The organism is Rhizobium moroccans, from assembly GCF_057559155.1.
Genome location: NZ_JBHFJG010000006.1, coordinates 1 through 55867, shown reverse-complemented (window position 1 = coordinate 55867; position 55867 = coordinate 1). Strand labels below are relative to the sequence as shown.

Below are 55867 nucleotides of genomic sequence, written 5' to 3'. Positions count from 1 at the left end.
CATGGGCAAGAGCCGTGAGATCACGCGCAAGGATAGCGCACCGCGCAGGCGCACGTTGCGGCAGCTCGTTCGCTCGCGCGACGGGGCGGCGGCAATCGAGTTCGCCCTGCTCGCCATTCCCTATTTCCTGATCGTCTTCGCCATCATCGAGACCTTCATCGCCTTCATGGCGGAGCAACTGGTCTCGACCGCTGTCGACAACATGGCGCGCCAGATCAGGATGGGGCAGATCACCTACGGGCTCAACCTCTCCAGCAACAAGGACCGGGACAAATTCCGCGAGGCTTTCTGCGACGAGATATCGATCCTGATCCGATGCAGTGAGGAGGAGATAAAAACCCCTCAAAAGCTTTATCTCGATGTCCGCAGCTTCCCCACCTTCGCCGATATCCCCAAGGAGATACCACGGGTCTCCGACAAGCCCTTCGCCGACCTCGATGCCTTGAACGCAAACCATTATTCCCCCGGCGGGCCGAAATCGATCAACATGGTGCGCGCCTATTACCGCTGGCAGATCATCACCGATCTCGTGCGGCCCTATATCACGACCATCCGGCCGGAAGGGCAGTCCATGCCCACCGATTTCCTGATCGTCGGGACGGCGGCATTCCAGAACGAGGATTATCCGCTGTGACCGAGCCGACCCGAAAGGAAGCCGGATGTCGCGGGATTCTGATGCGGTTGCGAGCGCTCATCGCCGACCGGCGCGGCATGGGCGCGGTGGAATTCGCGCTCGTCGCGCCGCTTCTCCTGATGCTCTACATCACCGTCTTCGAGCTGACGATCGGTTTCAGCGTTTCCAAGCGGGTGTCGCGCGCGGCAACCAGCATCGCCGACCTCGTGACCCAGCAGACAACGGTCAACAAGCCCTATCTCAAGACGATGCTCGACGTCGCCAGAGGCCTCTTCGTGCCCTATGGAACCTCCGGCATCACGATGAAGGTCACCGGTGTGACGATCGATTCCTCCGCCAGCGCCAAGGTCCTGTGGTCCTGGGACCAGAGCGGCGGCAAGCCTTATGCGGCAGGCTCCGCCGTCGCCGTTCCGGAGGGCATGCGGCGTGCCGAGACGTTCCTGGTGCGGGCGGAGGTTTCCGTGCCTCATCAGCTTTTGATGTTCATGCCGGGACTGCTTCCGAGTGCCGTCGAGAACATCACCATCCGGCGCGAATCCTTCTTCCAGCAGCGCCTCGGCAAGGACATCACCTGCTCCGACTGCTGAAAGGCAGCGATACATTGGCCTTTGCCAAGTCCTTTCCCCGACTATATATCCGGTCGAAAATCGATGGCGGCCGATGACGGCCGCAGTTTCAAGCCAGGATGACCTATGGCGCGCGCCTTTCTCTTCGTTCTCGATTCCTTCGGCGTCGGCGGTGCGGGCGACGCCGAAGCCTATGGTGATCTCGGTTCCAATACGCTCGGCCATATCGCCGAGTTCTGCGCCGCGGGGGCTGCCGACCGGACGGGCCTCAGAAGCGGTCCGCTGAAGCTCCCCAACATGTCCTCCCTCGGGCTTCTCGAGATCGCCAAGCTCGCCAGCGGCAACTATCCCGCCGGCATGCCGATGCCCGAGCGGATCTTCGGCCTGCACGGCGCCGCCAACGAGGTGTCGCGAGGCAAGGATACGCCCTCCGGCCATTGGGAGATCGCCGGCACGCCGGTGATGTTCGATTGGGGCTATTTCGCAACCGAGGGCGATGCCTTTCCGCCCGATCTCGTTGAAGCGATCTGCCGCGAGGGGGATATTCCGGGCATTCTCGGCAATTGCCATGCCTCCGGCACCGAAATCATCGCCAGGCTCGGAGAGGAGCATATCCGCACCGGCAAGCCGATCTGCTACACGTCCAGCGACTCCGTCTTCCAGATCGCGGCGCACGAAACCCATTTCGGTCTGGAACGTTTGCTCGAGCTCAGCCTGGTGGTGCGCCGCCTCCTCGACCCGCTGAATATCGGCCGGGTGATCGCTCGCCCCTTCCTCGGCGAGACGGCGGAAACCTTCGAGCGCACCGGCAACCGCCGGGATTTCTCAGTGCCCCCGCCTGAACCCACGCTCCTCGACCGGCTGACGGAAGCGGGCCGGACGGTGCATGCGGTCGGCAAGATCGGCGACATCTTCGCCCACCAGGGCGTCTCGCGCGTCATCAAGGCGAATGGCAATGCGGCGCTGATGCAGGCCACGCTCGCCGCCATGGACGAAGCTGCAGATGGCGACCTCGTCTTCACCAATTTCGTCGATTTCGACATGCTTTACGGCCACCGCCGCGACGTCCCCGGCTATGCCGCGGCGCTGGAAGCCTTCGATCTCGCCCTTCCGGACATCCACCGTCGGCTGAAGCCCGGCGACCTGGTCATTCTCACCGCCGATCACGGCTGCGATCCCACCTGGCGCGGAAGCGACCATACGCGCGAGCGCGTGCCGGTCATGGCGTTCGGTCCGGGCATCCGCTCCCGTTCGATCGGCGTCAGGCCAACTTACGCGGATATCGGCGAAACGGTGGCCGCGCATCTCGGTATTCCTGCCGGCTCGCACGGATGGAGCTTCCTGTGACGGCGCACCTGCTGAAAGCCGAAATCCACTGCCATATAGAAGGGGCGGCGCCACCGGCGCTGGCGCAGGCCCAGGCGAGAAAATACGGCGTCGATACTGGCAGCTTCCTGCGCGGCGGCGCCTATGTCTGGTCGGATTTTGCCGAATTCCTCGCCTGCTACGACAAGGTTGCCTCCCTGTTCAAGACGGACGAAGACTATGCGCTGCTGACGGAGACCTATCTTTGCGAACTCGCCGCGGCGAACACGATCTATAGCGAGGTCATCGTCTCACCGGACCACGGCGACCGCATCGGGCTTGGAGCGGACGCCTATATCGCCGGCATTTCGGCGGGCATCCATACCGCCCGCGAAAACACCGGCATAGAGGCGCGCATCATCGTTACCGGAGAACGGCATTTCGGGCCGGACCGGGTCATCTCCGCGGCCGAATATGCCGCGCGGGCGAAGAACCCGCTGGTCACGGGGTTCAACATGGCCGGCGAAGAGCGCATGGGGAGGGTCGCGGATTATGCCCGCGCCTTCGACATCGCCCGCGAGGCCGGGCTCGGGCTCACCATCCATGCCGGCGAGGTCTGCGGCGCCTTCAGCGTCTCCGACGCGCTCGACCTCGTGAGGCCGTCACGGATCGGCCACGGGGTTCGCGCGATCGAGGATCCGGCGCTCGTGGAGCGGCTTGCCGAACTCGGCACCGTGCTGGAAGTCTGCCCGGGCTCCAACATCGCCCTCAAGGTCTTCCCGGATTTCGCTAGTCACCCGCTGAAGCGGCTGAAGGCAGCGGGCGTGCGCGTCTGCCTGAATTCGGACGATCCGCCCTTCTTCCACACCTCGCTCGCAAGGGAATACGAGATCGCATCGAAGGAAATGGGCTTTTCCGACGCCGAGATCGATGCAATGACGCGCACGGCGGTGGAAGCGGCTTTCCTGGACGAGGACACGCGGGCAAAATTGCTCGCTCGCCTCGACGGCGAGGCCGCGGATGCTGGGGATGAAGCAGTCCACCGCGCCTGATGGCTTGCGTTCGCGGCCATTTCAGGAAAAGAGAAAAGAAACGGAAAGGGAAGCTTCTCATGGAAGGCGTAACGGTCATCGATCATCCGCTGGTGCAGCACAAGCTCACCATCATGCGCAAGAAGGAAACTTCCACCGCCGGCTTCCGGCGTCTGCTGCGCGAGATCTCCACCCTGCTCTGCTATGAGGTGACGCGCGACCTCGAGCTCACCATGGAAACGATCGAGACGCCGATCATGGAAATGCAAGCGCCTGTGCTCGAAGGCAAGAAGCTGGTCTTCGCCTCGATCCTGCGCGCCGGCAACGGGCTTCTCGAAGGCATGCTGGAACTGGTGCCGTCGGCCCGCGTCTCGCATATCGGCGTTTATCGCGATCATGAGACGCTGGAAGCGGTCGAGTATTTCTTCAAGGCGCCGGACAGCATCAATGAGCGCCTCGTCATCGTCGTCGATCCGATGCTCGCAACCGGCAACTCATCGATCGCCGCCATCGACAAGCTCAAGGAACGCGGTGCCCGCAATATCCGCTTCCTCTGCCTGCTTGCCGCCCCCGAGGGTATCGAGAACTTCCGCAAGGTCCATCCGGACGTAAAAATCTATACCGCATCGATCGACAGCCATTTGAACGAGAAGGGCTATATCGTGCCGGGACTGGGCGATGCAGGCGACCGCATGTACGGAACGAAGTAAGCCGGCTGGGTTTTCTTAACCACACTCTCATCGAAGGGCTCGCAGGCACGTTCTGCGAGCCTTTTCTTATGAATTTCCGATTATGAAGTAAGGCGCTACTTCACAAGGGAACGCGCCCATGATCATGCGCAGCCTCGTCTTTGCGGTTGCAACGGCAGCATTGGCCTCGCAGATACCGACGCTGCTGAAGCTCACGGAGCCCGCAAAGCCCGATGCGCCCGCGCAGAACACCAAGGCCGAGCCCATGCAGGTTTCAGCCACACCCGGCTCGGTCGTGCTTCGCGCAGACAGGCGGGTCATTTCAACGGCAGTTTCCGCCTCAACGGCAGGACGGTGGATGGCATGGTCGATACCGGCGCATCGCTGATTGCGATCAACGAAACGACCGCTCGGAAGCTCGGCTTCGGCGCGAACCGCCTCGATTTTCGCCATATCGTGAACACCGCCAATGGCAGGGCGGAAGCCGCTTATGTCGTGCTGGACCGCGTCGAGATCGGTGGCGTGAGGGTAAGGGACGTCGATGCCTTCGTGATGCGGGACAAGGCGCTTTCCTCGACGCTCATCGGCATGAGCTTCATGAAGAAGCTGAAATCCTATCGGGTGGAGAATGGCTCGCTCAAGCTGATCCAGTAGCTCAGCCGATCTTCTGCAGCACGACAGGCGGCACTTCCGGCGGCCGGTCGGCAAGCGTGAAGCAGCCGGCAAGCCTTGCCGCCATCTGCTCGCCGGCATCCCGATCCGAAGCATGAACGAAGGCGATCGGCTCACCTTTCGAAACCTTGCTGCCGAGCGGCAGGATGCCATCAATGCCTACCCGATGGTCTATGGTGTCGGTTGCCCGTTTGCGTCCGCCGCCGAGTTCGATCACTGCCAGACCGACCTCGCGTGTTGAGCAAGCCGAGAGCCAGCCGTCCTCCGCCGCCAGAACCGGCAATACGACCGGGGCAGTTTCCAGATAGACCTCGGGCCGATCAACGAAATCCGCCGGACCGCCGAGCAGATGCACCATGCGGGCGAAGACCTCCATGGCCTGGCCACCCGCGAGCGCATCGCGAGCAGCCGCTTCCGCGGCCCGCGCATCCGGATAGAGCCCGGCCTGCACCAGCATTTCCGCTGCGAGAGCGAAGACGACGGTATCGAGCCGTGTGCCGGCCTTCTTTCCCGCCAAAAAATCCAGGCAGTTCCGCACCTCGAGCGCATTGCCCGCCGCGTCCGCGAGCGGCTGGTTCATGTCGGTCAGAAGAGCGGAGGTCCGCACACCCGCGCGGTTCGCAACCTCCACCAGAGAGCGAGCCAATGTCTCCGCCTCATCGAGGCTTTCCATGAAGGCGCCGCTGCCCAGCTTCACGTCCAGCACGAGGGTTTCAAGGCCTGCCGCAAGCTTCTTGGAAAGAATGGAGGCAGTGATCAGCGGCACGGATTCGACCGTGGCCGTGACATCGCGGATTGCATAAAGGCGCCGGTCGGCGGGCGCAAGATCGGCCGTCTGCCCTATGATGGCGCAGCCCGCCTCCGCTACCGTTTTGCGGAACAACCCATCCCCCGGCGCGATATCGTAGCCCGGAATCGATTGCAGCTTATCGAGCGTGCCGCCCGTGTGGCCAAGACCGCGTCCGGAAATCATCGGTACCGCCAGCCCGCAGGCCGCCGCGATCGGCGCCAGCATCAGCGAAACATTGTCGCCGACGCCGCCGGTCGAGTGCTTGTCGGCCACCGGCCGCCCCACATCGCGCCAATCCAGGACATCGCCGGAATCGCGCATGGCAAGCGTCAGCGCGACCGTTTCTTCCGGAGACATGCCGCGAAAAAACACTGCCATGGCGAAGGCGGCCGCCTGGCTTTCGGAAATCTCTTCGCTCGAAAGCGCGGAGATGAAGGCGGCGATTTCCTCCGTCGCCAGTTCGGCTCCGTCCCGCTTGTGGCGGATGATCTCCTGCGGGATCATCGAGCGCGCTCAGTAACCGGCAGAGACGCGGGCGGAGACACCACCGCCAAGTACTGCCAGGATATCGTCCAGCAGGCTGGATGCACCGAAGCGGAAAGTCGAGGGCATGATCCAGTTCGGCCCCATGATGGTTTCCGCAAGCCTCAGATAGAGATCGGCATCGGCAACCGAACCTATGCCCCCGGCTGGCTTGAAGCCGACGGTCTTCTTCGAATCCCGGATTGCCTGCAGCATGATGTCGGCGGCTTCCAGCGTGGCATTCACCGCCACCTTGCCAGTCGATGTCTTGATGAAATCTGCCCCTCCCGCGATCGCCAGCTCCGAAGCACGGCGGATATGGGCGCTGTCCTTCAATTCCCCGGTTTCGAGAATGACCTTGAGGCAGGCATCCGGGCAAGCGGCCCTGACCGCCTCCACCATACCCGTCACCGCCTGCTCGTCGCCCGCCAGAAAGGCGCGGTAGGGGATCACCAGGTCGATTTCATCGGCACCGTCCGCGATCGCTTGGCCGGTTTCTTCCACGACTGTTTCCACGGGAAGGTCGCCGGAAGGGAAATTCACCACCGTCGCGATGCGAACCGGATGGCCGGCTCCGAGGACTTTCCGAGCATGGGCAACGAAGCGCGGCCAGATGCAGATCGCGGCCGTGTTGCCATAGGGCGTCTGGGCACGGAGGCATAGTTTCTCGATCGCTGCCTCATCGCAGTCGTCACGCAGGTTGGTGAGATCGAGAAGCGAGAGCGCAAAACTCGCGGCCTCGCGCGGCGTGTTGATCTCCATCGTACCTACCTCCCCGGCCGGCGCGCGACCCGGACGAACCGTCAGAGCAGAGTCGGGCGCAATTTACGGAATTGCCGCGACGCGTTGATCTCGGGCGCCACGATCGAGCGGCATAATTTATCGTTCAAACGATTAGAAGCAACCCGCATCGGCGAAGGAGAAGGGCTTATTCTCCCCTCCTTCGGCTTCGCGGCTGATATCCCTAGGCTTTTGCCGACAGCATTTCTTTCAGGATCGCGGCCAAGCGCCGGCCACCGACCGGCGCCATGTCCTTCGTCTCCTCGTGGGAGAGTTCGGCCCCCGTCATTCCGGCGGCATAATTGGTGACGACGGAGGCCGCCGCGACCCGGAGCCCGAAATAGCGCGCCAGGATGACTTCCGGCACCGTCGACATGCCGACCGCATCCGCTCCTAGTGTGCGGGCCATGCGGATCTCTGCCGGGGTTTCGAAGCTCGGGCCGGAAAACCACATATAGACGCCGGAAAGCAGCGGCACGCCGCAACGGATCGCGGCATTGCGCATATCCATCGCCAGCTCCTCGTCATAGGCATTCGTCATGCCGACGAAGCGACGGTCGCCTTCCTCGCCGATCAGCGGGTTCATACCGGAATGGTTTATGTGATCGGTAATCTGCATGACCGAGCCCGGCGGCATATCCTGCCGCAGCGATCCCGCCGAATTGGTGAGGATCAGCGCCTGCACACCGAGGCCCTTCAGGACCTCGATCGGGAAACGCATCGCCTTGGCGTCTCCCTTCTCGTAGTAATGGGCGCGGCCGGACAGCATGATGACGGGCTCGCCTCCGAGGCGCCCGGCAACCAGTTCGCCCGCATGGCCGGTGACCCCGCTCACGGGAAAGCCGGAGAGTTCGGAATAGGAAATGCGCACCGGCTGGGCCACGTCCTCGACCAGCGAGCCGAGGCCGGAACCGAGCACCACGGCATGGCGCGGCACAAGCCCGTTCAATCTTTCCACGAGAAGATCGATGACGTCCTTCATCCGATGACATCCGTTTCGAAGGCGTAGGGTAACAGTTCCGCCATGGTTGCCGTCTTCTGCACGCCCAGATCATCGCAGAGATAGATGCGAGTATCGGCGGAGGCGAACTCGGAAATCTTCTGGCGGCAACCGCCGCAGGGCGTGCAGAGCGGCAGCTTCTCGGCGATCACCGCGAGCTCCACGATCTTCCTTCCCCCACCCATGATCATGGCACCGATCGCCGTGGGCTCGGCGCACCAGCCTTGCGGGAAGGAGAGGTTCTCGATGTTGGCGCCCACATAGACCTTGCCGTCATCCGCCCGGATCGCCGCTCCCACCGGGAACTTCGAATAGGGCGCATAGGCCTTTGCCATGGCGTCGCGCGCGGCTTCGAAAAGATCGTGGGCCATAAGTCAGCGCTCCTTCGTGTAAGGCACCCCGCCGGCCTTCGGGGGGCGGGCGATGCCGATGAAGCCGGCGAGCAGAATACAGGTGAGCACATAGGGCAGCGCCTGGAAGATCTGCACCGGCACTTCGCCGATCCCCGGCACCACCTTGCCCTGCATGAAATTGGCGACCGCATCCAGGAAGCCGAAGAGCAGGCAGGCGAACATAACCGGCACCGGACGCCATTTGGCGAAGATCAGCGCCGCGAGCGCGATATAGCCCTTGCCGGCCGACATATTGTTGATGAAGGCGGCCGATTGCGCAACCGCCAGATAGGTGCCCGCAAAGCCGCATAGGAAACCCGCGAGGATGACCGCGCGATAGCGCATCCACGGCACCGAAATACCGGCCGTATCCACCGCGCCCGGATTCTCGCCGACAGCGCGCAGACGCAGGCCGAAACGGGTACGATAGAGAACCCACCAGGAGAGCGGCACCATGAGGAAGGCGACGTAGGTGAGGATATTGTTGCCGGAAATGACGTTGGCATAGAGCGGGCCGATGAACGGCACCTCCCGCATGGCATCGACGCCGGGCAGGATGATCGGTGCGAAACGCCCCTCGCCCGGCACCTGCGGCGTGCGCCCACCCTGGCCGAACCAGGCCTGGCCGAGCACGATGGTGAGACCGGCGGCCACGAAATTCAACGCCACGCCGGAAACGATCTGGTTGCCGCGGTTGGTGATCGAGGCAAAACCATGGATCAGCGAAAATGCGATCGATACGGCGATGCCGGCAAGAAGGCCGAGCCAGGCATTGCCCGTCACATAGGCGACGCAGGCGGAGGCGAAGGCGGAGGCGAGCATCTTGCCTTCGAGCCCGATGTCGAAGATCCCGGCGCGCTCGGAAAATAGCCCCGCAAGTGCAGTGAAGAGCAGCGGGATGGAGAGCCGGACAGCCGAACCGAGGATGCTGACGAGGATATCGAAGAATTCCATGGCCTCATTTCCCCGTGAACTGCTGGTAGAGCCGCACCATGGCTGGGCGCAGCATGTATTCCAGCGCGCCGGCGAAAAGGATCACGAGACCCTGGATGACCACAATCATGTCGCGGGTGATGTTCGGCATCTCGAAGGAAAGATCGGCGCCGCCCTGATAGAGAATGCCGAAAAGCAACGCGGCGAAAAGAATGCCGACGGGATGGCTGCGGCCCATCAACGATACCGCGATGCCGACGAAGCCGGCGCCCGCCACGAATTCCACCTGCAGACGCGCGGAAGCGCCCATCACCACGTTGAGCGCCATCATGCCAGCGAGCGCTCCGGAAATCAGCATGGCCACGATGACCGTGCGGACATAGGGAACGCCGGCATAGACGGCGGCAGTCGGGCTGATGCCCAGCGTACGCATTTCATAGCCGAGCTTCGTTCGCCAGATCAGCACCCAGACGAGGAAGCACATGACGAGCGCTATGACGAAGGAGACGTTGAACGGCGCCGGTCCAAGCCTCAGCCCGAACAGCGCCATCAGCCAGTCGAGCTTGGGCAACTGCCCGCCCGGCAGAAAAGTGCGGGTTTCCGGCGCCATCTTGCCCGGCACGATGAAGACGTTGACGAGCAGATAGACCATCAGCGCCGCAGCGATGAAATTGAACATGATCGTCGTGATGACGATATGGCTGCCGCGCTTGGCCTGCAGCCAGGCCGGAATGAACGCCCAGGCCGCGCCGAAGATCGCCGCGCCGGCGATGGCGAACGGCATGGTCACGTACCACGGCACATAACGATCGAGCGCAAGCGCTACGAGCGCCGCACCCAGCCCGCCGATATAGGCCTGCCCTTCCGAGCCGATGTTGAAGAGGCCGGCATGGAAGGCGACGGCCACCGAAAGGCCCGTGAAGATGAAGCTCGTCGCATAGAACAGCGTGAAACCAATGGCATCCCCGCGGCCGAGCGCGCCCTGCACGAGGAACTTCAGCGCTTCGAACGGATTTTCGCCGATCGACCAGATGACAAGACCGGAGAAGAAGAAAGCGAGCATGAGATTGATAAGCGGGATCACCCCATAGGAAATCCACGCCGGGAGCGGAACGGAGGCCGTGCTCATCGAAAATCCGCCGTCCCCGCAATCATGCGGTCCTTCACCATGCCCCCTGCACGCATTCCATACTCCAAACCAGAACCCTCACGTCCCTGTCGCATCACGCCGCGATACCCGCCATCATCAGCCCGAGCGTCTGCTCGCCCGCATCCGCTTCCTTCTCTCCCACGATCTTTCCGGCAAACATAACCAGGATGCGGTCGGAGAGCGACCTGACCTCATCGAGTTCCACCGAAACGAGAAGGATCGCCTTGCCGGCATCACGCATCTCGATGATGCGGCGGTGGATGAACTCGATCGCGCCGATATCGACGCCGCGCGTGGGCTGGCCGATTATCAACATTTTCGGATCGCGCTCTATCTCTCGCGCCACGACGATCTTCTGCTGGTTGCCGCCGGAGAAATTCGCGGTCTTGAGCCGAGGGTTCGGGGGGCGGATATCGTATTTGGCGATCTTCTCCTCGGCATCCTTGCGAATCGCCTCCAGATCGAGCAACGCGCCTTTGCCGTATTGCTCGTTTCGGTGATAGCCGAGGATCGAATTCTCATATTCCTCGAACTTCAGCACCAGGCCCATGTGGTGTCGGTCTTCCGGGATATGGGCAAGCCCCAGATCGCGCAGGCGCGCCGGATCCACATTGGCCGCCGGCTGACCGTCGATGAAGATTTCACCGGACGTCGGCTTGCGGATGCCGGCGATCGCCTCGAGAAGCTCGGACTGGCCGTTGCCGGCCACGCCAGCGATGCCGACGATCTCGCCCGCCCGCACATCGAAGGAGACGTCATCGACCATGGTGACGCCGCGGCTGTCCTTCACCGTCAGGTTACGGACGGAGAGCAGGACCGGGCCGGGCTTGGCTTCACCCTTTTCCACGCGCAGCAGCACGCGGCGGCCGACCATCAGCTCGGCCAGTTCCTCGACCGTGGTTTCGGCCGTCTTGCGGGTCGCCACCATCTCGCCTCGGCGCATGACGGAGACCGTGTCGGTGATCGCCATGATTTCGCGCAGCTTGTGGGTGATGAGAATGATCGTCTTGCCCTGGTCGCGCAGCACGCGCAGGACCTTGAAGAGATGATCGGCTTCCGCCGGGGTCAACACGCCGGTCGGCTCGTCGAGAATGAGGATTTCGGCGCCCCGATAGAGCGCCTTCAGGATTTCCACCCGCTGCTGCCGGCCGACCGGCAGTTCCTCGATCACCGCATCCGGATCGACCTCGAGGCCGTAATCGTCCTCCAGCCGCTTCAGCTCCTTGCGGGCGCTTGCGACTCCCTTCGCCAGAAGCTGGCCGCTCTCGGCGCCGAGCATGACATTTTCCAGCACGGTGAAATTCTCCACCAGCATGAAGTGCTGATGGACCATGCCTATGCCGGCGGCGATCGCCGCTTGGCTGTCGCGGATCGCGACCGGCTTGCCGAAGATGCGGATCTCGCCCTCATCGGCATGATAAAAGCCGTAGAGGATCGACATCAGCGTCGATTTGCCGGCCCCATTCTCGCCGATGATGCCGTGGATCGAACCCTTGGCCACCGTCAGATTGATGTTCTTGTTGGCGTGCACAGCGCCGAATTTCTTGTCGATGCCGACAAGCTCGATAGCTGGCTCCTTGGAAGGTCCGAGGCTCAATGATCCGCCTTTCCGCATATGAAAAAGGGCGCATGGCGATTCAGATTCACCATGCGCCCCTTAAAGCAGGCCTTAATTCGGGCAGGAATTATCCGACATGTAGTCGTGCACCTTGACCGTGCCGGCGACGATGTCGGCCTTGGCCTTGTCGACCGCAGCCTGCATCTCGGCCGTGATCAGCGACTTGTTGTTGTCGTCGATCGCCGCCGAGACGCCGTCTTCCTTGATCCCGAGCGCCTGGACGCCGGGCGTGAACTTGTCGCCCTGGGTATCCTTGTAGGCATTATAGACGGCGAGATCGACGCGCTTGACCATGGAGGTCAGCACCTTGCCGGGATGCAGGTGGTTCTGGTTGGAATCCACGCCGATCGAGAACTTGCCGTTGTCGGCGGCGGTCTGCAGCACGCCGAGGCCACTTGCACCAGCTGCCGCGTAGATCACGTCGGCGCCCTGATCGATCTGGTTCTTGGTGAGCTCACCCGCACGCACCGGATCGTTCCAGGCCGCACCCGTGGTGCCGACCATGTTCTGGAAAATCTGCGCGTCGGCCTTGGCGGCTTTCACGCCCTGCACGTAGCCACAGGCGAACTTGCGGATCAGCGGGATATCCATGCCGCCGACGAAGCCGAACTTGCCGGTCTTGGACGCCATGCCGGCGAGCAGGCCGACCAGATAGGAGCCTTCCTCTTCCTTGTAGACGACGGAGCGGACGTTCGGCAGATCGACCACCGAATCGACGATGACGAATTTGGTATCCGGATACTCTGCCGCGACCTTTTCCATCGCCGAAGTCCAGGCGAAGGAGACGGCGACGACCGGGTTGAAGCCGCGGCTCGCGAAGTTGCGAATCGCCTGCTCGCCCTGCGTGTCGCTGGTCGGCTCGAAATCACGATAGTCGATGCCGGTTTCCGCCTTGAACTTCTCGGCGCCGGCATGAGCCGCTTCGTTGAAGGATTTGTCGAATTTGCCGCCCGTGCCATAGACCAGCGCCGGCTGAACTTCCGCGGCAAACGCGGTCGCCGACATTGCGGCCAAGGCAAAAAGACTGAGTAGGGTTTTCTTCATCGTGCAGCCCTGTTTTTTTAACTGTTAGGTCCTCCCGCAAGCCCGTTGACCGGGTATTTTGCGGCTACCGCCCCTCTTCGAAGGCTTGGCTTTGCGCACTCTTGCATGGGTTCTGGAAAATTTCACCAGATTTTTTTCAGTTGGTAAAAAACGATCATCCTGCTCAAAACTTCAACAAAAAAGCCGCGGGACTGATTAAATCCGCGGCTTCGAAGTACATTTTCGTCGCTCGTCTTTCAACCCACCGGGCAAGAGACGCCGGTTCCCTTGAGACCGCAATAGCCGCCGGGATTCTTGGCGAGATATTGCTGGTGATAATCCTCGGCATAGTAGAACTCCCCGACTGGGGCGATCTCCGTGGTTATACGCAGGCTCCGGCCAGACGCGTCCAGCGCCGTCTGAAAGGCGTCGAGCGCGGCCCTCGCCTCGGCCTCCTGCTCCGACGTCGTGGTATAGATGGCGGAACGGTAGGTGGTGCCGATGTCATTGCCCTGGCGCATGCCTTGAGTCGGATCGTGCTCCTCGAAGAAGACCTTCAGCAACTGCCCGTAGCTGACTTCCTTCGGATCGAAGACGACCTTCACGATCTCGGCATGGCCGGTGAGGCCGGTGGTAGTCTCATGATAGGTCGGGTTCGGCGTGAGCCCGCCGGAATAGCCCACGGCCGTGACGTGGACGCCGGGGATCTTCCAGAACAGCCGCTCTGCGCCCCAGAAGCAACCCATGCCGAAATAGGCCACTTCCGACCCCTCCCGATAGGGGCCCTTGAGGGAGCGGCCATTGACGAAATGGTGTTCCGAGGTCGGGATCGGCGCCGCCCGTCCCGGCAGCGCGGTTTCAGCCGTCGGCATGACCGTCTTCTTGCTGAGCATATCGATTACGAACATCTTTTCCTCCAAGCTCGACCGCCGATAGTTCAGGCGGAAAACCGCCCGGCGAACCGCGGCCTGCGATAGCCGATCATCCAGAAAATAAGGGCCAGCGCCAGAAAGACGGCAAATGCCGGCTGTGCCAGAACAGGCGCCACGAACGACCGCCAGATATCGGGGGATATATAGGTATTGGCCTGCATTTCCGCCACCACCAGGCTTTCCGGGCTCAAATTCAGCCAGGCGTTGCCAAGGCTCGTCACCACGACCGAGGAGGCGGAAACCGAGCGGATCGAATCCAGAGTGCCCGCGGCAACCGCGGCCATCAGCGCCAAAAGGCTCAGGAAATGGACAAAGCTTCGCATGGGACGGCTCCTTGTCGTCATGTCAACCATCCGCAACTGCCTGGAATTGCGCGCGAATATATGAAGAAATAACGCCGCCACGCATGCTTGGCAACGAAAGCGGCCAGGTTTCGCAAGCGGCTGTCAAAAATCCTTCAGATTCGGGTTGATCCTTGGAAAGGGATCGGTATATATCCCGCCCGACCGCTGCATGCCTTTGGTGCGCAGCCCTTTTCCAAAGGACAGGTGGCCGAGTGGTTGAAGGCGCACGCCTGGAACGCGTGTATACGTGAAAGCGTATCGAGGGTTCGAATCCCTCTCTGTCCGCCATTCCCTTGGATTTTCCAAAGCATTGCTGTTTTGTGGCTAATCGCGTCCCTTAGTCCTCTGTCTCCGACGGAGGAACGATGACGGCTCTGCCGGGGCCGATCGGCTTTCCGTCATGGGTCAGAATATCAAGCCGGATGGGCTTTCCGGTTTCGCGATCGACCAGCGTCGAGTGAACCTCGCCCGGCGCGAACAAATAGCGCTCCCCCCATTGGCGCAACGCAACCATCACCGGAAACAGGTCGCGCCCCTTGTCGGTCAGATGATATTCCTGATGAGCCCCGCCGTCAGCGGGCGCAACCGGTATCAGAATGCCGCGCTCGACCAGCGTGCGCAACCGTTGGGCAAGAATGTTCTTGGCAATGCCCAGGCTCTTCTGGAATTCGCCGAAACGCGTCAGCCCGTCGAAGGCATCGCGGACGATCAGCAGGGACCACCAGTCGCCGATCACATCCAATGACCGCGCGCTCGGGCAATAATCCCCGCCGAAACTCTTGCGCCTGACCATGGGCCTCCTTTCACACCATCGTGATGACGGTTGCATTATAAAACCAAACTGCTATCGATCAAATGGTTTCATTATTAAACCATTCAAGGAAGAACCATGCGACTCGATAGCGAAGAGAAACCGACTGCTGCCAGCGGCGAGATATACAGCCCGGAAACGCCGGTTCATGATCAAGACGGCAAGCCGCTTGCTAGTAACCAGAAGGACCGATCCCTTTCACCGGGCCTGACATTGCTCTTCGCCGTGGCGAGCGGTCTGGCGGTTGCCAACGCCTATTTCGCCCATCCGATGCTCGATGTGATGGCCGACGATCTCGGCTTATCCCGCGCGCATGCAGGCCTCATCGTCGCAGCAACACAGATCGGCTACGGATTGGGGCTGATCCTGCTTGTCCCGATCGGCGATCTCGTCGATCGCCGCAAGCTCGTGATCGTGCAGTCGCTTCTCTCGGTCCTTGCGCTGCTCTCCATAAGTTTTTCCTTCACCGGCCCCATGCTGTTGGTTTCCATGGCCATTATGGGGTTCCTTGCGGTCCTGACGCAGGCCTTCGTCGCCTATGCGGCCACCCTTGCCCGACCGAGCGAACGCGGTAATGTGGTCGGAGCCGTCACGGGCGGCATCGTGCTCGGCATATTGCTTGCCCGCACCGTCGCCGGCGCCCTCACCGACCTTTCAGGCTGGCGGACGGTCTATCTCGTTTCCGCCTTTCTGACACTCGTTATCGTGGCTGTGCTCTACAAACTGCTGCCGCGACAGGCGAAACCCGTCGAGCCGATGTCCTACCCACGTCTCATCGGCTCGCTCTTCAACCTTCTCGCGACCGAACCGGTGCTGCGGATCCGCGGGATCATCGCCATGCTGATCTTCGCCAATATCACCACCTTGCTGACGCCGCTGGTATTGCCGCTGAGTGCGCCTCCGTTCTCGCTATCGCATACCGCGATCGGTCTTTTCGGACTCGCGGGCGCGGCGGGAGCAATCGGAGCGACGAGAGCAGGCCGCTGGGCGGATCGCGGCTTCGGCCAACGCGTCACGGGCATGGCCCTTGCGCTCATGCTTGCCGCATGGCTACCCATTTCACTGCTTCCCCATTCGCTCCTGTGGCTTATGCTCGGCGTCATCGTCATCGATTTCGGCTTGCAGGCGGTGCATGTGACCAACCAAGCCATGATCTATCGCGTACGGCCGGAAGCGCAGAGCCGGCTGACAGCCGGCTACATGGTCTTCTATTCGATCGGCAGCGCCATCGGATCATCGTCGTCCACACTTGCCTATGCGCATGGCGGATGGACAGGCGTCTGCCTGCTCGGCGCCGGCATCAGCGGATTGACGCTCGCTTTCTGGGGACTGACGCTGCGCTTGATGCCGGCGGGCTCGGTTCGTGCGCTTTCATGAGGCGCACTCGGCCCCACCTCCAAGCCATCGTGGCTTACTTGTATTCGAGTTCCCTGCTCCTCTCGCCGGCGACGGCGGCGCGAAGCTCGTCCTCGTCCAGCGTCTCCTTCTCCAGGAGGAGGCGTGCCACCCGTTCCAGCACGTCCCTGCGTTCCTCGAGCAGAGCCACAGTGCGGTCGAAGGTTCCGTCGACGATGCGACGGACCTCCTCATCGACCGTCGTGGCGGTCTCGTCGGAATATTCTTGCTCCTGCGGCCCGTAATAGGGCTGGTCAGTGGAAAGATAGGAGCGCCGGTCCTTCTCCAACGCCACATGCCCGAGCTTTTCGGTCATGCCGTAGCGGGTCACCATGGCGCGGGCGATATCGGTGACCTTGATGAGGTCGTCGGCAGCCCCCGTCGATAGATGCTTGTAGACGATCCATTCGGCCGCCCGTCCGCCGAGCAGGACCGCCATCTTGTTCTCCAATTCCTCGCGGGTCATCAGGAACCGGTCCTCGGTCGGCCGCTGGATGGTATAGCCGAGCGCACCGATGCCGCGCGGGATGATCGAGACCTTGTGCACCGGATCGACCCCTGGCAATGCCATGGCGACGAGCGCATGGCCCATCTCGTGATAGGCGACGATCTCCCGCTCTTTCGGGTTGAGGAGCCGGTTGCGCTTTTCCAGCCCCGCCACGATGCGCTCGATCGCGTTGTTGAAATCCTCCATGGTGACCGCCTCCGCCTTGCGCCGGGTGGCAAGCAGCGTCGCCTCGTTGACCAGATTGGCGAGATCGGCGCCGGTGAAGCCCGGCGTTAGCGAGGCGATCTGCTCCACGTCGACTTCCGGAGCGAGCTTCGCTTTCTTGAGGTGAACGCTCAGTATCTGGATGCGACCGGGCTTGTCCGGTCGGTCCACCAGCACCTGGCGGTCGAAGCGGCCAGCCCGCAGCAAAGCGGGGTCGAGGATTTCCGGCCGGTTGGTGGCGGCGAGCAGCACTAGACCGGTCGAGGAATCGAACCCGTCCAACTCGACAAGAAGCTGGTTGAGGGTCTGCTCCTTCTCGTCGTGACCACCCGCCATGGGGCCGATGCCGCGGGCGCGGCCGAGCGCGTCGAGCTCGTCTATGAAGATGATGGCGGGCGCCTTGGCACGCGCCTGCTCGAAGAGATCGCGGACCCGCGCTGCGCCGACACCTACGAACATTTCCACGAACTCGGAGCCGGATATCGAGAAGAACGGCACCTTGGCCTCGCCGGCGACGGCTTTGGCGAGCAGGGTCTTGCCGGTGCCGGGCGGACCGACGAGAAGCACTCCTTTCGGCATGCGCCCGCCAAGCCGGCCGTAACCCTTGGGGTCCTTCAAAAAATCAACGATCTCCTTCAGCTCGTCCTTGGCCTCGTCCACGCCGGCGACATCCTCGAACCGCACGCCGGTATCGGATTCGACATAGATCTTGGCGCGGCTCTTGCCGATCTGCATCAGGCCGCCGCCCGGACCGCCGGCCATCCGCCGCAGCATGAACATCCACACACCGATGAAGAGCGCCACCGGAATGACCCAGGACAGGATATCGCGCAGAAAAGTGCTTTCGATCTGGCCTGTCACAACCACGCCATGCTGCTGGAGCTGCTGGGCAAGATCCTGCTCCACCCGGGTCGTCACGAAATAGGGCCGCTCGTTCTGCGGCTCCCGATAACGCCCCTGGATGAACCTGTCGGAGACGGAGACTTCCGCGATTTTTCCGGCCTGCAGATCCGTCTCGAACTGGCTATAGGGGATCTGCGCGACCTGCTGGGTCGTGGCGAAGAAATACTGGAACAGCATCAGGGCGAAAAACGCCGCGACCCAATACCAGACGTGAAACTGCGTCTTCTTGTTCATCTCCAAGTCCCCTCGGGGCAAATGCTCTGCCTATGATCTTGGTCACTCGCCGGCTTCGGCAAGACATAGGTTCGAGATGTCGGTTCGGGCGCATGGAAATCACGGCGTGGGCCGGAAGTTCACGCTCGGGATTTGCCAGTATTGTTCTCCTGACCCAAGTGACATCAAGATTTTTCGGAGTGGTACTCAAATTCTATTGAGCGCTCCATTTTCCCAATCGCACAGCATTTCACGCAAAAACACAAGGTGAACCGGAGCCCGGAACCGGTTTGCCGGCGGCGGGTTAGCCCATCATAGGTTCAATCAGAGGAGAAGACCTATGAGAAACATAATTCTTGCCGTTGGAGCCATCGCCATTACTTCACTTGGCTCGAGCGCACTTGCCCAGGAAAGCACCGTTACGGGTGCGGCCGGGGGTGCCGTGACGGGCGCGATCGTCGGTGGTCCCGTTGGCGCCGCAGTCGGCGGCATCGTTGGTGCCGCAGCCGGCACGGTGATCGATCCGCCGCCGCGTGAAGTCATCACCTATGTGGAACAGCAGCCGGCGCCGAGCGCCAGCGTCGTTGTGGAGCAGCCGATCGTCGTCGGCAAGCCCATACCCGAGACGGTGGTGCTGACCCCGGTACCGGACCACACCGACTATGCTTATGCGGTGGTGAACGACCAGCGCGTCATCGTCGATCCGAGAACTCACACGGTCGTTCAGATCATCGAATAAACCATGAAAATCGAGCAGGCTCCGCTCACGCGGGGTCTGTTCCGCTCTTCACTCGATCGACCGTCAGACGAAAACCGCCTGATCCACCCGATCTTCCTGCCCGAAGAATTTCAGGTAGCGCTCGACTTCCTTAGGATCGCCCGTCGCCTTCTGCGGATTGTCCGAAAGCTTGACTGCCGGACGGCCATTGGCGCTGCTGACCTTGCAGACGATCGAGATCGGTTTCAGCCCATCGATCTCCAGAGGAGCGCAACCGGCAAAATCGTTGGTGAGATTGGTGCCCCAGCCGAAGCTCATCCGCACACGGCCCTCGAAATGCTTGTACGTGTCGATGATGGCATCCACGTCCAGGCCGTCGGAGAAGATCAGCATCTTGTCTTTCGGATCGCGGCCCATCTTCTTCCACCAGGCGATGATCTTCTCGCCGCCTTCGATCGGCGGAGCGCTGTCGGGGCGAAAACCCGTCCAGTCGGCCACCCAATCCGGCGCGTCGCGCAGGAAGGCTGCGGTTCCGAAGGCATCCGGCAGCACGATCAGCAGGTTGCCGTGATAGAGCCGGTTCCAATCCTTCAGAACCTCGTACGGAGCCGCGTGCAATTTCTCGTCGCTATCGGCAAGCGCGGCCAGTACCATCGGCAGTTCATGAGCGTTGGTGCCCACCGCCTCGAGATCGGAATCCATGGCGAGCAGCACGTTGCTGGTGCCAGTGAAGGCGGGACCTATACCTTCTTTCAGGGCTTCCACGCACCAGCGCTGCCAGAGGAAGCTGTGGCGACGCCGAGTGCCGAAATCGGAAATTCTCAACCCCGGAAGGGTGCGCAGACGCTCGACCTTCTCCCACATCTTGGCTTTGGCCCGTGCATAAAGCACGTCCAGCGTGAACAGGCCGAGCGAGCGCATTGCTGCCCGCGAGCGCAGCTCGTTGATGATGGCGAGCGCCGGGATTTCCCAAAGCGTGGTTTCCATCCAACGCCCATGGAAATGCAGCTCGTACTGGCCGTCGCGTTTGGAGAGCTCGTATTCCGGCAGGCGGTAATCCGCGAGCCAGTTGAGAAATTCCGGTTCGAAAATCTGCTTGCGGCCGTAAAAGGTATTACCCGCAAGCCAGATCATCTCCTTCTTGGAGAGCCTCACATCCCGGGCATGATCGAGCTGCTCGCGCAGTTCCCCTTCATCGATCTCCTCCGCCAGGCGGACGGACTTGGTGCGGTTAATGAGGGAAAAGGTGGCATCGACCTCCGGATAGAGCTTCCAGATCATCTGCAGCATCAGGAGCTTGTAGAAGTCCGTGTCGATCAGGCTGCGGATGATCGGGTCGAGCTTCCAGGTGTGATTGTAGACCCTGGTTGCGATATCGGTCTTGGTCATGCCTGCCCTCGCCTGCGCTCCCCATGGCGGAAACGCTCCTCAGCATCGATAATCCAGAGGCGGCGGCAACCGCCCCAGGGCAGACTTATCGAAAAAAACGCGCGGGAAGTCCATAGCATCCAGCTATGGCGTGCTCGGGGGCCGCGCGTCCGGATTGGCCGGCGTGGTGTCGCCTGCCGGCGGCGTCGCCGTCTGCTCCGCGGGCGGCTCGGTTGTCTGCCCCCACCATTCCACGGCGCCCCATGCGATGAACGCCAGGATCAGGCCGCTCACCAGCACGATCAGGACGGGCCGGCCCGTTCGCGCCTGACGCGCCTCCGTCGGGCTCATCGGTTCCTCGATCGGAGAGCCGATCGGATGGGGATGGGACGACGATCTGTCCTTGGTGTCCATGATCTCGCTCCTTGTCCTGCCGGATTTTCTACCGGCTCCGACATTGGAACGAATGGAAACGGGCGAATGTTCCCGATCAGTAGCCAGTGTTCCGGTCCACCAGATATTCCAGCGGCTCGCCCGTCTCCAAGCGGCTGATCTGACCTTCCACATGGCGGAACAGCGCCCGCACATCGGAAGCGGCCGCCGCATGCGGTGTCACCACTACATTCTCCATGCCCCAGAAGGGGCTTTCCAGCGGCAGAGGCTCGGTCTCGAACACGTCGAGCGAAGCCCCGCCGAGGACACCGCTTTCCAGCGCTTGGAGAATGTCGGCCTCCACCTGGCTGCCGCCGCGGCCGGCATTCAGGAATACGGGTTTTCCAAGCGTACCGCCCTGCCGCAGCTTCGAGAAGACCGAGGCGTTGAAGATGCCGCGCGTTTCGGGCGTCAGCGGCAGCAGTCCGACCAGGATATCCGTGCGGGCGAGGAAGGCATCCAGCTCAGCCCCATGGAAGGTCTCGATGCCTTCGACTTCCTTTTTGCTGCGCGACCAGCCGATGACGTTGAAGCCGAGCGCCTTCAACTTGGCAGCCGAGTCTTGACCGAGAACGCCGAGCCCCATGATGCCGACCGTCACTTCCGACGCCTCGGGCTGCGGAAGTTCGAGCCAGCGGCGCTCACGCTGCTGCTTCAGATAGGTGGGCACCTGCCTCAGATGCGTCAGGCATTGCAGCACCACCCATTCGCTCATGCGGGTGGTCAGGCTGTGATCGACGAAACGCACGATCGGGATGTCCGGCAAATCCGGCAGCGAGAGAATGTGATCGACCCCGGCACCGCCGGAGAAGAGGACCTGCAAATTCGAAGCCCGCGAAAACAGATTGCGGTCAGGCTTCCAGATCACCGCATAGCGTGCTCCCGTCAGGTCCGCATCCGGATCGGAGGCGTGAAGCACTGCTCTGCCTTGAAATGCCCCGGCCAGCGCGGCCTCTACTTCGGCACGATCGAATTTTAGGTCGATGACGACCGGACTGTTATCGGGCATGGTTCACCTGGTCGATTATTGCTGTATGCCGCCGTTCTCGACGGCTTCGAGATCGAAGGCCGCCGCCATCAGGGCGCGGGTATATTCCTGCTTGGGCGCCTTGAAAATCTCATCGGCCGGCCCCTCCTCCATCACCTTGCCGAGACGCATGACGATGACATGATTGGCGAGCGCCTTCACGACCTTCAGATCGTGACTGATAAAGAGATAAGCGAGATCGTGCTTTTTCTGCAGGTCCCGCAGGAGATCGACTACCTGCGCCTGCACGGTCATGTCGAGCGCCGAGGTCGGCTCGTCGAGCATGACGAAACGCGGTTTCAGGACCATGGCTCGGGCGATCGCGATGCGCTGCCGCTGGCCGCCGGAGAATTCATGCGGGTAGCGCCAGCGCGTCGCGGGATCGAGCCCGACCTCCGACAGCGACCAGGCGACCCGTTCGTCCCGCTCCCGCTCGGAAAGCGCGCGCTCGTGCACCTTCAGGCCCTCGGCGATGATATCTCCCACCGGCATGCGCGGCGAGAGTGAGCCGTAAGGGTCCTGAAAGACCACCTGCAGCCGGTCACGCAGAGGGCGCATCTCCTTGAAGGAATATTTGCCGATATCGTTGCCGATGAAGGCGATCCTGCCTTCGGACGAGATCAATCGCGCCAGCGCCAGGCCGAGCGTCGTCTTCCCGGAACCCGATTCGCCGACGACACCGAGCGTCTCGCCCGCCCTGAGCTTTAGGTTGACGCCGTCCACCGCCTTCACGTGATCGACCACCCTGCGCAGGAACCCCGCCTTGATCGGAAACCAGACGCGGATGTCCTCGCCTTCCATCACTACCGGCCGGGAGGGATTGGCAGGCGGCGGCTCGCCGCGCGGTTCGGAAGCCAGCAGATGGCGCGTGTATTCGTGCTTGGGGTTGACGAAAACCTCCTCCACGGGGCCGGTCTCGACGATCTTGCCCTTGGTCATGACGCAGACCCGGTCGGCGAATTTCCGCACGATGCCGAGATCATGGGTGATGAACAGCATGGACATGCCGTGATCGCCCTTGAGACGGCGCAAAAGATCGAGGATCTGTGCCTGCACGGTCACGTCGAGCGCGGTCGTCGGCTCGTCAGCGATCAACAGCTTCGGGCGGTTGGCGAGCGCCATGGCGATCATCACGCGTTGGCGCTGCCCGCCGGAAAGCTCGTGCGGATAGGCCTTCAGGCGCTTTTCAGGCTCGCGGATGCCGACCTGGTTCAGGAGTTCGAGGACGCGCGTTCGCGCCGCCTCGCCGGTGATGCCCTGATGCAGGTCGAGGATTTCGCCGATCTGCTTCTCGATCGCATGGAGCGGATTGAGCGAGGTCATCGGCTCCTGAAAGATCATGGTGATGTCGTTGCCGCGCACATGGCGCAGTTCCGCTTCCGAAGCTTTCAGGAGGTTCTTGCCGCCGAAAAGGATTTCGCCGGACGGATGGCTCGCCGCCGGATAGGGCAGAAGCTTGAGAACGGAATTGGCCGTCACCGACTTGCCCGAGCCGGATTCGCCCACCAGCGCCATCACTTCACCAGGCATGATGTCGAATGAAACGCGGTCGACGGCAAGCGAGGTGTTTTCACCTTGATGGAAGGCTACCGAAAGATCGCGGACGGAGAGGAGAGGTTCTGTCATCGGCTCACCGGAACGTCTTTCTGGGGTCGAAGGCATCGCGCACCGCCTCGCCGACGAAGATCAGCAGCGACAGCATGATCGACATGGTGAAGAAAGCCACAAGCCCGAGCCAGGGCGCCTGCAGATTGTTCTTGCCCTGGGCGATCATCTCACCCAGCGAGGGAGAGCCGGGCGGCATGCCGAAACCTAAGAAATCCAGCGAGGTGAGCGTTGCGATCGAGCCGGACAGGATGAAGGGCAGGAAGGTGAGCGTCGCCACCATGGCATTCGGCAGCAGGTGGCGGAACATGATCGTCCCGTTGCCGACGCCGAGCGCGCGGGCGGCCCGCACATATTCGAAATTGCGCGCCCGCAGGAACTCGGCGCGCACCACGCCGACGAAACCCACCCAGGAGAAGAGCAGCATGATGCCGAGCAGCACGAAGAAACCGGGCGGCAGGATCGCGGCGATGATCAGCAGGATGTAGAGTACCGGCATGGACGACCAGATCTCGATGAACCGCTGCAGGAGAAGGTCCGTCCAGCCACCGAAATAGCCCTGCACGGCACCGGCCGTCACGCCGATGATCGCCGAGCAGATGGTGAGCGCCAGCCCGAACAGAACCGAGACGCGGAAGCCGTAGATCGTACGCGCCAGCACGTCGCGTGCCTGGTCGTCGGTGCCGAGCCAGTTCATGTTGCCGAGAATGCAATTCGGGTCCTGATCGCCTGCCGGATAGGCGCTGCAGCGGTCGCCCTCCGGCATCAGCCAGAAGGGCGGTGTCGGCGCCGAATGGGGGATGTTGGAATTGACCGTCTGGTAGGAGTAGCGGATCGGCGGCCAGATCATCCAGCCATTGGCATCGATTTCCTGTTGGATGAAGTCCGAACGATAGTCGGTCGTGGCAAGGAAGCCGCCGAACTTCTCCTCCGGATAATCCACGAATACCGGATAGAGGATTTCGCCCTTGTAGGAGGCGATGATCGGCCGGTCATTGGCGATGAACTCGGCGAACAGGCTCAGCACGAAGAGGACCATGAAGATCCAGAAGGACCAGTAACCGCGCTTGTTGGCGCGGAAATTGGCAAGCCGCCGGCGGTTGGTCGGCGAAATCCAGGGCTTCTTCGGCGGAGCGGCGGTTTCCCTCACCGAGGTTGCGACGGGCGCCTCCATGTCAGACATCCCTCCGCTCGAAATCGATGCGCGGGTCGATCCATGTGTAGATGAGGTCGGAGATCAGTCCGACGAAGAGGCCGATCAGCGAGAAGATATAAAGCGTGCCGAAGACGATCGGATAATCGCGGTTGACGACCGCGAGATAGCCGAGCCGGCCGAGACCATCGAGCGAGAAGATGTTCTCGATCAGGAGCGAGCCGGTGAAGAAGGCCGAGATGAAGGCGCCCGGAAAGCCGGCGATGACGATCAGCATGGCGTTGCGGAAGACATGTCCGTAGAGCACCTGCCGCTCGTTCAGCCCCTTGGCGCGCGCCGTCACCACATATTGCTTGCGGATCTCGTCGATGAAGGAGTTCTTCGTTAGCAGCGTCGTGGTGGCGAAGGCGGAAAGCGAAAGGGCGATCAGCGGCAGCGTCAGGTGCCAGAAATAATCGATGATCTTTTCCCACCAGGAGAGCTGGGCGAAATTATCGGAAACGAGGCCACGCAGCGGGAACCAATCCAGGAAGGAGCCGCCGGCAAACAGCACGATCAGCAGGATGCCGAACAGGAAGCTCGGCACGGCATAGCCCACCACGATGATGCCCGAGGTCCAGACGTCGAAGGCCGAACCGTCCTTCACCGCCTTGCGGATGCCGAGCGGGATCGAGATCAGGTAGGAGACGATCAGGATCCAGAAGCCGAGCGAGATCGAGACCGGAAGCTTGTCGATGATGAGGTCCAGCACCGACGTATTGCGGAAGAAGCTTTCGCCGAAATCGAAGCGGATGTAATTCCACATCATTTCGAAAAAGCGGGTGAGCGGCGGCTTGTCGAAACCGAATTGCTGCTCGAGCTTCTTGATGAATTCGGGATCGAGCCCCTGGGCGCCGCGATAGCTGCCTTCGCTTCCCGACAGACCCTGGCTCAGCATGTCGCCGCCGCCCGAAAGTCGGTCGCCCATATCCTGGCCCTGCAATTGGGCGATCACCTGCTCGACCGGGCCGCCCGGCGCGAACTGCACGACAAGGAACGAGATGGCCATGATGCCGATGATCGTCGGGATCATCAGCAGGAGACGGCGGAGAATATAGGCGCCCATCAGAGCTTCCTGCCCGTTGTCACCGGCATTGCTTCACCGCGTATCTGCGTGACGTTCAAAAGGCACTTTCCTCGTTTTCGATGCCGAATCATTCGATCCCATTTGGAACAGGTGCGGATGCGGGGTGCAAGCCTCGTCAGTTCGAGGCGTTCTTCGACCACCAGATGTCCGGAAAGCCGATGCCATATTCCGGAAGCCTTTCCGGATGCGTGATCTGATTCCAGTAAGCGATCTTCACCTCGCCGGAATAGAACATCGGAACGACGAAATGGTTGGCGAGCAGCACGCGATCCATCGCCCTGATCGCCGCCTCCTGCTCCTCTCGATTGGGCGCAAAGGTGATCATCTGGATGAGCTGGTCGACGGCGGGATCGGCGATGCCCGCATAGTTGCGCGAGCCGGGCCTGTCGACGGATGCCGAACCCCAGTAGTCCACTTGCTCATTGCCCGGATTCATGGTCTGCGCCCATAGGCCATACATCATGTCATAGTCGAAGCTGCGGACGCGATTTATGTATTGCGATGAATCGACTATGCGGAGCCGGGCGTCGATGCCGATCTTCTTGAGGCTGGCCACATATGGCTGGACGGTGCGCTCGAAGGACGGGCTATTGAGCAGGATTTCGAAGCTCATCGGCTGACCGGTCTTGGCATTCACCATCCGGTTGCCCTTGAGCTCCCATCCCGCCTCCTTGAAGAGCCCGACAGCCTTGCGCAGATTGTCGCGCACCTTGTTCGGATCTCCGCCAACCGGATTGGTATAGGGAGTGGTGAAGACCCGCGCCGGGACCTTATCCTTGAGGCCTTCGAGAATTTCCAGTTCGCGACCCTCAGGCAAGCCGGAGGACGCAAGCTCCGTCCCCCAGAAAAAGCTGTCGACACGCTTCAAGCCGCCATAGGCGAGGTTCTTGTTGATATCCTCGAAGTCATAGGCGTAGTTCAGCGCTTCGCGCACTCGCGCATCCTTGAAGAGGTCGCGCCGCATGTTCGGCACGAAAGCCTGCATCACGCCGGTGGCGCGGAAGGGGTTGGTCAACTCCTCGCGTATGATGCGGCCTTCCTTGACCGCCGCGAAATCATAGCGGGTGGCCCAGCGGCTGGAGCTGTTTTCCTGCATGTAATCGATGTTGCCTGCACGGAAAGCCTCGAATTCGACATCCTTATCGGCGAAATAGGTGTAGCTGATCACCTTGAAATTGTTCTGGCCGATGTTGACGGGCAAATCCTTGCCCCAATAGTCATCCCGCAGCTCGTAGCGGATGGTCGAACCGGGCTGGAAGGATGCCATCTTGTAGGGACCGGATCCCATGGGGGGCTCGAGCGTGGTGCGCGAGATATCACGCTGCTTGCCCTGCGCATCCTTGCCCTCCCACCAGTGCTTCGGCAGCACCGGGAAATCGCCGACGATGGAAGGCAGCTCCTTATTGTTCTTTTCATCGAAACGGAAGGTCACCTCGCGGTCGCCCGTCTTTTCCGCTGCGGTCACATGCCGGTAATAGCTCGAGAAGAGCGCACTGTGTTCCTTCGCCTTGTCGAAGCTGAAGATCACGTCCTCCGGAGTTACCGGCTGGCCATCCGCCCATTTCGCTTCCGGACGAAGCCGGAAGGTCACCGACGATCTGTCCTCCGGATAGGAGAGCGACTCCGCCAGAAGCCCGTAAGAGCCGAATACCTCGTCTTCCGAACGCTTCAGAAGCGTGTCGAAGATGCTGGAGATGCCGGATGCGGGGGTGCCTCTATCGATATAGGGATTGAAGTTGTCGAAGGTTCCCTCGCTGGAAAGACGCAGCTCGCCCCCCTTCGGGGCTTCGGGATTGACATAGGGTAGCTGTTTGAAATCCGCAGGCAGCTTGGGCTCGTCGAGGATGGCGATGGCATGCCGCCATTGCTGCTCCTGGGCCAGGGCGGCCGGCGCCGCCGATATCATCGCCAGAATGATCGCAAAGCCCGCCTTCAATCCCGGCAAAACCATCCGCATACCCCTTCGTCTTCGTTTGTTGCAGCGAAGCATAGGGCAAAAGGAGGCAAAAAACAGGAGCCGGCCGCTCACAACCGTTTTATTGCGGAACATCGCCTTGCGCCGATCTCCGTTTCACCAAATTCCTGTTTCACGATACATTCACAGGCGGGAAGTGATTTGTCCGGGGACGGCGGAATACAATGCACCTGATATCGAAAATCATTTTGCGGGCGGCGGCTGCCGTTCTTCTTTCGGGGAGTCTCGCGGGGCAATCGGTGGCGCAGGAAGGAAAACCGGCCAAGGAATTGTTCGGCGGCATGAAGTTGCCGAGCAGGTCCGACGCGCAATCCTTCGGCTTCTATTCCAAGGGCTGCATGGCGGGCGGCGTCGCGATCCCGACCGACGGACCAACCTGGCAGGCGATGCGTCTTTCGCGGAACCGACGCTGGGGCCACCCGCAGATGATCGCGCTGATCGAGCAGTTCTCGCGCGATGCGACGGAAAAGGCCGGTTGGCCGGGCCTGCTCCTGGGCGACATTTCCCAGCCGCGCGGCGGTCCGATGCTCACCGGCCACGCCTCACACCAGATCGGCCTCGATGCCGATATCTGGCTGACGCCGATGCCCCAGCGCAAGCTGAGTTACCGCGAGCGTGAGGACACCTCGGCGATATCGATGCTTGCGAAGAACAAATTCCTGACGGTCGATCCTTCGATCTGGACACCGCAGCACGCCAGGCTGATCATGCTGGCGGCCAGCTATCCGCAGGTCGAACGCGTCTTCGTCAATCCGGCCATCAAGAAAAAGCTCTGCGATACCTGGACCGGTGACCGCTCGGCGCTTGGCAAGGTGCGCCCGATCTACGGCCACGACTATCATTTCCACATCCGCATCAAGTGCCCGGCGGATGCCGTCGGCTGCAAGGCACAGGCTCCGGTCCCGGAGGGGGACGGCTGCGACAAGTCGCTCGCCTGGTGGTTCACCGATGAGCCCTGGGCAAAGCCGAAGCCCGATCCGAACAAGAAACCGGTCAAGCCGAGGCCGGTGGTCCTCTCCGACCTGCCGAAGGCCTGCGCCGTCGTGCTGGCCGAGCCCGCCCGGCCAGAGGAGGAAGCCACATTCGGCACCGATGCCGTGGCCTTTTCCTCAGAACAGCCGCCGAGTGCGCCGGTGCAAAGCATCGAGGCGATCATCGGTGACGAACCCGCGGCCCTTGCGAACGTTCCCGTTCCGCTGCCGCGGCCGATGCGATGAAGCCTCTCCGGGCGTCGCCGACGCGATCGGCGGCACTTGCACTTTCCAAGGGCTGCAGCACGCGCTAGAAGGCCACTGCAAACGATTGAAATCGTCTCTCGGTGAGGAACCCCGCATGTCCGCCCAGCCCTGCATAGCGCTGATCGCGCACGACGAGAAGAAGGACGACATGGCGGAATTCGCCCGCCGTCACCAGGCCGCACTTTCCCGCTTCCGCATCGTGGCGACCGGCACCACCGGCGGACGGGTGCAGGAAGCCTGTCCGGGACTCGAGGTGACGCGATTGAAGAGCGGCCCGCTCGGCGGTGACCAGCAGATCGGCGCAATGATCGCCATCGGCGAGGTGGACATACTCATCTTCTTTATCGATCCTTTGAGCGCTCTTCCCCACGATGTGGACGTGAAGGCGCTGACCCGGCTCGCCACAGTCTACGATATTCCCATGGCGCTGAACCGCGCCACGGCCGAGCGACTGATCGATTTCCACTGAGACAACACGAGTTTGCCGATGGCCGACGTTTCGAAGACCGATAATCTTCCCTTCCCAATCCTGATCGGCGATATCGGCGGCACCAATGCCCGGTTCTCCATCCTGACGGATGCCTATGCCGAACCTCGGCACTTCCCGAATGTCCGCACCGCCGATTTCCCGACCATAGACGAGGCGATCCAGAAGACGGTGCTCGACACGACCTCCGTGCAGCCGCGATCGGCCATCCTCGCCGTCGCCGGACCGATAGACGGCGACGAGATCGATCTGACCAATTGCGACTGGATCGTGCGCCCGAAGGCCATGATCAGCGAGCTCGGCTTCGAGGACGTGCTGGTCCTCAACGACTTCGAGGCCCAGGCGCTAGCCGTCGCCTCTCTTCCGGCGGAATATCGCGAGCCGATCGGCGACAGCGGCGAGCCGCAGCTCGCCTCGCGCGTCGTCCTCGGGCCCGGCACCGGACTTGGCGTGGCCGGCCTGGTGCATGCCCAGCACACCTGGTTTCCGGTGCCCGGCGAGGGCGGGCATGTGGATATCGGGCCGCGTTCCGACCGCGATTTCCAGATATTCCCCCATATCGAGCGCATCGAAGGCCGCATTTCCGCCGAGCAGCTCCTCTGCGGGCGCGGTCTGGTCAACATCTACCGCGCGATCTGCGCTGCCGACGGCATCGACCCTAAACTCGCCATTCCCGCCGACGTGACGGCGCTCGGCCTCTCCGGCGACGACCGACAGGCGGCCGAAACCATCGAGCTCTTCGTCACCTATCTTGGCCGTCTGGCGGGCGACATGGCTCTAATCTTCATGGCGCGCGGCGGCGTCTATCTCGCAGGAGGCATTTCCCAGAAGATCGTCACCGCGCTGAAAAAACCGGAATTCCGTATCCAGTTCGAGGACAAGGCGCCGCATTCCGAACTGATGCGCACCATACCGACCTATGTCGTCACCCATCCGCTCGCAGCACCCGCAGGCCTTGCAAGCTATGCCCGCGCGCCCTCGAGCTACGGCATTTCCACCGACGGCCGCCGCTGGAGGCGCTGATCGGACGATTCTCGCCCTCGACGCTTTCAAAAGCCGCGTCGAAGGGCTAAGACGCCCGGCGCGTCATATTGCGCCCGACGGTAAAACCGGAATGGGAAGGCCTTTTTGAAAGCCGAGACCAAGAAGACGAAACGCCAGATCGATGCCGGCACCGTCAGCAGCGTGCTGAAGCGCATCATTGCCGAAAACGGCCGCGATCATATTCCCGGCTATGCCTTCGCGATCTTCTGCCTGGTGGTGATCGCCGGAACGACCGCCTTCACCGCCTGGATCATGGAAGCCGTGGTGAACGAGGCTTTCGCCAACAAACGCGCCGATGTGGTGGTTGCCATCTGCGGCGGCATTCTCGCCGCCTTCGTGCTGCGCGGCCTTGCCACCTACGGCCAGGCCGTTACGCTTTCGAAGATCGGCAACAATATCGTGGCGCGCTACCAACGCCGCCTCTATTCCCATTTGATGTCGCTTTCGGTCGGCTTTTTCGCCGAGGCTCGCTCGGCTCATCTGGCCGCCCAGGTGAGCCAGAACGTCAACGGCATCCGCGACGTCCTCAATCTTACCGTCACCTCCACCGCCCGCGACCTGCTTTCGCTGATTGCGCTGATCGGCGTCATGATCAGCAAGGACCCCATTCTTTCGCTGATCATTCTCGTCGTGGCGCCGGCGCTCATCTATTCGCTACGCATCGTTTCCCGGAAACTGCGCAAGGCGACGGTGGAGGCGGTCCATCTCAACAGCCATGTGCTGGGGGCCATGCAGGAGACGATCCAGGGCATCACCATCGTCAAGGCCTTCACGATGGAACGGGAACTGAACAGCAAGGTGGACACCATCATCACCGCTGCCGAAGGCCGCGCAAACCGCATAGCGAGGCTTTCGGAGCGCACCGCGCCGCTGACCGAGACCTTCGCAGGGCTGGCGATCTCCGGCGTGCTCGCCTATGCCGCCTTTCGCTCCATCTACCATGACATCCCCCCTGGAGCTTTCTTCGCCTTCGTGACAGCCCTGCTGATGGCCTACGATCCGGCACGACGGCTCGCAAAACTGCAGGTGCAGATGGAGCGCGCCGTCGCGAATGCCCGCATGATCTATGCCCTTCTCGACCTGCAACCGCAGCAGCGCGAGCAACCGGATGCGAAGGACCTCGTGGTGTCCGATGCTAGGATCGAGTTGCAGGGTGTCGCCTTCGCCTATGCGAACGGCGATCCGATCTTGAAGGGGGTCGATATCGTCGCCGAAGGGGGCAAGACCACGGCCCTGGTCGGCCCTTCGGGTGCCGGCAAATCCACCATCATCAATCTCATACCCCGCTTCTATGACCCCACTGAGGGCCGTATCCTGATCGACGGACAGGATATCACGACCGTCACCAAAACCTCGCTCAGGCACAGCCTCGCCTATGTCTCCCAGCAGCCCTATCTCTTCGAAGGCACGATCCGCGACAATATCCGCTACGGACGGCCGGATGCGGCGGACGCGGAAATCGAGGAAGCCGCGAGGCTGGCGCATGCGCACGATTTCATCCTCGCCCAGCCCAAGGGCTATGACACGCCGGTCGGCGAAAACGGCGTGACGCTGTCCGGCGGGCAGCGCCAGCGCCTGTCGATCGCCCGCGCGCTGGTGCGCAGAGCGCCGATCCTGCTTCTCGACGAGGCGACCTCCGCCCTCGACAACGAATCGGAAGCCGCCGTGCAAAAGGCGCTGGAGACGGCCATGACCGGCAGAACCGTGATCGTCATCGCGCACCGGCTCTCGACCGTCGTCAAGGCGGACAAGATCGTCGTCATGCATGAGGGCCGGGTGATGGAGGAAGGCACGCATGAGACGCTTGCGAAGCGCAAGGACGGTCTTTACGCTCGCCTCAACAACCTGCAGGCGCCCGGAACCGGGCAGCTTGCCGGAGCATGACAAGGTGTTACAGGAACGGGATGACGCATGAGCGGCAATGACATGAAACTCGTGGTGGTCGGCGCCGCCGGTCGGATGGGCCAGACCCTGATCCGCATCATCCACGAGACCGAGGGCGCAATCCTGCATGCCGCCATCGAGCGCGAAGGCTCTCCCTTCATCGGCAAGGATGCCGGTGAGCTTGCAGGCGTTGGCCCGCTCGGCGTACCGGTGACCAGCGATCCGCTGGCCGCCTTCCTGCATGCGGAGGGCGTGCTCGATTTCACCGCGCCGGCGGCAAGCGTCGCCTTTGCGGGGCTGGCCGCCCAGGCACGCATCGTGCACGTGCTCGGCACGACCGGCTGCTCGGCGGAAGACGAGGAAAAGATCAAGGCCGCTGCGCGCCACGCCCGCGTCGTCAAGTCCGGCAATATGAGCCTCGGCGTGAACCTGCTCGGCGTGCTGGTCGAACAGGCCGCCCGCGCCCTGCCAGCGGCGGGATGGGATATCGAGGTCGTCGAGATGCACCACAAGCACAAGGTCGACGCTCCCTCCGGCACCGCGCTCCTATTGGGCGAAGCGGCCGCCAAGGGGCGCGGGATCGAACTTCCAGCGCATGCGGTCAAGGTCCGCGACGGGCACACGGGCGCCCGTGAGACCGGGACCATCGGCTTTGCGACGCTGCGCGGCGGCTCCGTCGTCGGCGACCACTCCGTCATCCTCGCCGGCGAGGGCGAACTCGTCACGCTGTCGCACAGCGCGCGTGACCGCTCCATCTTCGCCCGCGGCGCGGTTGCGGCGGCTCTCTGGGCGCGTGACAAGAAGCCCGGCTATTATTCCATGCTCGATGTTCTCGGGCTCTCCCACTGACATTTCCTGGAGGAATTTCATGAGCGGTACCCTCGTCCTCGTTCGCCACGGCCAGAGCGAATGGAACCTCAAGAACCTGTTCACCGGCTGGCGCGACCCGGACCTCACGCCGCTCGGCATCCAGGAAGCCGAAACCGGCGGACAGGCGCTTGCCGATACCGGCATCAAGTTCGACATCGCGTTTACGTCCGTGCTGAAGCGCGCCGAGGACACGCTGAAGATCGTGCTCGACAAGGTCGGCCAGCCCGGTCTCGAAACCATCCGCGACCAGGCACTCAACGAACGGGACTACGGCGATCTCTCCGGTCTCAACAAGGACGATGCCCGCGCCAAGTGGGGCGAGGAGCAGGTGCATATCTGGCGCCGATCCTATGACGTTCCGCCGCCCGGCGGCGAGAGCCTGCGCGACACGGGCGCGCGCGTCTGGCCCTATTACCTGACCGAGATCCTGCCCCGCGTGCTGCGCGGCGAGACGGTACTGGTCGCCGCGCACGGCAATTCGCTGCGCTCGCTGGTGATGGTGCTCGACAAGCTGAGCAAGGAGGAGATACTCAAGCTCAACCTCGCGACCGGCGTGCCCATGGTCTACAGGCTGAACGCCGACTCCACCGTGGCCTCCAAGGAAGTTCTCGGCGACATGTCCGGCGCGCATTGAGCGCGCTCAGGGCGAGGGTACTCCTCAATTCTCGATCGTGAACTGCACCCGGTCGGCTGCGAACCGGGTGATGGCATATTGCACCGGCACGCCTTCGGTATCCGTGTTCAGCGCACGCGTCACCAGCACGATTGCCCCCGGTGACAATTCCAGATCGGCAAGATCACCGCTATCCGCATGGGTAGCCGTGATCTCGGTCGTGGCACGAAGATAGTCCGACAGGCCGAGCTTTCCGAAAGCGGCGGTTATGGAGCCGCTGTCGCGATAGGCCTGCTCCAATCCCCGAAACCTTTCGGCCGGAAACCATGCCGTCGAGCGCGCGACGGCCCGGCCATCGGCCTTGCGCACAATCTCCAGGCGGATCACCGATGTCCCTTCCGGAACTTGCAGACGGGCGGCAAGCTCGGCGGAGGCAGGCTCCTCGGCGGAATGGAGCAGAAGGCCTTCCTTCTCCCGCGCCTGGTCTCCGATCCCCTCGATGAAGCGCGTTCGCCGGCGGATCGGGAAAGTCAACCGCTCCTTGCGTTCGATCAGCGTGCCCCGCCCCTGCATGGGGCGGACAATGCCCTCCTGCGCCAGCGCGGCAAGCGCGCTTCTCACCGTGTGGCGATTGACCCCGAATTCGGCGGCGAGCGCCACTTCCGGAGGCACTTTGCCAGTCGCGTCGTAATTGCCATTGGCAATCGAGGTGCGGATGCGGTCGGCGATCTGCCGCCACAACGCCACCCCGTTCTGTCGTTGAACGTTCGAATGTCCCTTGTCCATGTCACATGCTTGTTACGTTTGCGGGTTACCAGTATAGTAACTTGTATGGTTGTCTATATCAATAGACATTTGAGGACCTGACAATGGATATTGCAGAACAAACAGGGCCGGACCAGGCGGAGCGCCGCCGGACCGTCGGCCTGCTCGCGCGCGCGACACCCGGCGAGCTTCGAACAGCCTGGGAAACCCTTCCCGAAAAACCCGAGGCGAAGCCTATCCGCGGCCCCGAGACCGGGCTGGTGATGGTGCGCGGCCGCATCGGCGGCGGCGGCGATCCCTTCAATCTGGGCGAGGCGACGATAACCCGCGCGACGGTGATGCTGGCCTCCGGCACGGCCGGGCACGCGCAGGCGCTCGGCACGAATAAGGAAGCCGTCCGGCTCGCCGCCATCTTCGATGCGCTCTGGCAGGAACCCGGCACGCGCGATTTCGTCGAAAGAGAACTCCTGTCGCCCGCGGAAGCCCGGCTTGCCGCCGAGGACGAGCGGAAGGCACAGGAGACGGCCGCCACCCGCGTCGATTTCTTCACCATGGTACGGGGAGAGGACTGATGAACATAAAGACCGCAGCTCTGACCGGCGGCTTCAACGATCCCGTCTTCCAATCCCAAAGCGTGTTCCGCAAGCTCATGGACGGCATGGCCCGTCCGGGCAGCATCCATCACGTGGAGGACGCGATGGGGCAGCCGGAGCCGCTCGGCGCGGCCGCCGGCGCCATCGCGCTGACGCTGCTGGACCATGAGACGGCCGTATGGCTGAGCGCCGGGCTTGCGAAATCACCGGCCGCAAACTGGATCAGCTTCCACACCGGCGCGCCGATCACCCGGGAAAAGGCCGAGGCCCGCTTCGCCTTCGTGGAGGCCGGCGCGACCATCGCCTCTTTCGGGCTCTTTGCGGCCGGCACGCAGGAATACCCGGACCGCTCCACGACGATCATCATAGAAGTCGCGGAATTCGACGCCGGCGAGACCCTCACGCTTTCAGGACCCGGTATCCAGAAATCGGTCACCGTTTCCATTGCCGGGCTGCCGGAAGTCTTTCAGCGGCTCTGGGCCGACAACCGGGCGCTTTTCCCGCGCGGCGTGGACGTGGTGCTGACGGCCGGCAGCCGTTGCCTGTGCCTGCCGCGCACGACCAGGATCGCCGCTTCACGGGCAGGAGAATAAGCCATGTATGTTGCCGTCAAGGGTGGCGAGACCGCCATCAGAAACGCCCATCGGCTGCTTGCCGATCGACGCCGGGGCGACCGGACGCTGCCTTCCGTCACCATCGAGCAGATCGTCGAACAGCTCGGCCTTGCGGTCGACCGCGTGATGGCGGAGGCCTCCCTCTACGACCGGCCGCTCGCCGCACTCGCCGTCCGCCAGTCGCGCGGCGACCTCATCGAAGCGATCTTCCTGCTGCGCGCCTACCGCACCACCCTGCCGCGCTTCGGCACTTCGGTGCCGATCGATACGGCGAAGATGCTGGTGGAGCGGCGCGTCTCGGCCACCTACAAGGACCTGCCGGGCGGCCAGCTTCTCGGCCCCACATTCGACTATACCCACCGCCTGCTCGACCCCTCGCTGATCGCCGACACCCCCGTCGAGGAGCCCGAGCGGCGGGAAGCCACGGGCGATGCCGTCATGCGCGTCGCCGATATTCTCGCCCATGAGGGCCTGATCGAATCCGACGGTGAGTTCCCGGAAGACCATCAGGCGGGCGATATCACCCGCGAGCCGATGGAATTCCCCATGCCTCGCGATCTGCGTCTGCAGTCGCTTGCCCGCGGCGATGAGGGCTTCCTGTTGGCGCTCGGCTATTCCACCCAACGCGGCTATGGCCGCACTCACCCCTTCGTCGGGGAAATCCGGATCGGCGAGGTGGAAGTTGAAATCGAGGTTCCCGAACTCGGCTTTTCCGTCTCGCTCGGCCGCATCCAGGTCACCGAATGCCAGATGGTCAACCAGTTCAAGGGCTCGGCCAAGGCGCCGCCGCAGTTCACCCGCGGCTACGGGCTCATCTTCGGTCAGAGCGAGCGCAAGGCGATGAGCATGTCGCTGGTCGATCGCGCGCTGCGGGCGGAAGAGTTCGGCGAGGACATCACCGCGCCGGCGCAGGATGAGGAATTCGTCATCTCCCATTCCGACAACGTGCAGGCGACGGGCTTCGTGGAGCACTTGAAGCTGCCGCATTACGTCGACTTTCAGGCCGAACTCGCGCTGGTGCGCAAGATGCGCGCCGATATCGAAGCCGCCCGTAACGGCGACAACCCCATGCAGGAGGCTGCCGAATGACGGACCTTGCCAGCTACAATTTCGCCTATCTGGACGAGCAGACGAAGCGCATGATCCGTCGGGCGATCCTGAAGGCGATCGCCATTCCGGGCTATCAGGTACCCTTTGCTTCCCGCGAAATGCCGATGCCCTACGGCTGGGGAACCGGCGGCGTGCAGGTGACCGCTTCCATCATCGGCCCGGACGACATCCTGAAGGTGATCGATCAGGGCGCCGACGACACGACGAATGCGGTCTCGATCCGAGCCTTCTTCGAGAAGGTCGCGAATGTCGCGGTCACCACCCATACGAAGGAAGCGACGATCATCCAGACCCGCCACCGCATTCCCGAGCAGAAGCTCGGGGAAGGCCAGGTGCTGGTCTATCAGGTGCCGATTCCGGAACCTCTGCGCTTCCTCGAACCGCGGGAAACCGAGACGCGCAAAATGCATGCGCTTGAGGAATATGGCCTCATGCATGTGAAGCTCTACGAGGATATCGCCCGCAACGGCCGGATCTCCACCACATATGCCTATCCGGTGAAGGTCGCCGGGCGCTACGTCATGGACCCGTCGCCGACCCCCAAGTTCGACAATCCGAAGATGCACATGTCCGATGCGCTGCAGCTCTTCGGCGCCGGCCGCGAAAAGCGCATCTATGCGGTTCCGCCCTATACCGACGTGGTCAGTCTCGATTTCGAGGATCACCCGTTCGAAATCCAGAAGTTCGAGCAGCCCTGCGCGCTCTGCGGCGCAAGAGGCGTCTATCTCGACGAGGTGGTGCTCGACGACAAGGGCGGGCGCATGTTCGTCTGTTCCGATACCGACCATTGCGAGGAACGCCGCGAGGAAGGCCATACCGGCGAGATGCCGAGCCAGGAGGCAGCAGAATGACCGACACACCGCTCCTCAAGGTCAATTCCGTTTCGAAGTTCTACGGTCAGCGCATCGGCTGCAAGGATGTGTCCTTCGATCTCTGGCCGGGCGAAGTGCTCGCCATCGTCGGCGAATCCGGCTCGGGCAAGACGACCCTCCTCAACTGTATCTCGACCCGGCTCATGCCCACGGCGGGCAGCGTCGAATACCGCATGCGCGACGGCAATTTCCGTGACCTCTATCACATGGGAGAGGCCGAACGCCGCTTCCTGATGCGCACCGACTGGGGCTTCGTGCACCAGAACCCCGCCGACGGGCTTCGCATGACGGTCTCGGCCGGCGCCAATGTCGGCGAGCGGCTGATGGCGGTCGGCGACCGGCACTACGGCAAGATAAGAGATACGGCAAGCGATTGGCTCACCCGGGTCGAGATCGGCACCGACCGCATCGACGATCAGCCTCGCGCCTTCTCCGGCGGCATGCGCCAGCGCCTGCAGATCGCCCGCAATCTCGTGACCAGTCCCCGCCTCGTCTTCATGGACGAGCCGACCGGCGGGCTCGATGTCTCGGTGCAGGCCCGCCTGCTCGATCTGGTTCGCGGCCTGGTCAACGATCTCGGCCTCGCAGCGATCATCGTCACCCACGACCTTGCCGTCGCCCGCCTCCTCTCCCACCGGATGATGGTGATGAAGGACGGCTTCGTCATCGAGCACGGTCTGACGGACCGGGTGCTGGACGACCCACGCGAGCCCTACACGCAATTGCTCGTTTCATCGATCCTTCAGGTGTGAGGAAAACAAAGATGGCCACGCCCCTCGTCGTCTCCGAAGTCTTCAAGAGCTTCACCATGCACCTGCGCGACGGCATCCGTCTGCCGGTCGTCAACAATGCCAACTTCTCGGTCGCAAGCGGCGAATGCGTCGTGCTGGGCGGACCTTCCGGCATCGGCAAGAGCTCGATCCTGAAGATGCTCTACGGCAACTACGCCGTCGATGCCGGACAGATCCTCGTCGATCATCGCGACCGGATCGTGGATATCGCCACCGCCGATCCGCGCGCCATCCTTGACGTACGCCGGCACACCATGGGCTATGTCAGCCAGTTCCTGCGCACCGTTCCGCGCGTGGCGGCCCTGGATGTCGTGGCGGAACCTCTTGTCGCGCGCGGCGTGGAGGCGGCGGAAGCGAAAGACAAGGCTTCCGAACTGCTTGCCAGGCTCAATTTGCCCAGGGAACTCTGGGGACTGCCGCCCGCGACCTTTTCCGGCGGCGAGCAGCAGCGCGTCAACATCGCCCGCGGCTTCATAACAACTCACCAGATCCTGCTTCTGGACGAGCCGACAGCTTCGCTCGATGCCGTCAACCGCCGCGTGGTGGTAGAGATGATCCGGCAAAAGAAGGAGGCAGGCGTTGCACTCCTCGGCATCTTCCACGACGAAGAAGTACGCGAGGCGGTCGCCGACCGGATTCTCGATGTGGCGCAATTCTCCCCCCGGAAGGTGGCGGCATGAGCGTCAAGGTCGGGCTTGAGCCAGCGATCCATCAAAGCGCCAGCGTGAAGCACTCCACGATCGGGCGCTATACCGAAGTCTCCGAGCGCTGCCGCATCGAGGAGGCCGAGATCGGGGACTATTCCTACGTCATGCAGGACGGCTCGATCTGGTGCGCGACGATCGGCAAGTTCGTCAACATCGCCGCTTCCGTGCGCATCAACGCCACCAACCATCCCACCTGGCGCGCGACACTGCATCATTTCACATATCGCGCCGCCAATTACTGGGACGATGCCGAAAACGAAGAGGATTTCTTCAAATGGCGGCGGGATCAGCGTGTCGTCATCGGTCATGACGTCTGGATCGGCCACGGTGCAACAATCCTGCCGGGCGTCACGGTCGGCAACGGCGCGGTGATCGGCGCCGGCGCTGTCGTCTCGAAGGATGTCGTTCCCTACACGATCGTCGGCGGCGTGCCCGCGAAACTGATCCGCCAGCGCTTCACGAAAGAGGCGGGCGAGCGCATGGACCGGCTCGCCTGGTGGGATTGGGATCATGCGAAATTGCGTGATGCGCTCGATGATTTCCGAACCCTTTCAGCAGAGGACTTTCTGTCCCGACATGGCGCATGAACGCGTCATAAAACTGTGACGCGATTGTCGCGGGACTGAAACAAAACCGACATTCAAGCTTCATGAAGGGCGACTAATCGAACTTCATGAAACTGCTGGACAGGCGAGAGACCATGAAGTTCGAACTGAGGAACATCACCCGCCGTTTCGGCGACCGCATCGCGGTCAACGCCGTAAACGTCGAAATTCCCCAGGGCCAGATGGTCGGCATCATCGGCCGCTCCGGCGCCGGCAAGTCCACGCTTCTGCGCATGATCAACCGCCTGCAGGAGCCGAGCTCGGGTTCCATTCATTTCGGCAGCGTCGAAGTCTCCGGCCTCAAGGGGGCTGCGCTGCGCCACTGGCAGCGCGACTGCGCGATGATCTTCCAGCAGTTCAACCTGGTGCCTCGCCTCGACGTGATGACGAATGTGCTGCTCGGCCGTCTCAATCACCGCTCCACGTCTCTCAGCCTTCTCAAGATATTCAGCCGCGACGAGCGCGTCATGGCGATGGCGGCGCTCGAACGGCTCGGTATCGAGCAGACGGCGCTGCAGCCGGCCGGCACGCTTTCCGGCGGCCAGCAGCAACGCGTAGCGATCGCCCGGGCACTGATGCAGGCACCCAAGATGGTGCTTGCCGACGAGCCGATCGCCTCTCTCGATCCGCTGAACGCCAAGATCGTCATGGATGCGCTGCGCGGCATCAACGAGCGCGAAGGCATCACCGTCGTCACCAACCTGCATACGCTCGATACGGCGCGCAGCTATTGCGAGCGCATTATCGGCATGGCCGCCGGCCGCGTCGTCTTCGACGGTCCGCCGAACGAGCTCACTTCCGCCGCGGTGCGGGAGATCTACGGCTCCGACAAGGACGGCGCCGGCATCGATGAAACCATGACGTCGACGAGCCTGGAGCCGGTGCGCGCCGCGCAGGCCGCCCCATCCGGCCGGCTGGCCGAAGCCGCCGTCATGCGCTGATCCGTTTCTGGCCGATCAAGGGGATGACGGCCGAAAGACTGATGCCACTCAAATTTCACCAAAGGAGACTTCCATGTCTGCAATCCGCAAGATCCTGATGGCCACGATCGCCATCGCAGCCGTTGCCGGCCAGGCCGCTCACGCCCAGGACGTCAAAGTCCTGCGCATCGGCCTCGACGGCGGTGAAAACGAAGCCGACCAGGTTCGCCGCACCGAGTGCGTGAAGGACGGTCTGGTGAAGGCCACCGGCGTCTCGGAAGTCCAGCTCTTCCCGTCGCCGAACTACAACGGCGTCATCCAGGGCCTGCTCGGCGGCACGCTCGACCTCGCTGTCATGGGTGCTTCCTCCTACGCCTCGATCTACCTCAAGGACCCGAACGCCGTCACCCCGGTTCTGACCACCAAGCAGGCCGACGGCTCGACCGGCTACTACTCGATCATGGTCGCCCGCAAGGACTCGGGCATCAAGACGCTCGCCGACGCCAAGGGCAAGAAGCTCGGCTTCGCCGATCCGGATTCCACCTCCGGCTACCTCGTGCCGAACGTCTCGCTGCCCAAGGACATTGGCGCGCCGGTCAAGCAGTATTTCGCTTCGACCGATTTCGGCGGCGGCCATGAAAACCTCGTTCTCGGCGTTCTCGACAAGAAGTTCGATGTCGGCACCACGTTCGGCTCCGGCACCGGCGACTGGTCGCAGGGCTACACCTCCGGCAACCTGCACATCATGGTCTCCAAGGGCCTGCTCGACATGGACGACATCGTCGAAGTCTGGAAGTCGCCGCTCATTCCGAACGGCCCGCTGATGGTTTCCCAGAAGCTGCCGGCCGACATCCAGAAGAAGGTCACCGCCTATTTCGCCGAACTGCCGAAGACGGACAAAGGCTGCTTCGACAACTTCACGGGCGGCGGCTATGTCGATTGGGCACCGGTCGACCAGAGCTTCTACCAGACGATCATCGACGCCCGTAAGTCGGTCATCGGCGGCTGATCTTTCACCCGAACACTCCTGCGGCGGCATCATGACGATGCCGCCGCTCGTTTAAGAAGGAAGCCCACATGGCGCACGCGGCCGGAGCCGACCACTTGAGCGGGCTCACAGGAAGCTCCCGCACCATCCTCGCCCATTACCAGAGCCAGGTGCGGACCCGGCGCGTCTATACCCTCGTCTCGATCGTGGTCTTCCTGATCGTGCTCGGCGCCTCGCTCGATTTTGCCAACAACGCCAATTCCGGCAAATTCTTCGAGCGCCTTCCCTATCTGTTCGATTTCATGAAAAGCTTCGTGCCGGACAGTCCGCTGGAGATTTTCCGCGCCATGTTCGACCTGCCGTCGCCCTATGCGGACGGATCGATCAAATACGACTATACCAGCGACCGTATCTGGATCACCGACAGCTTCTACATCCCGAATTTCTTCTATCAGCTGGCGATCACCATCAATATCGCGATCGTCTCGACCATTCTCGGCGCCAGCGGCGCGTTCGTACTCTGCTTCTTCGCCGCATCCAACATGGTAGGGTCGCGGGCGGTGCGGTGGTTCGTCCGCCGCGTGATGGAAATCATGCGTGCCTTCCCGGAGATCGTCGTCGCCGGGCTTCTCGCGGCCATCCTGTCGATCGGCCCGATCTCGGCGATCATCGCCGTCTGGATCCACACCGTCGGCGCGCTCGGGAAACTGTTCTTCGAAGTGGTCGAGAATGCCGACATGAAGCCGGACGAGGGCCTGCGGGCAGCCGGCGCGAGCTGGGTGGAGCGCGTGCGGTTCGCGATCCTGCCGCAGGTGCTGCCGAACTTCGTCTCCTATACGCTGCTCAGAACCGAGATCAACGTGCGCGCCTCGACCATCATCGGCGCGGTCGGCGGCGGCGGCATCGGCGAGGTCTTCAGCCTGTCGATCGGACGCGACCATGCGGCCAAGACCTATGCGATCATTATCCTGCTGCTGATCACCGTCATCTGCGTCGACCAGTTCTCCGCCTGGCTACGCCGCCGGCTGATCGGTCACCAATCCTTCGAATTCGGCCGGGGAGCAGCCTGATGTCATCCGTTCCGACCATCAACGCCGCAGAGCGCGACCGCCTTCTGGCAACCTATCCACAAGTCTTCCACCGCAGCTTGATGCAGCGCTGGGGCCTGGCCATATCTGCCGCGGTGGTCGTCGTCTACCTCGCCTTCTGCTTCGCGTTCTTCAACGTCATTCCGACATTCGTGAACGGCAACTGGGATCGCGCGTCGATCTATCTGCAGGACTGGTATTCCTGGCGCGCCCAGCCGCGCCTGCGCTTCCAGAACGGTGAGGTCGTGCCGCAGTGGACGAGCCGCGGGCAATATCCGCAAGGGGCGAACATCCCATGGATGCAGCCCATGCCAGATGGTGGCTACACCGTATCCTTCGGCGGCAGTGATCGGCTCGACGTCACCCCCGCCCGCGTCGACATCCATCTCGACGGCAGGTCCTACCCGGTCGAGATAACCTCCGACCAGGCCGTCCTCCCGCCCGGCGCACCGGCGGCGATGGAGCAGGACGGCAACAAGGTGATGGTCTATTTCGGTTTCGAGGGCCAGGCGGAAATCCGCTCCAGCCAGGTCTATATCCAGCGGCGTTTCCTCGGCTGGGCGAATTTCTTCTTCGATACGCAATCGCCCTTCTGGGGCCGCAGCCTTCCCGAAGTCGCCGGGCTGATGCTTTCCGGAGAGCGGCTCGATCCCAACCAGTCCAACGCGTCGCTCGCGCTCGACAACTTCCTGAACAATGCGAGCTGGCAGCATGCCGACATTTTCTCGAAGCTGACGCAGACGCTGGTCATGGCCTTTGTCGGCACGCTGTTCGCGACGTTGATCGCCTTCCCGCTCGCCTTCATCGCGGCGCGCAACATTACGCGAAGCCGCCCGGTCAACTGGGGCATGAAGCGCCTCTTCGACTTCCTGCGCTCGATCGACATGCTGATCTGGGCGCTGTTCTTCACCCGCGCCTTCGGCCCCGGACCGATCCCCGGCATCGCGGCGATCTTCTTCACCGACACGGGCGCGCTCGGCAAAGTCTATTCCGAAGCGCTGGAAAACGCAGACGACAAGCAGCGCGAGGGCGTAAAATCCGTCGGCGCCTCTCCCGTCATCGTGCAGCGTTACGGCACCGTGCCGCAGGTCCTGCCGGTCTTCGTGTCCCAATCGCTGTATTTCTGGGAATCGAATACCCGCTCCGCGACTGTCATCGGCGCCGTCGGCGCGGGTGGAATCGGCCTCAAGCTGCTCGAATCGATGAAGACGAACGCCGATTGGGACAAGGTCGCCTATATGGTGCTGCTCATCCTCCTGGTCGTTTTCGTGTTCGACAACGTCTCCAATGCGCTGCGTTCCCGCCTCATCGGAAGAAAGAGCCACTGACAAGCCCGATCCATCATCATTCTGTCATGGAAATCTTTTAGCGCAGGCCCTGTTCGCCGCATGGCAGGAACGAGCTAAGCTCTCCGCCAACTGCCTCTGATTCCGGAATCCCGCTTTGCGATACGCTCTCTACTTCACGCCCGCCGAAAACGATCCGTTGACGGAGGCGGCCGGCCGCTGGCTTGGCCGCAATGCCTTTTCCAGCGCCGAATATCCGGCCCCCGATGATACGGAACTGCCGGCAGGCGAAATCACCCGGCTTACCGCCGATCCGCGACGCTACGGCTTCCATGCAACGCTGAAGGCGCCGTTCGAACTCAAGGATGATGTGAGCGAAGCCGAGTTTATCGGTGCCGTGGAGCGATTTGCGGCCGAAACCCCGGCCTTCGATATCCCGAGGATCGTGGTCGGCCAGCTCGGTCCTTTCTTCGCGCTGGTGCCGGCGAGCCTTTATCCGCCGCTCCAGGATTTCGCCGCCGCCGTGGTGGAGGAGTTCGAGCCTTTCCGCGCGCCGCTTTCGCAAGCGGACATCGCCCGCCGCAAGCCGGAGAAACTCACCCCTCCGCAGCGGGAAAATCTCAACCGCTGGGGCTATCCATATGTCATGGAGGAATTCCGCTTCCACATGACGCTGACCGGCCCGGTCGAGCCCGAGCTTGCGGGCCCGATGCGCGAGGAACTCGACCGGCGCTTTGCCGCCTTCGGCAACCGGCCACTCACTGTCGATGGCCTTGCCGTCTTCATCGAAACCGAACGCGGCGGCCCTTTCACCATCCATAGCCGGCTACCGCTTGCCCCCGCCCTAGAACACAGGAAGACCGCCCCATGAGCGCCGAACTCGTCCTTTCCAATGCCCGCATCGTGCTCGAAGACGATATCGTCTCCGGCTCCGTGCTGATCCGCGACGGCCTCATTGCCGATATCTCCGGGGGCGCCACTCGCACTGGCGAAGATTTCGAGGGCGACTTCCTCATCCCCGGCCTGGTCGAGCTTCATACCGATCACCTGGAGCAGCACTATTCGCCTCGTCCCGGCGTGCGGTGGAACACGATCGCCGCCATCCAGGCGCATGATGCTCAGGTCGCAAGCTCAGGCATCACCACCGTTTTCGACTGCCTGCGGATGGGGGCGGACGAGGACGGCGGCTTCGAGCACGGCGAGATGCGGGCCATGGCGGACGCCATTCAGGAGGCAGAGCGCGAGGACCGGCTGCGCGCGGAACACCTGATCCACCTGCGCTGCGAGGTCTCGGCCGACAACGTGCTGGAGCACTTCGCCGATTTCGAGGACGATCCCTATGTCCGGCTCGTCTCGCTCATGGATCACGCGCCCGGCCAGCGACAGTTCCAGACCATGGATCAGTACACCCTCTATTACCAGAAGAAGCGGGGCTTGAGCGACGAGGCTTTCGCGCTCTTCGTCGCCCGTCGTCAGGCGGATTCGGCCCGCAATTCCACGCGCCACCGCAATACCATCGCCAAGGTCTGCGCCGAGCGCGGCGTCACGGTCGCAAGCCATGACGATGCCACGCTGGATCACGTGGACGAGGCCATCGGAAACGGCGTGCGGCTTGCGGAATTCCCGACCAGCCTCGAGGCCGCCAAGGCCTCCCACCAGGCTGGCATGAGCGTGCTGATGGGCGCCCCCAATATCGTGCGCGGCAAGTCTCATTCCGGCAATATCGCCGCCCGTGATCTCGCCGGAAAGGGCGTGCTCGACGTGCTCTCCTCCGATTACGTGCCGCTCAGCCTTCTGCACGCGCCGTTCGTCCTGGCGGACGAACTGGAAACCATCAGCCTTCCCAAGGCGCTTGCTATGGTCACCTCCACTCCGGCCCGTACCGTCGGCCTCGACGATCGCGGCCGCATCGCTGTCGGCCTGCGCGCCGATGTCGTGCGCGTGCGCCGCGCCAGCGGTGTTCCGGTGGTGCGCGGCGTCTGGCGTGAAGGCCGGCGGGTAGCATGATGCAAGTGCTGCCCACGGCGCTTCCCTGCGGCCGCATGGTGGTCGTCGTCGGCCCGAGCGGCGCCGGCAAGGACACGCTGATGGCCTATGCCGCCCGGCATTTCGCAGATTGCGGGGACATCTCCTTTGTTCGCCGGGTTATCACCCGCAGCGCCGATGCCGGCGGGGAGGACCACGAGGGCGTTTCGAACGAAGATTTCGATACGCTCGAGAATGCAGGCGGTTTTGCGGTCTCCTGGGCGGCGCATGGCCTGAAATACGGCATTCCCGCCGAGACACTGGAGGAGGTGGCCCGCGGCCGCCTTCTCGTCGCCAACGGCTCGCGTTCGGCGCTCGGAAAGTTCAAGGTCGCCTTCCCGGCCCTCACCGTCGTAAATATCACGGCGAAACCGGAAGTCCTTGCCGCACGCCTCGAAGCCCGAGGCCGGGAAACGCGCGAAGAGATCCTGAAACGGCTCGAGCGCAGCTCGCTCGCCGTCATCGGCGATTACGACGTCGTGACGATCGACAACAGCGGCGCGCTGGAAGACGCCGGCAAGGCCTTGATCGAGGCGCTTTCCGCCTGCCGGTCCGCAACAGTCCGTTCAGTCTGAGGTGCCACCGGAACCCGGTGGCACCGATGTTCGCTCGGCTCAGTGCGCCTCGTCCCAGTTGGTGGCTGCACGCGCATCCACCTTGAGCGGCACCTTCATGCCGATCGCGGGCATGGCCGCCTGTTCCATGGTCGAGACGATTACGGGGATTGCCTTCTCGATCTCCTCGTCTTCCACCTCGAAGATCAGTTCGTCATGCACCTGCAGCAACATGCGGGCCGAAAGCCCCGCATTTGCCAGCGCCGGCTCCATCTTCGCCATGGCCCGGCGGATGATATCGGCAGCCGAGCCCTGGATCGGTGCGTTGATCGAGGCGCGTTCGTTGAAGGCCCTCACGGAAGGGTTGGACGAGCGGATCTCCGGATAGTGCGCCCGCCGGCCGAAAATGGTTTCGACATAGCCGTTTTCGCGCGCGAAATTCTTGGTGCTCTCCATGTAGTCGCGGATGCCTGGAAAGCGCTCAAAATACTTCTTGATGTACTCGCTCGCCTCGGAACGCTCGATCGAGAGCTGGTTGGCCAGACCGAAAGCGGAAATGCCGTAGATGATGCCGAAATTGATCGCCTTGGCGCGGCGGCGGACTTCTCCAGGCATGCCTTCCACCGGAACGCCAAACATCTCCGAAGCCGTCATGGCGTGAATATCCACTCCGTCCGCGAATGCCTGGCGAAGCTGCGGAATATCCGCCACATGGGCCAGCACCCGCAGCTCGATCTGGCTGTAATCGGCCGAAACCAGCTTGCGGCCGGGAGGCGAGATGAAGGCCGTGCGGATCTTGCGGCCCTCGGCCGTTCGAACCGGAATGTTCTGGAGATTCGGCTCCGACGAGGAGAGGCGCCCGGTGGTGGTAGAAGCCAGCGAATAGCAGGTATGGACCCGTTTCGTCTCAGGGTGCACATAGCCGGGTAGCGCATCCGTATAGGTGGATTTCAGCTTGGTGAGCTGGCGCCAGTCGACGATCTTGCGGGGCAGTTCATGGCCTGTGGCGGCCAGATCCTCCAACACGCTGGCCGATGTGGACCATTGGCCGGTCTTGGTCTTGGCGCCCCCGGGCAGGCCCATCTTGCCGAATAGGATATCGCCTAGCTGTTTCGGCGAACCGATGGTGAAGCGCTCGCCGGCAAGCTGGTAGATCTCATCCTCGAAGGCTGCCGCTTTCTGGGCCAACTCGCCGGAAAGGCGCGAAAGTATCTGCCGGTCGATCGTGATGCCCCGTTCTTCCATGCGGGCCAGGACCGAAACCATCGGCCGCTCCAGCCGCTCGTAGACGCTGGTGAGCCCCATAGCGGCGAGCTGCGGCTTCAGCACCATCCAGAGCCGCAGCGTCACGTCCGCGTCTTCGGCGGCATAGGCGGTCGCCCTGTCGATATCGACGAGATCGAAGGTGACGCCGGCCTTGCCGCTGCCGGCGACATCCTTGAAGGTGATCGGCTTGTGATTCAGCCACTGTTCCGAAAGAGCATCCATCCCGTGGTTGGCCTTGCCGGCCTCCAGCACATAGGACATCAGCATCGTGTCGTCATAGCTTTCGACCGTGATGCCGTGACGCTTCATGATGAGGTAGTCGAACTTGAGGTTCTGCGCCACCTTCAGGACGGACGGATCTTCCATCAGCGGCTTCAGCCGGGCAAGCGCCTCGGCCATGGGGATCTGGTTCTCCGCCAGTCCGCCCCCTAAGAGATCGCCGATGCCCGTCTTGTGGCCAAGCGGGACATAGGCGGCGCGGACATCGAGGCCGGAAGGATTGGCCAGGTTATCCGCCACCGCCAGCGAAAAGCCGACCAGTTCCGCCTGCATCGGGTCCAGCGAATTGGTTTCGGTGTCGAAGGCGACGATTCCGGTTTCCCGTGCTGACCTGATCCAGTCGTCGAGAACCGCCGTATCGCGGATCGTCACGTAGCAGCTTGGATCGAGCTTGGCCTTGCCGAAAGCCTCGATACGGCTGGCGGCGAAGCCTTCGGGCGTCGCTGCTCCGCCTTTTGCCGCGGGCTCCTTGGGCGGACTGGCCGGTGCCTCAGCCGCCGCTTCGCCCGTATCAGCCGGAGCGGCCTCAGCGCCGTCGAGATCGGGCCCCCGCGCTGCCTCGCCCCATTCGACCTTTACCACCGCGGGCTCGATCGCGTCCGCATCGCAATCGCACGCCGTCGCGACGCGCCGCGTCAGCGTGGTGAACTCCATCGTCTTCAAAAAGGCGATCAGCTTCGGGCCGTTCTGGACCTCGAGCATCAGAGCATCGAGCGGCATATCCACCGGCACGTCGGTCGAGAGCGTCACCAGCCGCTTGGAGAGCCGGGCAAGCTCTGCATTGGCGACGATGTTCTCGCGCCGCTTCACCTGCTTGATTTCGCCCGCGCGGGAAAGCAGCGCATCGAGATCGCCGAACTCCTCCAGAAGCTGGGCGGCCGTCTTCGGCCCGATACCGGGGATACCGGGTACGTTATCGACCGAATCGCCGACCAGGGCTTGCAGGTCGATCATCTTTTCCGGCGGCACGCCCCATTTCTCGATAACGTCGGGAATGCCGATCTGCTTGTCCTTCATGCTGTCATACATGTGGACGTTCGGCGTCACGAGCTGCATCAGGTCCTTGTCGGACGAGATGATTGTGACATCCGCGCCGATCGCCTCGGCCTGACGTGCATAGGTAGCGATGATATCGTCGGCCTCGTAGCCCTCGATCTCTATGCAGGGCAGGTTGAAGGCCCGGGTCGCCTCGCGAATCAGGCCGAATTGCGGGATCAGCTCCTCCGGCGGCGCCTGACGGTTGGCCTTGTAGGCATCGTAGATCTCCTTGCGGAAGGTCTTGGCCGAATAATCGAAGATGACCGCGAAATGGCTGGGGGTCACGCCGACCGAGGTATCGCGCGCATCGGTCAGAAGCTTCCACAACATGTTGCAGAAGCCGGAGACCGCGCCCACCGGCAAACCATCCGACTTGCGGGTCAGTGGCGGCAATGCGTGGAAGGCACGGAAAATGAAGCCGGAACCGTCGACAAGGAAGAGATGATCGCCTTTTTTCATGGGCAATGGAATAGCGCGGGCCATTCGTTCCGTCCATGAAAACTTCGCCCGGCGGCAAGCCCTCTCGCACCTTCGTGGCCATCACCGCAACGTTACCGATTTGTAATTCTCGGTTCCCTTGAAAAGCCGCATTGCGCCGCACATCTCTTCATTACCGGCATTGATCACGCCGCAGTCTGGTAGTTGGCCAGTCCCCCGCCGCGCCAGACCGGGCAAAGACCTATCCCCCTCTCCGGGTCTTTGCCCCTTCATCGGAACCGCCATGGCTGTCCCCTCCCGGCCATGGCGGTTTTCCTTTGTTCACCAAACGCAATCACATCGATTCACGGGCGCTCGACGCAGGCTTGGCGAAAGCATGGCGTGCGATATATCGACTTTAGGGAGGGATGGAGACTGCGATTATGGGATTCGACCGCTCGCATTCGGCGACATATCTCGCCAGCCAGCTCGCAAAGGGTTTTGCACGTTCGCTGCAGAGGCGGTCGATCGACCTCGGCTTCTCTCCAGGTCAGTTCCCGGTGCTTCTGGAACTGTGGAACGAGGATGGGCTCACTCAGAAGCAGCTTCTGGATCGGCTCGAAGTGGAGCAGGCCACACTTGCCAATACCTTGACGCGCATGGAGCGCGACGGGCTCATCGAGCGGGAGCCCCACCCGAAAGACCGGCGGGCCCAGATCATCATGCTTACCCGGCTCGGCCGCGATCTCGAAGGCAGGGCCGTCGAAGCAGCAGCCGAGGCGGATGCCGCCCTCTTCGCCGGCTTTCGCAGCTTCGAGCGGGAACTGATGATCGAATACATGCGCAGGATCGTCGATAACGCCCGCAAGCCGTGAGGCTCGCCAAGGCAAGATCCGGTCTCGAAACCATGAACTTCTTGGTCTAAGGTCCGGTCGATTCCAAAGACAGGACCCCGCCATGACCGATATTTCCCCCGTCCTTACTCGAGCCGACGAAAACCTGGACAGCAGCCTGGAGCGCCTGTTCGAACTCGTCCGCATCAAATCGATCTCCACCGATCCCGCCTACAAGCCCGATTGCCGCAAGGCGGCGGAGTGGCTGGTAGCCACGCTTTCCAATATCGGCTTTACGGCTTCGGTACGCGATACGGCCGGCCATCCGATGGTCGTCGCCCATCATGCCGGCGCCGCTGAAGACGCTCCTCACGTGCTGTTCTACGGACACTACGACGTGCAGCCCGTGGACCCGATCGAACTTTGGGAGAACGATCCCTTCGCCCCGGCGATCAAGGATCTCGGCGATGGCCGCAAGGTCGTGACGGGCCGCGGCACCTCCGACGACAAGGGCCAGCTCATGACCTTCGTGGAGGCCTGCCGCGCCTATAAGGAGGTGCACGGCAATCTGCCGGTGCGCGTCACCATCCTTTTCGAGGGCGAAGAGGAGTCCGGCTCCCCCTCTCTCAAACCCTTCCTGGAAGCCAACGCCGCCGAACTCAAGGCAGACTATGCATTCGTCTGCGACACCGGCATGTGGGACTCCGATACGCCCGCCATCGCCGCCACGCTGCGTGGCCTCGTGGGTGAGGAAGTCACCATCACCGCCGCCGACCGCGACCTGCATTCCGGCCTGTTCGGAGGCGCAGCCGCCAACCCGATCCACATCCTTGCCGAGATTCTCGCCGGCCTGCATGACGAAACCGGCCGCGTGACGCTCGAAGGTTTCTACGACGGCGTGGAGGAAACGCCCGCCAACATCAAGGCGAGCTGGGAGACGCTCGGCCGCGACGCGACAAGTTTCCTCGGCGAAGTCGGCCTTTCGGTTCCCTCCGGCGAGAAGGGCCGCTCCGTGCTTGAACTCACCTGGGCGCGGCCGACGGCCGAGGTCAACGGGATTACCGGCGGCTATACCGGCGAAGGCTTCAAGACGGTGATCGCCGCCAAGGCATCGGCAAAGGTCTCCTTCCGGCTCGTCGGCCAGCAGGATCCGGCGAAGATCCGCGACAGCTTCCGCGCCTATGTGCGTTCGAAACTGCCGGCGGACTGCACGGCCGAGTTCCACGAGCATGGCGGCTCGCCGGCAATCCAGCTCTCCTACGATTCCCCCGTTCTGACCAAGGCGAAGGGCGCGCTTTCGGATGAATGGCCGAAAGCTGCCGTCGTGATCGGCATGGGCGGCTCCATCCCGATCGTCGGCGATTTCCAGAAGATGCTCGGCATGGATTCCCTGCTGGTCGGCTTCGGTCTCGTCGATGACCGCATCCATTCGCCGAATGAGAAATACGACCTCAAATCCTTCCACAAGGGCATCCGCTCCTGGGCAAGGATTCTCGCGGCGCTTGCTGCCTAAACGCAAAAGCCGCCTGAACGCAAAAAGGGCCTGAAGCTTGACGCTTCAGGCCCTTGAAAACAAAAAGGCCGGGCAAGCCCGACCTTTCCACTCCTGCTTGTCGGTGCCAGTACATCCGTGGTCACACTAAACAGGACAGGCAATTCCGGCGCGGCCGATTATCGATCTTGAAGACCGCTGCGGCTCTGCAGTCATCGTCTCGCCTGCTGGTTAACATCCCGTTAACACGGATATGAGAACCGCAGTGAAACGGCGCGGTTTCCCGCATTTGCTTCCACTGCACCGGAATGCCGTTGAGCAGTAAATGGAAAGCCTCAAGCCCAATTGCAAGGGATGATAAAAAAAGGCCGGACAAAGCCGGCCTTTCCGATCATCCAAAGGGATGAGTCTCAGGCAGCCTGGAGGTGGTCTGCAGAAGCCTTGCCCGAACGCTTGTCGGTGACGAGCTCGTAGGAGACCTTCTGACCGTCCTGGAGCTGGCCGAGACCTGCGCGCTCGACGGCGGAGATATGGACGAATACGTCCTTGGAACCATCATCCGGCTGGATGAAGCCATAACCCTTGGTGGCGTTGAACCATTTTACAGTACCGGTGGCCATTTTCGATGCCTTTCTCTTGCAAACGTGAGCCGATGTTTTTCCGCGAGATCGCGAAAATATGTTGATGTCGAATTTGCAGGAGAGATCGTCGCAGGTGGCTTGAGGCCGAAATGCTGGCTGTCAAACAAATATCGATTATTCGCCTTTAGGACCGCGGCTTATCCGCGTCAAGGCTGGCCGCCCGCCTGCCGTTTCGGAAACAGGCGCCCGAAATAACAGAAAACCCGGCGCGGGAGGAGGTGCGCCGGGTTTCTGAAACTGACTGACAACCGGGAGGAGGAGGTGTTGTCAGTCCCGTCGAGAGGCGCTGGGAGGAGGAGTGCGCCCTTCGATGCTTGTGACTATACCCGGGATTCGCTCAAAAAACAGACACGATATCGCAGTGCAGCATTGCGCAAATCGCATATCTCTTCCTTCTCTTGCCTGAGGCGTGCTCTGCGGCTTATCTTCCCGAACCATGAGCCTCGAATCCGTCCGTGCCTTCTTCGCCGCCCACGCACCCGATATTCCGGTCGTCGTCACCGAGGAAAGCTCGGCGACGGTCGCACTCGCTGCCCTTGCGCATGGCGTGGCGCCCGAGCAGATCGCCAAGACGATCTGCGTTCGCGCCGGAGATCAGACGGCGTTGGTCGTGATGGCCGGGACGAGCCGCCTCGACAATCGCAAGTTCCGCGACCGGTTCGGCGCCAAGCCCCGCATGCTGGCGGGCGAAGAAGTGACTGAAATTACCAGCCATCCGATCGGCGGTGTGTGCCCATTCGGGCTCACCTCGCCGTTACCCATCTATTGCGACGTCTCGCTGCAGCGGTTTGCGGAGGTCGTCCCGGCCGCTGGCGCCACCAACGCCGCAGTGCGCATCAACCCGCAGCGCATGGCGGAACTGACCGGTGCCATCTGGATCGATGTCGGCCAGGACCCCTTGCCCGAGGCCGTTGCGGCTCAATAGTAGCGGCGATACCAGGCCTGCTTGCTCTCGGCCGAAGCCGTAGCCACAGCATATCCTATGACAAAGCCGATCGCCCCGATCAGCGTGAACAGCGTGGTCGTGGCCGCCGGATGTTCGCGGACGGTGCCGGCCAACGAGCTCGCTTCCCCGGCCACGTAGCCGGCGGCGCTGCTGGCGCGTTCGGCGACCTGCTCATAGGCCGCGCCGGTTTTTTCCGCGAGCGTTTCGCGCAAGGACGCGATTTCGGTGCGCAGCGTGGCAATCTCGCGATTCACATCCGGCCCCACCTCTCGATCGAAAGATGGATTTTCGGGCTTACCGGGCGTTTTCAGGTTTCTGATGGGTTCTGCCATGCCGGCCTCCTTGGATTGTCAGGAAGATCGATGAACTTTCAAAGACCGCATAGGTTCCGGGAAACGTAGATTTCAGCGGTTCTCGGCCAGGATCTGCGCGAGTGCCTCCAGCTTCTCGCGATCGCCCAGCCCCTTTTGGAGGGTGTGAACGAGGATGATCGCCAGCGCCTCCCCGTCGGCACTTGCCTTGTCGATCTGGTGCTGGGCGCAGGTCTCGTCGAATACTTGCTGCAGCAAGGTTAACTGATCCGGACTGACCGGATTGCGGATCGTCGTCTGCATCGGCATTGTCAACCTCCCGATCACCCCGCCCGTCCCCCGTGAACGGACTTGCGTAACCTTGGCGATGCGCCGCCTCGACCGGTCGGCGGGATCGCTTCGCGCATCCCTACGCCCGCCAGCGAGAATTGCGCTTCCTGTCTCCGTATCCCACATGACACGGCACAGGCCGGCTTTCGACGAATCGCGAAAGCCGTGAACTGAAATCGAGACTGGGATTCTATGGTTTTTTCGTGGCGCACAAATGCTTGCCGCTACATACGGAGCTTTGGCCGGAGCTTTGGCGTCACGGCCTGCGGCACATCCGCAGACCGGCTTCGGTCGTCACCGGTGGCGTGAGGTGGAGGAGGTTCCGCAGATATAGCCAAGCACAAAGCCGAGGACCCCGACGAATGCCACCGCCGAACCGCTCGCGGCCGGATGATCGGCCGCATGGGCCGCGACCATTTCGGCTTCGTCCTTCACATGACGCGCCGCGCCCTTTGCCTTCGCTACAACACCTGTCTCCTCCGTCACATCGCCGGTAAAGCCCGCACCGAGAGTTCTTCTTGCCATGCTTCTGCCTCCCTTTTTCTAGCAAGGACAACTTGGAGATGGCGCAAGAGGTTCCGCGCCGATCCACGGACGGGCGGACGGAGTTGCGCAAGAAATATGGGAAGAGAACCCGAAAGATCGCGACAAGCCTCGTGAAAACCGCGCCGGTCATGGCAGCCGGCGCGGTTTGCAGCGATTATTCGGTTGCCGGAGCTTCCTTGGCGGCCTCGTCGCGCTTCAGAACCATTGCCTGTTCGTTGCGCACTTCTTCCGCCTTGGTGATGCTGGCGGTGGTGAGATTCTTGTCGACCTCTTTCGAAGCCGTCACATGACCTGCGCAATCCGCAAGCGCCATGGACGACGTCAGGCCGAGAGTTGCTGCGATTACGAGAAATGTCTTCATGTCATTCTCCTTCGCTTTCGGTTGCGAGGGGAAAGTAACCCGCGGCCGGGTAAATCCGAAATCACGAATTCGCGCCCTTGCGGCATCGGTCCGAAAATCAAAATCGACTTTCGGAAAGCCGGATGCGTGAATTCAATAAGTTAGAGCGGCTTTCATGCGCCCGGGCGAACGCCTGACGCTTCCGGGACTGGAACTTCTGCAACCAGTTCCGCGCTCAAGCGTTAGGAATGGCGGGCTGGTAGAGGATGGAGAGCGAAATGAAGAAAATTATCGCCATGGCCTGCGTTAGTCTTTCCCTTGCAGCATGCACCGCCACGGAGCGCGGCGCAGGTATCGGCGCTGCCACGGGTGCCGTCGTCGGCGGCGTGGCCACGGGCAATGTTCGAGGCGCAGCGGTAGGTGCGGCCATCGGCGGCGTAGGAGGCGCCCTGATCGGCAACGTCGCCGACCAGCCGGGCCGCTGCTACTATCGCGACCGCAACGGCAACCGCTACATCGACCGGTGCTGAACGGCACCATCCGAAACCCGCCCGG

General features: G+C 62.4%; 57 protein-coding genes, 1 tRNA gene and 1 pseudogene. 33 read left to right on the top strand and 26 right to left on the bottom strand.

What is annotated here, in order from left to right; all coding sequences use genetic code 11:
• Window position 1: 1 nt before the first annotated feature.
• From ACE04I_RS04555 to ACE04I_RS04530, 6 genes and pseudogenes are all read left to right on the top strand, one after another.
• The gene (locus ACE04I_RS04555; RefSeq protein ID WP_046793938.1) at window positions 2–634 is read left to right on the top strand and encodes a TadE/TadG family type IV pilus assembly protein; all 633 of its coding nucleotides are present in this window, start codon (window positions 2–4) and stop codon (window positions 632–634) included.
• 41 nt (window positions 635–675) lie between these two features.
• Window positions 676–1221: a TadE/TadG family type IV pilus assembly protein gene (locus ACE04I_RS04550; RefSeq protein ID WP_046794312.1), complete on the top strand. Its 546-nt coding sequence runs from the start codon at window positions 676–678 to the stop codon at window positions 1219–1221.
• 105 nt (window positions 1222–1326) lie between these two features.
• A complete protein-coding gene (locus ACE04I_RS04545; RefSeq protein ID WP_487206695.1) occupies window positions 1327–2547 on the top strand; it encodes a phosphopentomutase in 1221 nt (406 codons plus the stop codon).
• Complete coding sequence (locus tag ACE04I_RS04540; protein WP_487206694.1) at window positions 2544–3557, top strand: adenosine deaminase; 1014 nt, start codon at window positions 2544–2546, stop codon at window positions 3555–3557. The genes ACE04I_RS04545 and ACE04I_RS04540 overlap by 4 nt, the downstream gene beginning before the upstream one ends.
• Before the next feature lie 59 nt (window positions 3558–3616).
• On the top strand, window positions 3617–4246 hold the full coding sequence (gene upp / locus ACE04I_RS04535) for a uracil phosphoribosyltransferase (protein ID WP_046793935.1): 630 nt from the start codon (window positions 3617–3619) through the stop codon (window positions 4244–4246).
• Between the two features lie 118 nt (window positions 4247–4364).
• A pseudogene (locus tag ACE04I_RS04530) lies at window positions 4365–4879 on the top strand (TIGR02281 family clan AA aspartic protease).
• 1 nt (window position 4880) lies between these two features.
• Here ACE04I_RS04530 and deoA read toward each other — a convergent pair.
• The 10 genes from deoA to ACE04I_RS04480 form a co-directional block, all read right to left on the bottom strand.
• On the bottom strand, window positions 4881–6191 hold the full coding sequence (deoA, locus tag ACE04I_RS04525; protein WP_487206693.1) for a thymidine phosphorylase: 1311 nt from the start codon (window positions 6189–6191) through the stop codon (window positions 4881–4883).
• Between the two features lie 9 nt (window positions 6192–6200).
• Window positions 6201–6971: a deoxyribose-phosphate aldolase gene (gene deoC / locus ACE04I_RS04520; RefSeq protein WP_487206692.1), complete on the bottom strand. Its 771-nt coding sequence runs from the start codon at window positions 6969–6971 to the stop codon at window positions 6201–6203.
• Window positions 6972–7173: 202 nt separating this feature from the next.
• On the bottom strand, window positions 7174–7971 hold the full coding sequence (locus tag ACE04I_RS04515; RefSeq protein ID WP_487206691.1) for a purine-nucleoside phosphorylase: 798 nt from the start codon (window positions 7969–7971) through the stop codon (window positions 7174–7176).
• A complete protein-coding gene (locus tag ACE04I_RS04510) occupies window positions 7968–8360 on the bottom strand; it encodes a cytidine deaminase (RefSeq protein ID WP_487206690.1) in 393 nt (130 codons plus the stop codon). Before ACE04I_RS04510 ends, ACE04I_RS04515 begins: the two co-directional genes overlap by 4 nt.
• 3 nt (window positions 8361–8363) lie before the next feature.
• A complete protein-coding gene (locus ACE04I_RS04505; protein ID WP_487206689.1) occupies window positions 8364–9335 on the bottom strand; it encodes an ABC transporter permease in 972 nt (323 codons plus the stop codon).
• Between the two features lie 4 nt (window positions 9336–9339).
• The gene (locus ACE04I_RS04500) at window positions 9340–10443 is read right to left on the bottom strand and encodes an ABC transporter permease (protein WP_487206688.1); all 1104 of its coding nucleotides are present in this window, start codon (window positions 10441–10443) and stop codon (window positions 9340–9342) included.
• Window positions 10444–10537: 94 nt separating this feature from the next.
• Window positions 10538–12079, bottom strand: a complete 1542-nt coding sequence (locus ACE04I_RS04495) for an ABC transporter ATP-binding protein (protein WP_487206687.1) — start codon at window positions 12077–12079, stop codon at window positions 10538–10540.
• A gap of 54 nt (window positions 12080–12133) precedes the next feature.
• The gene (locus ACE04I_RS04490) at window positions 12134–13126 is read right to left on the bottom strand and encodes a BMP family lipoprotein (RefSeq protein WP_046793926.1); all 993 of its coding nucleotides are present in this window, start codon (window positions 13124–13126) and stop codon (window positions 12134–12136) included.
• A gap of 236 nt (window positions 13127–13362) precedes the next feature.
• Window positions 13363–14013 (bottom strand): peptide-methionine (S)-S-oxide reductase MsrA, encoded by a 651-nt coding sequence (gene msrA / locus ACE04I_RS04485; protein ID WP_487206686.1) that lies wholly within the window; start codon window positions 14011–14013, stop codon window positions 13363–13365.
• A gap of 29 nt (window positions 14014–14042) precedes the next feature.
• Window positions 14043–14360: a hypothetical protein gene (locus ACE04I_RS04480; RefSeq protein ID WP_487206685.1), complete on the bottom strand. Its 318-nt coding sequence runs from the start codon at window positions 14358–14360 to the stop codon at window positions 14043–14045.
• Between the two features lie 219 nt (window positions 14361–14579).
• Here ACE04I_RS04480 and ACE04I_RS04475 point away from each other — a divergent pair.
• Window positions 14580–14669: transfer RNA gene (locus tag ACE04I_RS04475), tRNA-Ser, on the top strand.
• Window positions 14670–14718: 49 nt separating this feature from the next.
• Here the strand turns inward: ACE04I_RS04475 and ACE04I_RS04470 are convergent.
• On the bottom strand, window positions 14719–15174 hold the full coding sequence (locus ACE04I_RS04470; RefSeq protein ID WP_046793923.1) for a winged helix-turn-helix transcriptional regulator: 456 nt from the start codon (window positions 15172–15174) through the stop codon (window positions 14719–14721).
• A 96-nt stretch (window positions 15175–15270) separates the two neighbouring features.
• On the opposite strand from ACE04I_RS04470, the gene ACE04I_RS04465 reads away from it, so the two are divergent.
• Window positions 15271–16569, top strand: coding sequence for an MFS transporter (locus ACE04I_RS04465; protein WP_487206684.1), 1299 nt, complete (start codon window positions 15271–15273; stop codon window positions 16567–16569).
• Between the two features lie 34 nt (window positions 16570–16603).
• On the opposite strand, the gene ftsH is transcribed toward ACE04I_RS04465, so the two are convergent.
• Window positions 16604–18436: an ATP-dependent zinc metalloprotease FtsH gene (gene ftsH, locus ACE04I_RS04460; RefSeq protein WP_487206683.1), complete on the bottom strand. Its 1833-nt coding sequence runs from the start codon at window positions 18434–18436 to the stop codon at window positions 16604–16606.
• Window positions 18437–18755: 319 nt separating this feature from the next.
• Here ftsH and ACE04I_RS04455 point away from each other — a divergent pair, with 319 nt between their 5' ends.
• A complete protein-coding gene (locus tag ACE04I_RS04455) occupies window positions 18756–19154 on the top strand; it encodes a DUF1236 domain-containing protein (protein ID WP_046793921.1) in 399 nt (132 codons plus the stop codon).
• Window positions 19155–19217: 63 nt separating this feature from the next.
• On the opposite strand, the gene pncB is transcribed toward ACE04I_RS04455, so the two are convergent.
• From pncB to ACE04I_RS04420, 7 genes are all read right to left on the bottom strand, one after another.
• Window positions 19218–20522, bottom strand: a complete 1305-nt coding sequence (gene pncB / locus ACE04I_RS04450) for a nicotinate phosphoribosyltransferase (protein WP_487206682.1) — start codon at window positions 20520–20522, stop codon at window positions 19218–19220.
• Window positions 20523–20645: 123 nt separating this feature from the next.
• Window positions 20646–20915 (bottom strand): hypothetical protein, encoded by a 270-nt coding sequence (locus tag ACE04I_RS04445; protein WP_082118308.1) that lies wholly within the window; start codon window positions 20913–20915, stop codon window positions 20646–20648.
• A gap of 76 nt (window positions 20916–20991) precedes the next feature.
• Window positions 20992–21942 (bottom strand): 2-hydroxyacid dehydrogenase, encoded by a 951-nt coding sequence (locus tag ACE04I_RS04440; protein ID WP_487206681.1) that lies wholly within the window; start codon window positions 21940–21942, stop codon window positions 20992–20994.
• Window positions 21943–21957: 15 nt separating this feature from the next.
• Window positions 21958–23586 carry an ABC transporter ATP-binding protein gene (locus ACE04I_RS04435; protein ID WP_487206680.1) on the bottom strand — a complete coding sequence of 543 codons (1629 nt, stop codon included), beginning with the start codon at window positions 23584–23586 and terminating at the stop codon, window positions 21958–21960.
• A gap of 4 nt (window positions 23587–23590) precedes the next feature.
• Entirely contained in the window at window positions 23591–24739 is a 1149-nt protein-coding gene (locus ACE04I_RS04430; RefSeq protein ID WP_487206679.1) for an ABC transporter permease, read from the bottom strand.
• 1 nt (window position 24740) lies between these two features.
• Window positions 24741–25823: a microcin C ABC transporter permease YejB gene (locus tag ACE04I_RS04425; protein WP_046793916.1), complete on the bottom strand. Its 1083-nt coding sequence runs from the start codon at window positions 25821–25823 to the stop codon at window positions 24741–24743.
• 136 nt (window positions 25824–25959) lie between these two features.
• Window positions 25960–27801, bottom strand: coding sequence for an extracellular solute-binding protein (locus ACE04I_RS04420; protein WP_487206678.1), 1842 nt, complete (start codon window positions 27799–27801; stop codon window positions 25960–25962).
• 182 nt (window positions 27802–27983) lie between these two features.
• On the opposite strand from ACE04I_RS04420, the gene mepA reads away from it, so the two are divergent.
• The 6 genes from mepA to ACE04I_RS04390 all read left to right on the top strand — a co-directional run bounded on the left by mepA (window position 27984) and on the right by ACE04I_RS04390 (window position 33976).
• Window positions 27984–29036, top strand: a complete 1053-nt coding sequence (gene mepA / locus ACE04I_RS04415; protein WP_487206677.1) for a penicillin-insensitive murein endopeptidase — start codon at window positions 27984–27986, stop codon at window positions 29034–29036.
• Between the two features lie 115 nt (window positions 29037–29151).
• Window positions 29152–29526 (top strand): methylglyoxal synthase, encoded by a 375-nt coding sequence (locus ACE04I_RS04410; RefSeq protein ID WP_046793914.1) that lies wholly within the window; start codon window positions 29152–29154, stop codon window positions 29524–29526.
• Between the two features lie 18 nt (window positions 29527–29544).
• Window positions 29545–30567, top strand: a complete 1023-nt coding sequence (locus ACE04I_RS04405) for a glucokinase (RefSeq protein ID WP_046793913.1) — start codon at window positions 29545–29547, stop codon at window positions 30565–30567.
• A gap of 105 nt (window positions 30568–30672) precedes the next feature.
• Window positions 30673–32472 (top strand): ABC transporter ATP-binding protein, encoded by a 1800-nt coding sequence (locus tag ACE04I_RS04400; RefSeq protein WP_487206676.1) that lies wholly within the window; start codon window positions 30673–30675, stop codon window positions 32470–32472.
• A 27-nt stretch (window positions 32473–32499) separates the two neighbouring features.
• On the top strand, window positions 32500–33321 hold the full coding sequence (gene dapB, locus ACE04I_RS04395) for a 4-hydroxy-tetrahydrodipicolinate reductase (protein WP_487206675.1): 822 nt from the start codon (window positions 32500–32502) through the stop codon (window positions 33319–33321).
• A gap of 19 nt (window positions 33322–33340) precedes the next feature.
• Window positions 33341–33976, top strand: coding sequence for a 2,3-bisphosphoglycerate-dependent phosphoglycerate mutase (locus ACE04I_RS04390; protein ID WP_046793910.1), 636 nt, complete (start codon window positions 33341–33343; stop codon window positions 33974–33976).
• 24 nt (window positions 33977–34000) lie between these two features.
• Here ACE04I_RS04390 and phnF read toward each other — a convergent pair whose 3' ends face one another.
• Window positions 34001–34741, bottom strand: coding sequence for a phosphonate metabolism transcriptional regulator PhnF (gene phnF, locus ACE04I_RS04385; RefSeq protein WP_487206674.1), 741 nt, complete (start codon window positions 34739–34741; stop codon window positions 34001–34003).
• Between the two features lie 83 nt (window positions 34742–34824).
• Here phnF and phnG point away from each other — a divergent pair, with 83 nt between their 5' ends.
• From phnG to phnN, 14 genes are all read left to right on the top strand, one after another.
• Window positions 34825–35292: a phosphonate C-P lyase system protein PhnG gene (gene phnG, locus ACE04I_RS04380; RefSeq protein ID WP_046793908.1), complete on the top strand. Its 468-nt coding sequence runs from the start codon at window positions 34825–34827 to the stop codon at window positions 35290–35292.
• Window positions 35292–35906, top strand: a complete 615-nt coding sequence (phnH, locus tag ACE04I_RS04375) for a phosphonate C-P lyase system protein PhnH (RefSeq protein ID WP_487206673.1) — start codon at window positions 35292–35294, stop codon at window positions 35904–35906. The genes phnG and phnH overlap by 1 nt, the downstream gene beginning before the upstream one ends.
• Before the next feature lie 3 nt (window positions 35907–35909).
• Window positions 35910–37016, top strand: a complete 1107-nt coding sequence (locus ACE04I_RS04370; RefSeq protein ID WP_046793906.1) for a carbon-phosphorus lyase complex subunit — start codon at window positions 35910–35912, stop codon at window positions 37014–37016.
• Window positions 37013–37888: an alpha-D-ribose 1-methylphosphonate 5-phosphate C-P-lyase PhnJ gene (locus ACE04I_RS04365; RefSeq protein ID WP_046793905.1), complete on the top strand. Its 876-nt coding sequence runs from the start codon at window positions 37013–37015 to the stop codon at window positions 37886–37888. Before ACE04I_RS04370 ends, ACE04I_RS04365 begins: the two co-directional genes overlap by 4 nt.
• Window positions 37885–38661 (top strand): phosphonate C-P lyase system protein PhnK, encoded by a 777-nt coding sequence (gene phnK / locus ACE04I_RS04360; RefSeq protein ID WP_487206672.1) that lies wholly within the window; start codon window positions 37885–37887, stop codon window positions 38659–38661. Before ACE04I_RS04365 ends, phnK begins: the two co-directional genes overlap by 4 nt.
• An 11-nt stretch (window positions 38662–38672) precedes the next feature.
• A complete protein-coding gene (gene phnL / locus ACE04I_RS04355; RefSeq protein WP_487206671.1) occupies window positions 38673–39380 on the top strand; it encodes a phosphonate C-P lyase system protein PhnL in 708 nt (235 codons plus the stop codon).
• The gene (locus tag ACE04I_RS04350; protein WP_487206670.1) at window positions 39377–39994 is read left to right on the top strand and encodes a DapH/DapD/GlmU-related protein; all 618 of its coding nucleotides are present in this window, start codon (window positions 39377–39379) and stop codon (window positions 39992–39994) included. The genes phnL and ACE04I_RS04350 overlap by 4 nt, the downstream gene beginning before the upstream one ends.
• Window positions 39995–40107: 113 nt before the next feature.
• Window positions 40108–40953 (top strand): phosphonate ABC transporter ATP-binding protein, encoded by an 846-nt coding sequence (gene phnC / locus ACE04I_RS04345; RefSeq protein ID WP_487206669.1) that lies wholly within the window; start codon window positions 40108–40110, stop codon window positions 40951–40953.
• 73 nt (window positions 40954–41026) lie between these two features.
• The gene (gene phnD / locus ACE04I_RS04340; RefSeq protein ID WP_046793900.1) at window positions 41027–41941 is read left to right on the top strand and encodes a phosphonate ABC transporter substrate-binding protein; all 915 of its coding nucleotides are present in this window, start codon (window positions 41027–41029) and stop codon (window positions 41939–41941) included.
• Window positions 41942–42009: 68 nt separating this feature from the next.
• Window positions 42010–42990, top strand: coding sequence for a phosphonate ABC transporter, permease protein PhnE (phnE, locus tag ACE04I_RS04335; RefSeq protein ID WP_487206668.1), 981 nt, complete (start codon window positions 42010–42012; stop codon window positions 42988–42990).
• A complete protein-coding gene (gene phnE / locus ACE04I_RS04330; RefSeq protein WP_487206667.1) occupies window positions 42990–44336 on the top strand; it encodes a phosphonate ABC transporter, permease protein PhnE in 1347 nt (448 codons plus the stop codon). Before phnE (ACE04I_RS04335) ends, phnE (ACE04I_RS04330) begins: the two co-directional genes overlap by 1 nt.
• 115 nt (window positions 44337–44451) lie before the next feature.
• Window positions 44452–45165, top strand: coding sequence for a DUF1045 domain-containing protein (locus ACE04I_RS04325; protein WP_487206666.1), 714 nt, complete (start codon window positions 44452–44454; stop codon window positions 45163–45165).
• Window positions 45162–46301 (top strand): alpha-D-ribose 1-methylphosphonate 5-triphosphate diphosphatase, encoded by a 1140-nt coding sequence (locus ACE04I_RS04320; RefSeq protein ID WP_487206665.1) that lies wholly within the window; start codon window positions 45162–45164, stop codon window positions 46299–46301. The genes ACE04I_RS04325 and ACE04I_RS04320 overlap by 4 nt, the downstream gene beginning before the upstream one ends.
• Window positions 46298–46894, top strand: coding sequence for a phosphonate metabolism protein/1,5-bisphosphokinase (PRPP-forming) PhnN (gene phnN, locus ACE04I_RS04315; protein WP_487206664.1), 597 nt, complete (start codon window positions 46298–46300; stop codon window positions 46892–46894). Before ACE04I_RS04320 ends, phnN begins: the two co-directional genes overlap by 4 nt.
• A 39-nt stretch (window positions 46895–46933) precedes the next feature.
• On the opposite strand, the gene polA is transcribed toward phnN, so the two are convergent.
• On the bottom strand, window positions 46934–49915 hold the full coding sequence (gene polA, locus ACE04I_RS04310; RefSeq protein WP_487206701.1) for a DNA polymerase I: 2982 nt from the start codon (window positions 49913–49915) through the stop codon (window positions 46934–46936).
• Window positions 49916–50316: 401 nt separating this feature from the next.
• Between polA and ACE04I_RS04305 the strand changes: the two genes are divergently transcribed.
• Both ACE04I_RS04305 and ACE04I_RS04300 read left to right on the top strand, forming a co-directional pair.
• The gene (locus ACE04I_RS04305) at window positions 50317–50748 is read left to right on the top strand and encodes a MarR family winged helix-turn-helix transcriptional regulator (protein ID WP_487206663.1); all 432 of its coding nucleotides are present in this window, start codon (window positions 50317–50319) and stop codon (window positions 50746–50748) included.
• A gap of 82 nt (window positions 50749–50830) precedes the next feature.
• Window positions 50831–52219, top strand: coding sequence for a dipeptidase (locus ACE04I_RS04300; RefSeq protein ID WP_046793891.1), 1389 nt, complete (start codon window positions 50831–50833; stop codon window positions 52217–52219).
• 389 nt (window positions 52220–52608) lie between these two features.
• On the opposite strand, the gene ACE04I_RS04295 is transcribed toward ACE04I_RS04300, so the two are convergent.
• On the bottom strand, window positions 52609–52818 hold the full coding sequence (locus ACE04I_RS04295; protein ID WP_046794308.1) for a cold-shock protein: 210 nt from the start codon (window positions 52816–52818) through the stop codon (window positions 52609–52611).
• 457 nt (window positions 52819–53275) lie between these two features.
• Here ACE04I_RS04295 and ACE04I_RS04290 point away from each other — a divergent pair, with 457 nt between their 5' ends.
• The gene (locus tag ACE04I_RS04290; RefSeq protein ID WP_046793890.1) at window positions 53276–53764 is read left to right on the top strand and encodes a YbaK/EbsC family protein; all 489 of its coding nucleotides are present in this window, start codon (window positions 53276–53278) and stop codon (window positions 53762–53764) included.
• Here the strand turns inward: ACE04I_RS04290 and ACE04I_RS04285 are convergent.
• From ACE04I_RS04285 to ACE04I_RS04270, 4 genes are all read right to left on the bottom strand, one after another.
• The gene (locus tag ACE04I_RS04285; protein ID WP_487206662.1) at window positions 53758–54117 is read right to left on the bottom strand and encodes a hypothetical protein; all 360 of its coding nucleotides are present in this window, start codon (window positions 54115–54117) and stop codon (window positions 53758–53760) included. The two genes, ACE04I_RS04290 and ACE04I_RS04285, sit on opposite strands and share 7 nt — an antisense overlap.
• Window positions 54118–54189: 72 nt before the next feature.
• Window positions 54190–54405, bottom strand: a complete 216-nt coding sequence (locus ACE04I_RS04280) for a hypothetical protein (protein WP_046793888.1) — start codon at window positions 54403–54405, stop codon at window positions 54190–54192.
• Between the two features lie 315 nt (window positions 54406–54720).
• The gene (locus ACE04I_RS04275) at window positions 54721–54951 is read right to left on the bottom strand and encodes a hypothetical protein (protein WP_487206661.1); all 231 of its coding nucleotides are present in this window, start codon (window positions 54949–54951) and stop codon (window positions 54721–54723) included.
• Between the two features lie 175 nt (window positions 54952–55126).
• A complete protein-coding gene (locus ACE04I_RS04270) occupies window positions 55127–55333 on the bottom strand; it encodes a hypothetical protein (RefSeq protein ID WP_046793886.1) in 207 nt (68 codons plus the stop codon).
• Between the two features lie 257 nt (window positions 55334–55590).
• Between ACE04I_RS04270 and ACE04I_RS04265 the strand changes: the two genes are divergently transcribed.
• A complete protein-coding gene (locus ACE04I_RS04265) occupies window positions 55591–55842 on the top strand; it encodes a glycine zipper domain-containing protein (RefSeq protein ID WP_046793885.1) in 252 nt (83 codons plus the stop codon).
• The last annotated feature ends 25 nt before the right edge of the window (window positions 55843–55867 follow it).

Coding starts and splice junctions, on each gene's coding strand:
- ACE04I_RS04555 (WP_046793938.1), top strand. CDS start 2: ATGGGCAAGAGCCGTGAGATCACGCGCAAGGATAGCGCACCGCGCAGG.
- ACE04I_RS04550 (WP_046794312.1), top strand. CDS start 676: ATGCGGTTGCGAGCGCTCATCGCCGACCGGCGCGGCATGGGCGCGGTG.
- ACE04I_RS04545 (WP_487206695.1), top strand. CDS start 1,327: ATGGCGCGCGCCTTTCTCTTCGTTCTCGATTCCTTCGGCGTCGGCGGT.
- upp (WP_046793935.1), top strand. CDS start 3,617: ATGGAAGGCGTAACGGTCATCGATCATCCGCTGGTGCAGCACAAGCTC.
- deoA (WP_487206693.1), bottom strand. CDS start 6,191: ATGATCCCGCAGGAGATCATCCGCCACAAGCGGGACGGAGCCGAACTG.
- deoC (WP_487206692.1), bottom strand. CDS start 6,971: ATGGAGATCAACACGCCGCGCGAGGCCGCGAGTTTTGCGCTCTCGCTT.
- ACE04I_RS04515 (WP_487206691.1), bottom strand. CDS start 7,971: ATGAAGGACGTCATCGATCTTCTCGTGGAAAGATTGAACGGGCTTGTG.
- ACE04I_RS04510 (WP_487206690.1), bottom strand. CDS start 8,360: ATGGCCCACGATCTTTTCGAAGCCGCGCGCGACGCCATGGCAAAGGCC.
- ACE04I_RS04505 (WP_487206689.1), bottom strand. CDS start 9,335: ATGGAATTCTTCGATATCCTCGTCAGCATCCTCGGTTCGGCTGTCCGG.
- ACE04I_RS04500 (WP_487206688.1), bottom strand. CDS start 10,443: ATGAGCACGGCCTCCGTTCCGCTCCCGGCGTGGATTTCCTATGGGGTG.
- ACE04I_RS04495 (WP_487206687.1), bottom strand. CDS start 12,079: ATGCGGAAAGGCGGATCATTGAGCCTCGGACCTTCCAAGGAGCCAGCT.
- ACE04I_RS04490 (WP_046793926.1), bottom strand. CDS start 13,126: ATGAAGAAAACCCTACTCAGTCTTTTTGCCTTGGCCGCAATGTCGGCG.
- msrA (WP_487206686.1), bottom strand. CDS start 14,013: ATGTTCGTAATCGATATGCTCAGCAAGAAGACGGTCATGCCGACGGCT.
- ACE04I_RS04480 (WP_487206685.1), bottom strand. CDS start 14,360: ATGCGAAGCTTTGTCCATTTCCTGAGCCTTTTGGCGCTGATGGCCGCG.
- ACE04I_RS04470 (WP_046793923.1), bottom strand. CDS start 15,174: ATGGTCAGGCGCAAGAGTTTCGGCGGGGATTATTGCCCGAGCGCGCGG.
- ACE04I_RS04465 (WP_487206684.1), top strand. CDS start 15,271: ATGCGACTCGATAGCGAAGAGAAACCGACTGCTGCCAGCGGCGAGATA.
- ftsH (WP_487206683.1), bottom strand. CDS start 18,436: ATGAACAAGAAGACGCAGTTTCACGTCTGGTATTGGGTCGCGGCGTTT.
- ACE04I_RS04455 (WP_046793921.1), top strand. CDS start 18,756: ATGAGAAACATAATTCTTGCCGTTGGAGCCATCGCCATTACTTCACTT.
- pncB (WP_487206682.1), bottom strand. CDS start 20,522: ATGACCAAGACCGATATCGCAACCAGGGTCTACAATCACACCTGGAAG.
- ACE04I_RS04445 (WP_082118308.1), bottom strand. CDS start 20,915: ATGGACACCAAGGACAGATCGTCGTCCCATCCCCATCCGATCGGCTCT.
- ACE04I_RS04440 (WP_487206681.1), bottom strand. CDS start 21,942: ATGCCCGATAACAGTCCGGTCGTCATCGACCTAAAATTCGATCGTGCC.
- ACE04I_RS04435 (WP_487206680.1), bottom strand. CDS start 23,586: ATGACAGAACCTCTCCTCTCCGTCCGCGATCTTTCGGTAGCCTTCCAT.
- ACE04I_RS04430 (WP_487206679.1), bottom strand. CDS start 24,739: ATGGAGGCGCCCGTCGCAACCTCGGTGAGGGAAACCGCCGCTCCGCCG.
- ACE04I_RS04425 (WP_046793916.1), bottom strand. CDS start 25,823: ATGGGCGCCTATATTCTCCGCCGTCTCCTGCTGATGATCCCGACGATC.
- ACE04I_RS04420 (WP_487206678.1), bottom strand. CDS start 27,801: ATGCGGATGGTTTTGCCGGGATTGAAGGCGGGCTTTGCGATCATTCTG.
- mepA (WP_487206677.1), top strand. CDS start 27,984: ATGCACCTGATATCGAAAATCATTTTGCGGGCGGCGGCTGCCGTTCTT.
- ACE04I_RS04410 (WP_046793914.1), top strand. CDS start 29,152: ATGTCCGCCCAGCCCTGCATAGCGCTGATCGCGCACGACGAGAAGAAG.
- ACE04I_RS04405 (WP_046793913.1), top strand. CDS start 29,545: ATGGCCGACGTTTCGAAGACCGATAATCTTCCCTTCCCAATCCTGATC.
- dapB (WP_487206675.1), top strand. CDS start 32,500: ATGAGCGGCAATGACATGAAACTCGTGGTGGTCGGCGCCGCCGGTCGG.
- ACE04I_RS04390 (WP_046793910.1), top strand. CDS start 33,341: ATGAGCGGTACCCTCGTCCTCGTTCGCCACGGCCAGAGCGAATGGAAC.
- phnF (WP_487206674.1), bottom strand. CDS start 34,741: ATGGACAAGGGACATTCGAACGTTCAACGACAGAACGGGGTGGCGTTG.
- phnG (WP_046793908.1), top strand. CDS start 34,825: ATGGATATTGCAGAACAAACAGGGCCGGACCAGGCGGAGCGCCGCCGG.
- phnH (WP_487206673.1), top strand. CDS start 35,292: ATGAACATAAAGACCGCAGCTCTGACCGGCGGCTTCAACGATCCCGTC.
- ACE04I_RS04370 (WP_046793906.1), top strand. CDS start 35,910: ATGTATGTTGCCGTCAAGGGTGGCGAGACCGCCATCAGAAACGCCCAT.
- ACE04I_RS04365 (WP_046793905.1), top strand. CDS start 37,013: ATGACGGACCTTGCCAGCTACAATTTCGCCTATCTGGACGAGCAGACG.
- phnK (WP_487206672.1), top strand. CDS start 37,885: ATGACCGACACACCGCTCCTCAAGGTCAATTCCGTTTCGAAGTTCTAC.
- phnL (WP_487206671.1), top strand. CDS start 38,673: ATGGCCACGCCCCTCGTCGTCTCCGAAGTCTTCAAGAGCTTCACCATG.
- ACE04I_RS04350 (WP_487206670.1), top strand. CDS start 39,377: ATGAGCGTCAAGGTCGGGCTTGAGCCAGCGATCCATCAAAGCGCCAGC.
- phnC (WP_487206669.1), top strand. CDS start 40,108: ATGAAGTTCGAACTGAGGAACATCACCCGCCGTTTCGGCGACCGCATC.
- phnD (WP_046793900.1), top strand. CDS start 41,027: ATGTCTGCAATCCGCAAGATCCTGATGGCCACGATCGCCATCGCAGCC.
- phnE (WP_487206668.1), top strand. CDS start 42,010: ATGGCGCACGCGGCCGGAGCCGACCACTTGAGCGGGCTCACAGGAAGC.
- phnE (WP_487206667.1), top strand. CDS start 42,990: ATGTCATCCGTTCCGACCATCAACGCCGCAGAGCGCGACCGCCTTCTG.
- ACE04I_RS04320 (WP_487206665.1), top strand. CDS start 45,162: ATGAGCGCCGAACTCGTCCTTTCCAATGCCCGCATCGTGCTCGAAGAC.
- phnN (WP_487206664.1), top strand. CDS start 46,298: ATGATGCAAGTGCTGCCCACGGCGCTTCCCTGCGGCCGCATGGTGGTC.
- polA (WP_487206701.1), bottom strand. CDS start 49,915: ATGAAAAAAGGCGATCATCTCTTCCTTGTCGACGGTTCCGGCTTCATT.
- ACE04I_RS04305 (WP_487206663.1), top strand. CDS start 50,317: ATGGGATTCGACCGCTCGCATTCGGCGACATATCTCGCCAGCCAGCTC.
- ACE04I_RS04300 (WP_046793891.1), top strand. CDS start 50,831: ATGACCGATATTTCCCCCGTCCTTACTCGAGCCGACGAAAACCTGGAC.
- ACE04I_RS04295 (WP_046794308.1), bottom strand. CDS start 52,818: ATGGCCACCGGTACTGTAAAATGGTTCAACGCCACCAAGGGTTATGGC.
- ACE04I_RS04290 (WP_046793890.1), top strand. CDS start 53,276: ATGAGCCTCGAATCCGTCCGTGCCTTCTTCGCCGCCCACGCACCCGAT.
- ACE04I_RS04285 (WP_487206662.1), bottom strand. CDS start 54,117: ATGGCAGAACCCATCAGAAACCTGAAAACGCCCGGTAAGCCCGAAAAT.
- ACE04I_RS04280 (WP_046793888.1), bottom strand. CDS start 54,405: ATGCCGATGCAGACGACGATCCGCAATCCGGTCAGTCCGGATCAGTTA.
- ACE04I_RS04275 (WP_487206661.1), bottom strand. CDS start 54,951: ATGGCAAGAAGAACTCTCGGTGCGGGCTTTACCGGCGATGTGACGGAG.
- ACE04I_RS04270 (WP_046793886.1), bottom strand. CDS start 55,333: ATGAAGACATTTCTCGTAATCGCAGCAACTCTCGGCCTGACGTCGTCC.
- ACE04I_RS04265 (WP_046793885.1), top strand. CDS start 55,591: ATGAAGAAAATTATCGCCATGGCCTGCGTTAGTCTTTCCCTTGCAGCA.